This is a genomic window from Chryseobacterium sp. A301 (assembly GCF_054489425.1).
Genome location: NZ_JBTMWY010000005.1, coordinates 47768 through 105438, shown reverse-complemented (window position 1 = coordinate 105438; position 57671 = coordinate 47768). Strand labels below are relative to the sequence as shown.

General features: G+C 40.2%; 49 protein-coding genes, 5 tRNA genes and 1 pseudogene (1 of these 55 cut by a window edge). 39 read left to right on the top strand and 16 right to left on the bottom strand.

What is annotated here, in order from left to right:
- The 7 genes from ACX3PU_RS09145 to ACX3PU_RS09115 all read left to right on the top strand — a co-directional run.
- Positions 1–828: the 3' portion of a fumarate reductase/succinate dehydrogenase flavoprotein subunit gene (locus tag ACX3PU_RS09145; protein ID WP_459084723.1), read on the top strand. The gene continues 1185 nt to the left of window position 1, outside the view; 828 of the gene's 2013 nt are visible here — the last part of the coding sequence; its start codon lies beyond the left edge, outside the window; it ends in the stop codon at positions 826–828.
- Between the two features lie 135 nt (positions 829–963).
- Entirely contained in the window at positions 964–1731 is a 768-nt protein-coding gene (locus tag ACX3PU_RS09140; protein ID WP_459084722.1) for a succinate dehydrogenase/fumarate reductase iron-sulfur subunit, read from the top strand.
- 139 nt (positions 1732–1870) lie between these two features.
- Positions 1871–3367, top strand: coding sequence for a TlpA family protein disulfide reductase (locus tag ACX3PU_RS09135; protein WP_459084721.1), 1497 nt, complete (start codon positions 1871–1873; stop codon positions 3365–3367).
- A gap of 286 nt (positions 3368–3653) precedes the next feature.
- Entirely contained in the window at positions 3654–5057 is a 1404-nt protein-coding gene (gene rlmD, locus ACX3PU_RS09130) for a 23S rRNA (uracil(1939)-C(5))-methyltransferase RlmD (RefSeq protein WP_459084719.1), read from the top strand.
- A gap of 39 nt (positions 5058–5096) precedes the next feature.
- Positions 5097–7616, top strand: coding sequence for a zinc-dependent metalloprotease (locus tag ACX3PU_RS09125; protein WP_459084718.1), 2520 nt, complete (start codon positions 5097–5099; stop codon positions 7614–7616).
- An 8-nt stretch (positions 7617–7624) separates the two neighbouring features.
- Positions 7625–8089 carry a DUF6452 family protein gene (locus tag ACX3PU_RS09120; RefSeq protein ID WP_459084717.1) on the top strand — a complete coding sequence of 155 codons (465 nt, stop codon included), beginning with the start codon at positions 7625–7627 and terminating at the stop codon, positions 8087–8089.
- Entirely contained in the window at positions 8055–8711 is a 657-nt protein-coding gene (locus ACX3PU_RS09115; protein ID WP_459084715.1) for a DUF6048 family protein, read from the top strand. The genes ACX3PU_RS09120 and ACX3PU_RS09115 overlap by 35 nt, the downstream gene beginning before the upstream one ends.
- 71 nt (positions 8712–8782) lie before the next feature.
- On the opposite strand, the gene coaE is transcribed toward ACX3PU_RS09115, so the two are convergent.
- From coaE to ruvB, 3 genes are all read right to left on the bottom strand, one after another.
- Positions 8783–9421 (bottom strand): dephospho-CoA kinase, encoded by a 639-nt coding sequence (gene coaE, locus ACX3PU_RS09110; RefSeq protein WP_459084713.1) that lies wholly within the window; start codon positions 9419–9421, stop codon positions 8783–8785.
- 82 nt (positions 9422–9503) lie between these two features.
- Positions 9504–10370, bottom strand: a complete 867-nt coding sequence (locus ACX3PU_RS09105; RefSeq protein ID WP_459084712.1) for an MBL fold metallo-hydrolase — start codon at positions 10368–10370, stop codon at positions 9504–9506.
- A 98-nt stretch (positions 10371–10468) separates the two neighbouring features.
- Positions 10469–11491 (bottom strand): Holliday junction branch migration DNA helicase RuvB, encoded by a 1023-nt coding sequence (gene ruvB, locus ACX3PU_RS09100; RefSeq protein ID WP_459084711.1) that lies wholly within the window; start codon positions 11489–11491, stop codon positions 10469–10471.
- A 104-nt stretch (positions 11492–11595) separates the two neighbouring features.
- On the opposite strand from ruvB, the gene hutI reads away from it, so the two are divergent.
- Genes hutI through ACX3PU_RS09085 form a run of 3 tightly spaced genes read left to right on the top strand, consistent with a single transcriptional unit; the run spans position 11596 to position 15071 of the window.
- Entirely contained in the window at positions 11596–12834 is a 1239-nt protein-coding gene (gene hutI / locus ACX3PU_RS09095) for an imidazolonepropionase (protein WP_459084709.1), read from the top strand.
- Positions 12821–13747, top strand: coding sequence for a formimidoylglutamase (gene hutG, locus ACX3PU_RS09090; RefSeq protein WP_459084708.1), 927 nt, complete (start codon positions 12821–12823; stop codon positions 13745–13747). The genes hutI and hutG overlap by 14 nt, the downstream gene beginning before the upstream one ends.
- Positions 13748–13775: 28 nt before the next feature.
- Positions 13776–15071, top strand: a complete 1296-nt coding sequence (locus ACX3PU_RS09085; protein ID WP_459084707.1) for an aldehyde dehydrogenase family protein — start codon at positions 13776–13778, stop codon at positions 15069–15071.
- Between the two features lie 80 nt (positions 15072–15151).
- On the opposite strand, the gene pyk is transcribed toward ACX3PU_RS09085, so the two are convergent.
- The 5 genes from pyk to ACX3PU_RS09060 are packed head-to-tail and all read right to left on the bottom strand — an operon-like array spanning position 15152 to position 19323.
- Positions 15152–16597 (bottom strand): pyruvate kinase, encoded by a 1446-nt coding sequence (gene pyk / locus ACX3PU_RS09080; protein WP_459084706.1) that lies wholly within the window; start codon positions 16595–16597, stop codon positions 15152–15154.
- Positions 16590–17060, bottom strand: coding sequence for an IPExxxVDY family protein (locus ACX3PU_RS09075; protein ID WP_459084705.1), 471 nt, complete (start codon positions 17058–17060; stop codon positions 16590–16592). Before ACX3PU_RS09075 ends, pyk begins: the two co-directional genes overlap by 8 nt.
- Positions 17035–17793: a ribonuclease III gene (gene rnc / locus ACX3PU_RS09070; protein WP_459084704.1), complete on the bottom strand. Its 759-nt coding sequence runs from the start codon at positions 17791–17793 to the stop codon at positions 17035–17037. The genes ACX3PU_RS09075 and rnc overlap by 26 nt, the downstream gene beginning before the upstream one ends.
- A 12-nt stretch (positions 17794–17805) precedes the next feature.
- Complete coding sequence (gene fabF / locus ACX3PU_RS09065) at positions 17806–19050, bottom strand: beta-ketoacyl-ACP synthase II (protein ID WP_459084703.1); 1245 nt, start codon at positions 19048–19050, stop codon at positions 17806–17808.
- Positions 19051–19083: 33 nt separating this feature from the next.
- Positions 19084–19323, bottom strand: coding sequence for an acyl carrier protein (locus tag ACX3PU_RS09060; protein ID WP_002976354.1), 240 nt, complete (start codon positions 19321–19323; stop codon positions 19084–19086).
- Between the two features lie 188 nt (positions 19324–19511).
- On the opposite strand from ACX3PU_RS09060, the gene folE reads away from it, so the two are divergent.
- The 7 genes from folE (at position 19512) to ACX3PU_RS09025 (ending at position 28124) form a co-directional block, all read left to right on the top strand.
- A complete protein-coding gene (gene folE, locus ACX3PU_RS09055) occupies positions 19512–20174 on the top strand; it encodes a GTP cyclohydrolase I FolE (protein WP_459084702.1) in 663 nt (220 codons plus the stop codon).
- 11 nt (positions 20175–20185) lie between these two features.
- Positions 20186–21652 (top strand): cysteine--tRNA ligase, encoded by a 1467-nt coding sequence (cysS, locus tag ACX3PU_RS09050; protein WP_459084701.1) that lies wholly within the window; start codon positions 20186–20188, stop codon positions 21650–21652.
- Between the two features lie 241 nt (positions 21653–21893).
- Entirely contained in the window at positions 21894–24554 is a 2661-nt protein-coding gene (locus ACX3PU_RS09045) for a 4-alpha-glucanotransferase (RefSeq protein ID WP_459084700.1), read from the top strand.
- A 141-nt stretch (positions 24555–24695) separates the two neighbouring features.
- The gene (locus ACX3PU_RS09040; protein ID WP_459084698.1) at positions 24696–25733 is read left to right on the top strand and encodes a hypothetical protein; all 1038 of its coding nucleotides are present in this window, start codon (positions 24696–24698) and stop codon (positions 25731–25733) included.
- A gap of 109 nt (positions 25734–25842) precedes the next feature.
- Entirely contained in the window at positions 25843–26826 is a 984-nt protein-coding gene (locus ACX3PU_RS09035; RefSeq protein ID WP_459084697.1) for a glycosyltransferase family protein, read from the top strand.
- Positions 26827–26929: 103 nt separating this feature from the next.
- A complete protein-coding gene (locus ACX3PU_RS09030; protein ID WP_459084695.1) occupies positions 26930–27400 on the top strand; it encodes a hypothetical protein in 471 nt (156 codons plus the stop codon).
- 214 nt (positions 27401–27614) lie between these two features.
- Entirely contained in the window at positions 27615–28124 is a 510-nt protein-coding gene (locus ACX3PU_RS09025) for a ferritin (protein ID WP_459084694.1), read from the top strand.
- A gap of 67 nt (positions 28125–28191) precedes the next feature.
- Here ACX3PU_RS09025 and ACX3PU_RS09020 read toward each other — a convergent pair whose 3' ends face one another.
- A complete protein-coding gene (locus tag ACX3PU_RS09020) occupies positions 28192–31335 on the bottom strand; it encodes a UvrD-helicase domain-containing protein (RefSeq protein WP_459084693.1) in 3144 nt (1047 codons plus the stop codon).
- A gap of 128 nt (positions 31336–31463) precedes the next feature.
- Here ACX3PU_RS09020 and rpsU point away from each other — a divergent pair, with 128 nt between their 5' ends.
- The 15 genes from rpsU to rplL all read left to right on the top strand — a co-directional run bounded on the left by rpsU (position 31464) and on the right by rplL (position 38279).
- The gene (gene rpsU, locus ACX3PU_RS09015) at positions 31464–31661 is read left to right on the top strand and encodes a 30S ribosomal protein S21 (RefSeq protein WP_459084691.1); all 198 of its coding nucleotides are present in this window, start codon (positions 31464–31466) and stop codon (positions 31659–31661) included.
- Between the two features lie 72 nt (positions 31662–31733).
- Positions 31734–32615, top strand: a complete 882-nt coding sequence (locus ACX3PU_RS09010) for a tyrosine-type recombinase/integrase (protein ID WP_459084690.1) — start codon at positions 31734–31736, stop codon at positions 32613–32615.
- A gap of 42 nt (positions 32616–32657) precedes the next feature.
- Positions 32658–32948 (top strand): HPF/RaiA family ribosome-associated protein, encoded by a 291-nt coding sequence (locus ACX3PU_RS09005; protein ID WP_459084689.1) that lies wholly within the window; start codon positions 32658–32660, stop codon positions 32946–32948.
- Positions 32949–33049: 101 nt separating this feature from the next.
- Positions 33050–33123, top strand: a tRNA-Thr gene (locus tag ACX3PU_RS09000).
- An 18-nt stretch (positions 33124–33141) separates the two neighbouring features.
- Positions 33142–33222: transfer RNA gene (locus ACX3PU_RS08995), tRNA-Tyr, on the top strand.
- Between the two features lie 71 nt (positions 33223–33293).
- Positions 33294–33366, top strand: a tRNA-Gly gene (locus ACX3PU_RS08990).
- A 47-nt stretch (positions 33367–33413) separates the two neighbouring features.
- Positions 33414–33485 (top strand) — tRNA-Thr (locus ACX3PU_RS08985).
- Positions 33486–33756: 271 nt separating this feature from the next.
- A complete protein-coding gene (gene tuf, locus ACX3PU_RS08980) occupies positions 33757–34944 on the top strand; it encodes an elongation factor Tu (protein WP_459084687.1) in 1188 nt (395 codons plus the stop codon).
- 50 nt (positions 34945–34994) lie between these two features.
- A tRNA-Trp gene (locus ACX3PU_RS08975) sits at positions 34995–35065 on the top strand.
- Positions 35066–35077: 12 nt separating this feature from the next.
- Positions 35078–35284 (top strand): preprotein translocase subunit SecE, encoded by a 207-nt coding sequence (gene secE / locus ACX3PU_RS08970; protein WP_459084686.1) that lies wholly within the window; start codon positions 35078–35080, stop codon positions 35282–35284.
- A 14-nt stretch (positions 35285–35298) separates the two neighbouring features.
- The gene (nusG, locus tag ACX3PU_RS08965) at positions 35299–35841 is read left to right on the top strand and encodes a transcription termination/antitermination protein NusG (protein ID WP_459084806.1); all 543 of its coding nucleotides are present in this window, start codon (positions 35299–35301) and stop codon (positions 35839–35841) included.
- A gap of 286 nt (positions 35842–36127) precedes the next feature.
- Positions 36128–36571: a 50S ribosomal protein L11 gene (gene rplK, locus ACX3PU_RS08960; RefSeq protein ID WP_459084685.1), complete on the top strand. Its 444-nt coding sequence runs from the start codon at positions 36128–36130 to the stop codon at positions 36569–36571.
- Positions 36572–36582: 11 nt separating this feature from the next.
- Complete coding sequence (gene rplA, locus ACX3PU_RS08955; protein ID WP_459084684.1) at positions 36583–37275, top strand: 50S ribosomal protein L1; 693 nt, start codon at positions 36583–36585, stop codon at positions 37273–37275.
- Positions 37276–37286: 11 nt separating this feature from the next.
- A complete protein-coding gene (gene rplJ, locus ACX3PU_RS08950; protein WP_459084683.1) occupies positions 37287–37859 on the top strand; it encodes a 50S ribosomal protein L10 in 573 nt (190 codons plus the stop codon).
- Positions 37860–37907: 48 nt separating this feature from the next.
- Entirely contained in the window at positions 37908–38279 is a 372-nt protein-coding gene (gene rplL, locus ACX3PU_RS08945; protein WP_459084681.1) for a 50S ribosomal protein L7/L12, read from the top strand.
- A 55-nt stretch (positions 38280–38334) separates the two neighbouring features.
- On the opposite strand, the gene ACX3PU_RS08940 is transcribed toward rplL, so the two are convergent.
- Together ACX3PU_RS08940 and ACX3PU_RS08935 are read right to left on the bottom strand one after the other, a co-directional pair.
- Positions 38335–38940: a TetR/AcrR family transcriptional regulator gene (locus ACX3PU_RS08940; protein ID WP_459084680.1), complete on the bottom strand. Its 606-nt coding sequence runs from the start codon at positions 38938–38940 to the stop codon at positions 38335–38337.
- Between the two features lie 11 nt (positions 38941–38951).
- Positions 38952–39524, bottom strand: coding sequence for a TetR/AcrR family transcriptional regulator (locus tag ACX3PU_RS08935; protein WP_459084679.1), 573 nt, complete (start codon positions 39522–39524; stop codon positions 38952–38954).
- A gap of 685 nt (positions 39525–40209) precedes the next feature.
- Between ACX3PU_RS08935 and rpoB the strand changes: the two genes are divergently transcribed.
- The 3 genes from rpoB to ACX3PU_RS08920 all read left to right on the top strand — a co-directional run bounded on the left by rpoB (position 40210) and on the right by ACX3PU_RS08920 (position 48800).
- Positions 40210–44046 (top strand): DNA-directed RNA polymerase subunit beta, encoded by a 3837-nt coding sequence (gene rpoB, locus ACX3PU_RS08930; protein WP_459084677.1) that lies wholly within the window; start codon positions 40210–40212, stop codon positions 44044–44046.
- Between the two features lie 89 nt (positions 44047–44135).
- On the top strand, positions 44136–48401 hold the full coding sequence (gene rpoC, locus ACX3PU_RS08925; RefSeq protein WP_459084676.1) for a DNA-directed RNA polymerase subunit beta': 4266 nt from the start codon (positions 44136–44138) through the stop codon (positions 48399–48401).
- Between the two features lie 90 nt (positions 48402–48491).
- Positions 48492–48800, top strand: coding sequence for a DUF3467 domain-containing protein (locus tag ACX3PU_RS08920; protein WP_459084675.1), 309 nt, complete (start codon positions 48492–48494; stop codon positions 48798–48800).
- Positions 48801–48892: 92 nt separating this feature from the next.
- On the opposite strand, the gene ACX3PU_RS08915 is transcribed toward ACX3PU_RS08920, so the two are convergent.
- From ACX3PU_RS08915 to ACX3PU_RS08895, 5 genes are read right to left on the bottom strand one after another with little or no spacing between them, the layout of a single operon-like run.
- Positions 48893–49498: a fumarylacetoacetate hydrolase family protein gene (locus ACX3PU_RS08915; protein ID WP_459084674.1), complete on the bottom strand. Its 606-nt coding sequence runs from the start codon at positions 49496–49498 to the stop codon at positions 48893–48895.
- Between the two features lie 11 nt (positions 49499–49509).
- The gene (locus ACX3PU_RS08910; protein WP_459084673.1) at positions 49510–50274 is read right to left on the bottom strand and encodes an exonuclease domain-containing protein; all 765 of its coding nucleotides are present in this window, start codon (positions 50272–50274) and stop codon (positions 49510–49512) included.
- 30 nt (positions 50275–50304) lie between these two features.
- Positions 50305–51015 carry a CDP-alcohol phosphatidyltransferase family protein gene (locus ACX3PU_RS08905; protein ID WP_459084672.1) on the bottom strand — a complete coding sequence of 237 codons (711 nt, stop codon included), beginning with the start codon at positions 51013–51015 and terminating at the stop codon, positions 50305–50307.
- Positions 51012–51875, bottom strand: coding sequence for a lysylphosphatidylglycerol synthase transmembrane domain-containing protein (locus tag ACX3PU_RS08900; RefSeq protein WP_459084670.1), 864 nt, complete (start codon positions 51873–51875; stop codon positions 51012–51014). Before ACX3PU_RS08900 ends, ACX3PU_RS08905 begins: the two co-directional genes overlap by 4 nt.
- Positions 51862–52809, bottom strand: a complete 948-nt coding sequence (locus ACX3PU_RS08895; protein WP_459084669.1) for a glycosyltransferase family 2 protein — start codon at positions 52807–52809, stop codon at positions 51862–51864. Before ACX3PU_RS08895 ends, ACX3PU_RS08900 begins: the two co-directional genes overlap by 14 nt.
- Positions 52810–52878: 69 nt before the next feature.
- Between ACX3PU_RS08895 and ACX3PU_RS08890 the strand changes: the two genes are divergently transcribed.
- The 4 genes and pseudogenes from ACX3PU_RS08890 to ACX3PU_RS08875 all read left to right on the top strand — a co-directional run.
- On the top strand, positions 52879–54504 hold the full coding sequence (locus ACX3PU_RS08890; RefSeq protein WP_459084668.1) for an ArnT family glycosyltransferase: 1626 nt from the start codon (positions 52879–52881) through the stop codon (positions 54502–54504).
- 142 nt (positions 54505–54646) lie between these two features.
- Positions 54647–55066 carry a DUF2147 domain-containing protein gene (locus ACX3PU_RS08885; protein ID WP_459084667.1) on the top strand — a complete coding sequence of 140 codons (420 nt, stop codon included), beginning with the start codon at positions 54647–54649 and terminating at the stop codon, positions 55064–55066.
- A gap of 205 nt (positions 55067–55271) precedes the next feature.
- The gene (locus ACX3PU_RS08880) at positions 55272–56255 is read left to right on the top strand and encodes a pyruvate dehydrogenase complex E1 component subunit beta (RefSeq protein ID WP_459084666.1); all 984 of its coding nucleotides are present in this window, start codon (positions 55272–55274) and stop codon (positions 56253–56255) included.
- Between the two features lie 94 nt (positions 56256–56349).
- Positions 56350–57671, top strand: a pseudogene (locus ACX3PU_RS08875) (KUP/HAK/KT family potassium transporter); the annotation flags it as partial.

Genomic DNA, 57671 nt, shown 5'->3' with positions numbered 1-57671 from the left:
CTAGGAAAAGCCTGGGTAGAGGAGAAATATGGGAACTTATTTGTCATGTATGAAAAGATTACTGCAGACAACCCGTACGTAACCCCAATGAGAATTTACCCTGCCGTACACTACACCATGGGAGGTGTTTGGGTAGATTACAACTTGCAATCTACAATTCCAGGTTGCTTCGTTATTGGAGAAGCAAACTTCTCGGACCACGGTGCCAACCGCCTAGGAGCTTCGGCACTTATGCAAGGTCTCGCAGACGGTTATTTTGTTCTTCCTTATACGATTGCCGATTATTTGTCTGCAGACATTAGCACCGGTAAAATCCCAACTCAGACTGCAGATTTTGATGCAGCCGAGAAAGAAGTACAAGATCGAATCGATTTCTTTATCAACAATAAGGGAACACACTCTGTAGATTATTTCCACAAGAAATTGGGTCACATTATGTGGAACAAAGTGGGTATGGCAAGAACGCCGGAAGGTTTGCAAGAAGCAATTCGAGAAATTGAAGAAGTACGAAACGAGTTCTGGAAAGATGTGAAGGTTCCCGGAGAAGCCAATTCGATGAACATGGAATTAGAAAAAGCTTTCCGTGTTGCGGACTTCTTAGAATTAGGACAACTAATGGCGAAAGACGCGTTAGAAAGAAAAGAATCTTGTGGAGGCCATTACAGAGTAGACCATTCTACCGCAGAGGGTGAGGCACAAAGAGATGACGAGAATTTTATGTATGCTGCTATTTGGGAGTATCAAGGCCAAGACATCAATGCAGAAATAATGCATAAGGAAGGGCTAGAATACGAGAACATCGAAGTAAAACAAAGAAGCTACAAATAAGTAAGATATGAAAGGATTAAAAACTTTTACCTTACGTAAGGTGAGCAGCGTGAAGACTTCATGGAATCCCGTAATAACTGGTAATTCATGTGGTCGTACTGAGAAATTTAATTCATCTCCTAAACAGTAAAGAAAATGAGTGCAAAAAAAGGACTTAATCTGACTCTGAAGATTTGGAGACAGAAGAACAATAAAACAAAAGGACAATTCGAAGTATATAAAATTTCTGATGTATCGACAGATTCATCCTTCCTAGAAATGCTCGATATCTTAAACGAGAACCTAGTGAATGACGGAAAAGAGCCGGTGGCTTTTGACCACGACTGTAGAGAAGGGATTTGTGGTATGTGCTCGTTATACATTAACGGCCGTCCCCACGGACCTGACACAGGAATTACAACTTGTCAGTTGCACATGAGGATGTTCAAAGATGGGGAAACCATTACAATCGAACCGTGGAGAAGTGCTGCGTTTCCTGTAATTAGAGACCTTGTAGTAGACCGTTCTGCATTCGACAGGATTATGGCTGCTGGAGGTTTTGTTTCCGTGAATACCTCTGGAAACACCCTTGATGCAAATGCAATTCCAGTTCCGAAAGAGGACGCAGACAAAGCGATGGATGCAGCAGCATGCATTGGTTGTGGTGCTTGTGTAGCAACTTGTAAAAATGGTTCTGCAATGTTATTTGTAGGGGCAAAAGTTTCTCAATTCGCACTCCTTCCTCAAGGACGTGTTGAGGCGAAAAGACGTGTTCTTCACATGGTAGAAACTATGGATGAAGAAGGATTTGGAAACTGTTCCAATACTGGGGCTTGTGAGGTGGAATGTCCAAAAGGAATTTCTCTTGAAGTCATTGCAAGAATGAACCGTGAATACATGGGTGCTCTTACAAACAAAGGATAAATTCAAACTATTTATATCGCATATCGTCCCACAGAAGTGGGACGATATTTTTTTTGGTTAAACTTTTCATAAATTCGTGAAATATATTTCGCTGAAACTAGGTAATAGCTTAATTTTGCGCAGTTTGAAAAGATTAATCATGAAACAATATTTGTTAGTATTTGCGATGGCGCTTTTTGCTGTCTCGTGTTCAAAAAAAGTAGAAATCAAAGGGAAATTGACCGGTGGATCCCCTTTAGAACGTGTTGAGATTATAGAAACCTCAAGTGTTAGTACACTTCCGCTGCTCAATATGGGCTTGGATGCCAAAGGAGAGTTTTCAGGCTCGTTTGAAGCCGAGAAAAATGGACTTTACGTCATTACCTATGGTGGAGCATCAAACGTAGTGTACCTTAAAAAAGGTCAGACCCTTGAAATTGAAGGAGTAGGTCTTAGCTTCCCAACGAACTATGTGATCAAGGGAGATGCTAAACCCAACAATGACTTCCTAAAAGATGCACAGACTGGATTTGAAACCTATGCACTTAAAATCAATATGGAAGAGTTAATTAAAAAGGACGAAGCTGCCTTCTTGAAAGATTTCAAATCCATAGAAGATTCTGTGTATTCTATTTTTGAGGCTAGTGCTAAAAAGCACAAAGCCGATTCGGATGTGTTAGACTTCAAAAAGCAAGAGGCGAAAGCAAGACTATTGGGTGTTTTAGACGGATATGCACAAATGCATGGACAAGCCACTCAGAAAGCGGATTTCAAAACCGGTGCTGAATTCAAGAAGGTTAAGGACCAGATGCTAAGCAATAGCGATCAAATGATTCGCGATTACCCTATGTTTAGAGAGTATCAATTGAATCAATTGAATGGTGATTTTCAGAAATACCGTGCAAGTTTGCCCGCCAAAGCACCAGGAGAAGAACTGGTTTCTGAAACGTTTGCAAACTATCTTGAAACAAGAAAAGATCTCTCTGCTACAGCAAAAGATTACTTTTTCTCCTACGTTTTAACTCAAGGAGACTTAAACTTCATGAATAGCAAAAATTACGATCGCATTACAGCTTTGATAGACAAAACGGTTAGCGATTCAAAGATTAAAACGGATTTGAAGAAACTTCAAGTGGTTTTAATGGGTCATAAAGAAGGACAAGCTCCAGAGCTTAAATTGATGGACAAAGAAGGGAAGAGCGTGGTTTTATCCGACCTTAAAACGAAACCTTCGTTTGTTGTCTTCTATGCGTCTTGGAATCCAGGGATTGCTGTTTCGACAGTTCCTGCAATCAAAGCCGTGACAGATACCTATGGCGACAAAGTGAATTATGTGTTTGTCAATTTGGAAGATACGAAGGATCAATTCCAAAAAACAAGTACTGCTTTGTTTAAAGATTTCCCTGGGACTCAGTACTGGGTAGAAGGCGGTATTAACGCGAAAGCAGCGACAGATTTCGGATTGTACGGATTTAAAATTCCAAGTTATGTGTTATTAGACAAAGACGGGAAGCTGTTCGCTAGACCTTTCTTCAGTCTACAAGATCCACAGTTTGGGGAATCCATGGAAAAGCTATCAGGTGTTAAGCAGCCTGCTCCAGAAGTTGCAACCGCTCCTTCTGCAGAGCCAGTATCCGGTGAAGAAGCTGCAAAATAAGAACGGGACAAATTATATAAAAACAAAAAACCTCGCAATTTGCGAGGTTTTTTTATCTAAAACCAGCGATACGCCCACATGTAAAGTGCAAGCATTTTTAAAATAATTAATCACGCAGTTCACAAAGACTTTGAGGACGTTCTGCAATGATGCTTCTATTCTACCAATTAATTACCAGATTTATATTGAATGGGTGCGCTGGCTGGTGGCGAGTCATTTATATAGAGTTGAGTTTGGAAGGCAATTATGTGTTTATTGTTACATCGGAAAAGCTTATTTTTGCCAAATGAAAAAAAGAACCCTTATTCTTGAAAACATTGCTTTAACTTCTGCAGGTGCCAAAGGAGTCGCCGTTGGAAAAACTCCTGAAGGAAAAACTGTTTTGGTTTCGGGCGCAGTGCCCGGTGACGTGGTTCATGCCAGAGTGAAGAAGTCTAAAAGTAAGTATTACGAAGCACAAGTACATGAGCTAGTTCAGGCTTCTCCAGATAGAGTGAAACCAAAATGCATTCATTTCGGAGTGTGTGGAGGATGCAAATGGCAAAATCTCTCGTACGAAAAGCAATTAGAGTATAAGGAGTCAGAAGTTCTTAATAATCTTCGTCGAATTGGTGGTGTTGATAATTTTGATGCTTTGCCGATATTGGGTTGCAATGAGCCCTATTACTATCGCAACAAGATGGAATTTTCCTTTTCAAATTCCCGTTGGCTTACCCAAGAGGAGATCGATTCGTCAGGGAATTTAGGTTCTCGCGATGCCTTAGGTTTCCATATTCCCGGAATGTGGAGTAAGATATTGAATCTAAGCGAATGCCACTTGCAAGAGGATCCCTCCAATGCAATTCGAATTGCCGTGCGCGACTTCGCAATAGAGCAAGGACTAGAGTTCTTTGATCCTCGAAATCAAGAAGGATTTTTAAGAACCCTAATGCTAAGACAAAATTCAAGTGGAGAGTGGATGGTTTTGTTCCAATTGTATAGAGAAGAACCTGAAAATCAAAAAGCCCTATTTGCTTATTTACTTGAAAAATTCCCAAAAATATCAACTTTACTCTTCGCAATAAATTCAAAGGGGAACGATTCCGTTTACGATCTAGACATCCAAACGTACTACGGTAGCGGTTTTCTAATGGAGCAAATGGACGGTCTTGAATTTAAGATTGGACCCAAATCTTTTTTTCAAACCAATTACAAACAAGCATTAGAGCTCTACCGTAAAACCTTAGAGTTTGCGGACCTAAAAGGTGATGAGGTGGTGTATGACCTCTATACAGGGACGGGGACCATCGCCCAGTACGTCGCCCGTTATGCAAAGCAAGTGATCGGTATTGAATCGGTGCCAGAAGCCATCGATGCTGCGAAAGCTCATGCAAAATTAAACGGCCTTGAGAACTGTAGTTTCTACTGCGGTGACATGAAAGAAGTATTCACCGATTCCTTTTTGGAGTCACACCCAAAAGCAGACGTGCTAATTACGGATCCACCTAGAGATGGGATGCACCAAAAAGTAGTAGAACAAATTCTCAAATTGTCTCCTGAGAGAATTGTCTATGTGAGTTGTAATTCTGCCACGCAGGCTAGAGATATTGCACTTATGAAAGACCATTATAAAGTAGTAAAAGTGCTGCCGGTTGACATGTTTCCTCAAACCCATCATGTTGAAAATATTGCCCTATTAGAAAGGCTTTGAGAACAATAATTTTGCTATCTTTAGCAAAATTTAAACTCCATGAAGAAAATCAGTATTTTCCTTTTCGTGATTGCATTGCACGTCTCCGGTGGACTAATGCAGGCACAAAGTGATTCTGCAAAGGTCAAGGCCGACTCCGCAAAAGCGAAAGCGGCAACTCCAGCGGCGGCTAAAGCGCCTGTGAAAATCAAGCCTTATAAAGACGTGATCACGGCCAAAGCCAAAAGCGATCAGGGCATTATTACCGTCCACAAAATTGACGACAAGTACTTCTTTGAAGTCCCAGATTCCGTTTTAAAAAAGGAATTCCTACTGGTTAGCAGACTGACCAAGGCAGCAGCCGGAATGAGAACAGGAACCACTGGATATGCAGGCGATCAAATTGCGCAGCATGTGGTATCTTTTGAAAAAGGACCTTCAGATAAGCTTTTCATTCGTTCCATCTCCTATGCGGATTACGTTCAGGATTCAACAGCATCGATGTACAATTCTGTAATTAGAAATAACACTCATGCAATTGTACATGCCTTTGATATCAAAGCCTATGGACCTACGAAGAAGTCTACGGTCGTGGAGATTACAGATTTAATCAATGCCGATAACGAACTAGTTAGTTTCTCGGCTTCAAGAAAGAACTCCTACCGTGTTGGAGCGTTACAAAAAGACAAATCCTTTACAAATTACGTAAAGTCATTCCCAACCAATATTGAAATTAATACGACCAAGACGTTTGCTAGAACCGCAGGGAGAGTAGACCCGAGCGTCAGTGCTGCGAACCGTCCAGTCATTAGTGGAAACTATACGGTTGAGATCAATTCTTCTCTGGTTCTTTTACCGGAAAATAAAATGCAGGCTCGTTATTTCGATCCGCGTGTTGGGTATTTCACGGTAGGGTATACAGATTTTGATTTAGATCCTCAAGGTGTGAAGCGTGTTTCTGTAATTAAAAGATGGAGACTCGAACCAAAACCACAAGACGTGGCACGGTACAACAAAGGAGAACTGGTTGAACCTGCAAAACAAATTGTATTCTATATAGATCCTGCAACCCCTAAAAAGTGGGTGCCTTACTTAATAGCTGGAGTTAACGATTGGCAAGTTGCTTTTGAACAGGCTGGATTTAAAAATGCCATTGTGGGCAAAGTGCCTAGTAGCAAAACCGATCCAGAATGGAGTTTGGAAGACGCAAGGTTTTCCGCAATCGTATATAAGCCTTCGGATGTACCCAATGCCTCAGGACCTTCTATTTCAGATCCAAGAACTGGTGAAATCATGGAGAGTCATATTAACTGGTATCACAACGTAATGTCTCTACTTAGAAACTGGTATTTTGTGCAAGCGGCACCAAACGATCCAAGAGCACGTACCATGGAATTTGACGACAAGTTGATGGGCGAGTTGATTCGATTTGTCTCTTCCCACGAAGTGGGGCATACCCTTGGTCTGCGTCACAATTTTGGATCTTCTTCGACAGTTCCTGTAGAGAAGTTAAGAGACAAAAAGTGGTTAGAGAAAAATGGACATACCCCTTCCATCATGGACTATGCTCGATTCAATTACGTAGCACAACCGGAGGATAAAGTGGGAGATTTAGGTATTATGCCTAGAATTGGAGATTACGACAAATGGGCAATTGAGTGGGGTTACAGAAGATTCGACCAATTTAAAACTCCCGATGCAGAAAAAACTCATCTGAACAAATGGGTGATGAAGGAACTTGAGAACAAAAGACTTTGGTTCGGTACGGAATCCAATCCATTTGACCCAAGATCGCAAAGCGAGCAAGTAGGAGATAATGCAATGGTAGGAAGTAGCTACGGAATTAAGAACTTGCAAAGGATCATGAAAGACCTAGACAAATGGACTCGAGTGGACAATGAAGATTACTCGAATTTGTCGACCATGTATGATCAAGTTACAAGTCAATTTAACCGTTATTTAGGGCATGTCTCTAAATACGTTGGAGGGGAATTAGAAACTCCAAAAACCATTGAGCAGAGAGGTCCTGTCTACGAAGTGGTTTCAAAACAAGAACAGAAAGAAGCGCTTGGTTTCCTTAACGAACAGATCTTCAAAACGCCGGAATGGCTCATGAAGAAGGAAGTGTTTGAAAACACAAATAAATCTCCTGTGAGCGTGGTGGAAGGGCTTCAAAAGAATGTATTAAGTCGTATTTTAAGTCCGATGATTCTTCAAAAAATGTACACTTCTCAATCTGTGGATAAGAATGCATATTCCTTAGACGAATATATGCAAGATTTAAAAGGATACGTGTGGAATAGTTCCTCACCTGACTTATATGAGCGAAACTTACAACGTAACTATGTAAACACGTTAGTATCGCTTGTTTCTGCAAAGCCTAGCGCAGCAAGTTCGGGAGCAAGAGGTTCTTCTTTCAGTATGTCCTCTAATTCTGATGTAACTGCAGTCGCTAGAGGTGTGCTTATGGAAATCCAAAAGGAAGCAAAAGGACGAGCAAGCTCTAGTGCTGACCGCATGCAGCGTTATCATTTTGCTGACCTCGATTATCAAATCGAAAAGGCGTTAGATCCGAAATAAGACTTTATATGAAATATATCTTTGGTTCCCTTCTAAGTTTGCTTTTCCTTTTTTCCTGTGGTTCTGATGACGACATCTGCGTCAGCGGAGAAGCCACACCTAGACTGAAAATCAAATTTAAGGAGGGTACTAAGGATTTGCAAGTATCTCGACTTATCTTAGATGTCGATTATGGCGACGGACCAAAGAATGTCATAGACATGCAGAGGGTGGATTCTATAATGGTTCCCCTACGAGTAGACAATCAGAATTTTACAGATTTGTACGTTCGGACCTCGCCCGAGGCGAGTGCAAGTAAAATTAGGATTTCATATACTTCGGAGTCTAAATATGTGTCACCCGCATGCGGAATAAAAAAATTATATCACGATTTAGAGAGTAAATTAGAAACTAGCGCTGAGGTTATACGACTTGAGCAAGCACAAACCACGGTTACCGATGAATTGCCTACGCACCTTTATCTTGTTTTTTAGTTTTGTATTTGTAGGTGTTTTTGCTCAGCAGCAAGACTCTTTGCAAATCAAAAAGAAATACCAACCCAATTTTATGGTAGGAGGAGATTTGCTTAATGCAGGCGTATCTTTCTTCTCCGATAGAAAAGTCTATCAAGGGTTTATTTCAACACATTTGAAGAAGGACCTTCACTTGATCGCCGAGTTGGGGTATGAGGATAATCTCTATGACAAGAATGGATATGAGGCCTATGCCAAAGGAGCTTATCTGAGAGCGGGTGGGTTTTACATGCTTATGAAAGACGCAGAGAATGAATTCAATGGATTTTATGCAGGACCTAAATTAGCCGCCTCTATGTATGAGCAGCATTACGTAAAAGTGCCCGTTCGAGGCAGCCAAGGAGGGGATTCTTTTGTGGGATTCGATCCTTCCAACCAGACCAGCGTTTGGATTGAAGGAGCCATTGGAGGAAGGGTTCAGCTCTTTAAAAGTTCGTTTTACGTCGATGTGAATTTACAGCCTCGCTATTTGATTTACAGCACGAAGCAAGAAGAAATTTTGCCTATGATTGTTCCCGGTTTTGGGAAATCATCGTCCAATTTTAATGTAGGGTTCGCATGGAACATTGCCTATAAATTTTAGACGCTTCTAAATAGATAACAAACAAATCCCACCGTAAAGGTGGGATTTGTTTGTTAGTAGGAGTCGAAGTGCTAATCTTGCTTGGCAAAAAGTTTTTCAAGCACGCTTGTGGTTTGTTCTTTGAGTTCTATTAGATCTTCATTATTGTAAATAATAAAGGAGGTTTTTCGAACCTTGTCTTTCTCTGCCATTTGCTGATCCATTACGTTTTCAACTTCGCGGTAAGTTTTGGAATCACGATCCATAACCCGTTTGATTCGTATATTGTCTTCGGCAGTCACTAGGATGCTTTTGTAACATTCTTTGTCCAGTCCTAATTCAAAGAGTAGGGCTGTTTCTTTGAATACATAAGGCCCCGATTGATTACGAGTCCAGTTTTCAAAATCTTTTTTCACTGCAGGGTGAATCAGATGGTTTAGGGAGGTGAGCAGCTGGGAGTTTTCAAATACAACACTTGAAACAAAAGCTCTGTTGTATTCTCCTTCTGTATTGTAGGACTCGGGGCCTAGTAGCTCAATGATTTTTGTTTTGAGTAGAGGATCAATATTTACGATCTCTTTTGCTCTTTGATCGGAATTGTAAACGGGATATCCCATTTGTTCAATATACTTTGCCACGGTGGTTTTTCCGGAGCCAATGCCTCCAGTTAAACCGATCACCTTCGGCTCGGGTTCAGGCGTACTCGTATCGCCTTCTTCTGAAATGTCCATAATTTTTTAATTAAAGTTCAAAGATAAAGAATTTGCTAAACGCGAGAAGATAGAATTAAAAGAAATGGTTGCTTTGGAGAAATTAATACCCAAAAACTTCATCAAAACTATAGGTTTGATCCAGTTTAACTCCTTTTTCTGTCATCTTCAGACTTGCAAGCTCATGGTAAGCATCATGTTCTAAAAACAAGAGATAGTCATTGTCGATGCACTGTTTTAAGAAACGATCTTTTTCTTCCATTGTGAGAAGAGGTCTCGTGTCGTAGCCCATGACATAAACAAGTGGAACGTGTCCAGCCGTAGGAATTAAATCCGCCGCAAAAACGATTGTTTTGCCTTGGTATTGAAGTACAGGTAGCATTTGTTTTTCTGTATGACCGTCCACGAAAATGACGTCCATCTTTAGTTCAGGCGCAAATCCATAATTCCCTTGGGAAGGTAAGGGGAGCATTTGAAGTTGTCCCGATTCTTGAATGGGAAGAATATTTTCACTTAAAAAGCTTGCTTTTTCTCTTGGGTTCGGGTTTACTGCCCAATCCCAATGGCTTTCATTGCTCCAATAGGTTGCGTTTTTAAATGAAGGACGATAACCGGTTTTCTCATCGTTCCATTCTATGGCGCCCCCGCAATGATCAAAATGCAGGTGGGTTAAAAAGACATCCGTAATGTCGTCTTTCACAAAACCGTATTTCGCTAGATTTTTTTCAAGACTCTCGTCTCCAAAAAGCGAGTAATGACTGAAGAATTTTTCATTTTGTTTGTCTCCAAGACCACAGTCAATTAGAATAAGTTTTTTTCCGTCTTCGATTAAAAGGGATCGCATACCCATGGAAATCAAATTTCGCTCATCTGCGGGATTGGTTCTTTCCCAAAGGGATTTAGGAACTACGCCAAACATGGCACCGCCGTCGAGTTTGAAATTTCCACATTGAATAGGATAGAGTTTCATATAGTTTGGAATTTGATTCTATTTTACTTGAATTAGATGCCTAAATTTAAGCAAATTAAGGCGAATTGGGATGCGCTTTTTACACAATTTACCCCTTTCTAGAAAAGAGATCCTGGATTAGAGGGAGGGTTTAGTTTCAAGTGCAAATAGGCTTTTTTGGTTACTTCTCGGCCTCGAGGGGTTCGAGTGATGAATCCCTCTTGTATAAGAAAGGGTTCGTATACTTCTTCTAAAGTTTCTGGATTTTCTCCTAAGGAGGTGGCCAAAGCCGAAATACCCACCGGTTTGCTTTTGAAATTTTCAATCATGACGCGCATGATTTTATTGTCCATTTCATCAAGTCCATTTTCATCTACATTAAGGGAGTCTAAGGCAAATTTTGTGATTTTAAGTTCAATTTCGCCGTTGCCTTTAATTTCTGCAAAATCGCGCACTCTTCTCAAAAGTGCATTGGCAATACGGGGTGTTCCTCGACTACGTCTTGCGATCTCAATGGCTGCATCTTCATAGATTTTGATGCCGAGAACCCGAGCACTTCGTTGAATGATTGTAGAGAGGAGTTCCGTGTTATAATATTCAAGACGGTTTTGGATGCCAAATCGAGCAAGCATGGGTTTGGTGAGCATTCCACTTCGAGTCGTTGCGCCAATCAAAGTAAAAGGATTCAAAGCGATTTGCACGCTACGGGCATTCGGTCCCGTTTCTAATAAAATGTCAATTTTGTAGTCTTCCATGGCAGAATAAAGATATTCTTCCACGATGGGAGAGAGTCGGTGAATTTCGTCAATAAACAGTACGTCATTCTCTTCCAGGTTGGTTAATAGACCGGCAAGACTTCCAGGTTTGTCTAAAACAGGCCCAGAGCTGACCTTTAAGCTTACATCGAGCTCATGGGCGATAATGTGAGCCAAAGTTGTTTTCCCAAGCCCTGGAGGGCCGTGTAGCAAGACGTGGTCTAAAGCTCCGCCACGGTTTTTTGCGGCTGCGACAAAAACCTGCAAATTGTCTAATGTCCTCTGTTGACCTGCGAAATCATCAAAACTTTGAGGACGGATCGTCTCTTCTTGGGAGAGCTCCTCAAAAGAATAGTTTTCTTTATCAGGATGAAGGAAGTCTGGCATTTTAATATCGTTTTTGTCTTTTCAAATTTAAGCTTTTTTAAAGAATACAGCCCGAGGGTACAAAAACTTTGTTTCCGTAATTTCAAATGTTTAAATTTACCTTCATGAAATTAATAGGTCCATTTAAACAAATTATTACCTTAAGAGGTCTTCCTTTGCGCGGCGCGATTGCAGACCAAAGTCTTGAGGTCCTTTCCGATGCTGGTCTCCTAATCGACAACGGGGTCATTAAAAAGCTCGGTGATTTTGAGTTACTTAAGAAGGAAGCGAGCAGTGTGGAGCAGGTGCAAGGGGACAAAATCCTTCTGCCTGGACTCGTCGATTGCCATACACATATTTGTTTTTCGGGAAACCGTGCAAATGATTTTGCAATGCGTAACGCAGGACGTACGTATTTAGAGATCGCTCAAAGCGGAGGGGGAATTTGGAGCTCTGTGAAACATACACGGGAGGCTGACGAGAACGAGTTGTTAGAATCCATGCTTGAGCGTATTGAATACCTTCAATCGATTGGGGTAACCACCATAGAGATTAAATCTGGGTATGGTCTTGATTTAGAGCACGAATTAAAGATGCTTCGAGTGATTCAAAAGGCAAGGTCTCGAACAAGTCTTACACTGATCCCAACTTGTCTTGCAGCTCATATGAAGCCCAAAGATTACGAAGAAGACAATCATCACGGAAAATCGTATTTAGCTTATATTTTAGAGGAAATATTGCCGATCGTTAGAAAGGAAGATTTAGCGCGTAGAGTTGATATTTTTATTGAGAAATCAGCCTTTCAACCGGAGGAAAGTCTCGAATATCTAGAAAAAGCGAAAGCACTAGGATTTGAATTGACAGTGCATGCAGATCAGTTTACACCCGGAAGTTCTCAAATTGCGGTACAGGTCGGTGCAAAATCTGCAGATCACTTAGAGGCAAGCAGTCAGCAGGATATTGAGGTCTTAGCCAAGTCGAATACGGTAGCAGTGGCACTGCCCGGTGCTAGTTTAGGACTTGGAGAACCTTTCACCCCTGCTCGCAAGTTACTTGATGAGGGAGCAATACTCGCCATTGGAAGTGACTGGAACCCGGGGTCTGCACCGATGGGCAATTTGCTCACTCAGGCAAGTATTCTTGCCACTTACGAGAAGCTAAGTACAGCCGAGGTCCTCGCAGGAATTACTTTCCGTGCAGCGCACGCCTTAGGGCTGGAGGATCGTGGCCTTCTTGAAGAAGGAAAAAGAGCCGATTTTATTCTTTTTGACACCGACAATTATCAAAATATTTTATACCGCCAAGGGACACTTTCTCCAAGTGCCACCTTCGTAAACGGAGAACTACAATATGGGAAATTATAAGACCTTTTGGAACGGAAGAAACGACGGAGATAATCCGCTTGCGAAACGGTTGTTTCAAGCCGTGGATTTTACCTTGCCTAAGAATTCGACGGGCTATGCGCTTGTCGGATTCGAAGTTGACGAAGGGGTTTTGCGCAATCAAGGAAGAGTGGGAGCTCGCCACGCTCCTAACACGATTCGAACGGCTCTGGCTAATTTCCCGGTCACTAGTCATTCCTTGCTCCTCCATGATCTTGGCAACATCGATTGTGAGGATGGAGATTTAGAAAAGGCTCAAGCGAGGCTTAGCGAAAGGGTTGCACAAATCCTTCGTACAGGTTCAAAATCTATTGTTCTAGGTGGCGGGCATGAAATTACATTAGGGCATTTCAACGGAATTCGGTCTGCCTTCCCAGATAAGAAGATTGGAATTCTGAATCTAGATGCCCATTTCGACAATCGGCAGCCGGCAAGTAATGGGCTAGGGAGTTCTGGAACGGGATTTTGGCAAATTGCACAAAAGGAGCCGCTTCATTCACTCCACATCGGTATCCAGCGGAATTCCAATACGCTGGCACTATTTGATACGGCACACACCCTTGGAATGCAGTATATTTTAGCAGAAGAACTCTATTTCGAAAATTTGCCTGCGCTAAAAGAAAGAATTGTGCAGTTCACAAGTGAAGCGGACATTCTCTATTTAACTATTTGCATGGATGTTTTTAACGCGGCCATTGCACCTGGCGTATCGGCACTCGCTTACAACGGGATCTTTGCTGAGGTTTGCGTGATGAGTATTTTGCGCGAAATTCTAAGTTCAAATAAGCTTGTTTCCATGGACGTGGCCGAAGTGAATCCTACTTACGATCCAGACCACCGCACCAGTCGTTTGGCGGCAAGTTTAGTCAACGAATGGTTTCTAGCGACAAGTTAACTAGCCTTATTTTTTGTAATTTTACGTTATGCAAGAAATTATTAATAAAAAACTTAAGTCTGCGAACAAAGCTTTTTTGGCGTGGAAGCAGATTGATTTTAAAGAAAGACAAGCTTTGCTTGAAAATTTATCAGCTTTGCTTTTAGAGCTGAAGCTTCAGTATGCAAAACTTATCACGAAAGAGATGCATAAGCCCATTTCGCAATCCCTTGCAGAGATCGAAAAATGTGCAGGCATGTCTCATTACTATGCGACACTTGGTCCTATACTCCAAACTCAGAACGTGAAGACGGAAATGAAGATTTCGGAGATTCATTTTGAACCTATGGGAGTAATCCTTGGGGTCATGCCGTGGAATTATCCTTTTTGGCAAGTGCTTCGCTTTGCAATTCCTACTATTTTAGCAGGAAATACAGTGGTTTTAAAGCACGCCTCCATCTGTGAAAAAAGTGGGGATGCAATTGAAAAGCTATTTAGAAAGGCAGGATTTCCTAAGGGAGTCTTTAGCCATCTTAAAATCGGACATCAAGAAGTCGAGGAGTTGATTCAGGATCGAATGATAAAGGCGGTATCCTTAACGGGAAGCGAAGGTGCAGGACGTGCCATTGCGAAAACAGCCGGAGAAAATTTAAAAAAATGTGTGCTAGAGCTCGGAGGAAGTGATCCTTTTATCGTTCTGGACGATGCGAATATCAAAAAGGCGGCAAAGGACGCGGCTTCGGCAAGATTGCAAAATTGTGGGCAAACCTGCGTAGCAGCCAAACGGTTTATTATTCATGAGAAGATTTACGAAAAATTCATAAAGCAGTTCGTTGCCGAGTATGCAAAATACCAGTCTGAGGATCCCGAATCAAAAGATACGGTGATGAGCGTAATGGCGAGGGCAGATTTAGCCTCAGATTTGGTGCGTCAATACAAGGCGGCGCTTAAAGGTGGCGCGAAAATCATAAGTCCACTCCAAAAGGTCGGAGAAATGGGCTTCGAACCAGGTTTGATTGAAGTCAACCCTGGGAATCCGATTGTAAGTGAAGAACTTTTTGGTCCTTTAGGGATGGTTTTTAAAGCGAAAAATGATAAAGATGCCCTGCGTATTGCAAACGATACGATGTTTGGACTTGCTAGTGCGGTGTATACAAAAGACAAAAAGCGGGCTCAATTTTTTGCAGAGGGACTTGAAGTAGGAAGTGTAGCCATTAATCAAATCTTCCGGTCCGATTGGCGAATGCCATTCGGGGGAAGAAAGAATTCAGGATATGGCGTGGAATTGTCAAGTGCAACCCTTCATGAATTTACGATTCGAAAGTCGGTCATTGGCAGCGTGTAGACGCGAGCACAATTAAAGGCAAAGGCATATAAAAACCCTGCAAAAGTGAATTTGCAGGGTTTTTTAGTTTAGGCTTCGATTTAGATTTTAGTTAATCGAAGTGTGTTCGTTTTGCCTCCTTGTTCGGCTGGCGTCGCATTTAGATTGATTACGAAATCCTCCTCCTCGACGTAGGCTAATTCTTTTGCCATTTTGTTTACTTCTATAATGGTTTCATCGGTACCCGTTGAACCTTCGTAGTAATAAGCTCTTACACCCCATAAAAGGTTAAGCATCGTAATTACGCGTTTGTTTGCACTAAAGACGATAATGTTAGAGTTTGGTCTATGCGCAGAAATCTGGAACGCAGTATAGCCTGAGTACGTAAGAGTGATGATCGCTTGCACATCCGTTGTTTTTGCAATTCGCACTGCGGCTAAACAAATTCTATTGGTGATAAAGCGCGCGTCAATGCAATTGAATTCTTTTTCAATTGGACTTACTTTCGATTGGTAAAAATGCGTGTTTTCAATGTTCTTAACAATTTTACTCATGTTTTTCACAACGTCCACCGGATATTTCCCTACGGAAGTTTCACCGGAAAGCATAACCGCATCCGCACCGTCCAAAACCGAGTTGGCCACGTCGTTTACTTCTGCGCGGGTAGGAGTGAGGCTGCTGATCATCGTCTCCATCATTTGAGTCGCAATAATTACAGGCTTCGCAAAGCTTCTTGCTTTTTCAACTAGAAGTTTTTGAATGGCAGGAACTTCCTCCATAGGAACTTCTACACCTAAATCTCCACGAGCTACCATTAAGCCGTCGCATTCCAATAGGATCTGATCAATGTTTTTAACTCCTTCCGGTTTTTCAATTTTCGCAATAATTGGAGTTTTAAGCTTATTGGTCGGGTGGCTTGCAATTATTTTCTTTAAATCTATGATGTCCTGCGCATGTCTTACGAAGGAAAGAGCAATCCAATCTAATTCGAGGTCTAAGATGAAGTTCGCATCTTTGATGTCCTTTTCAGTTAATGCAGGAAGTGAAACATTTGTATTAGGAAGGTTTACTCCTTTTTTTGAACTTAGAGGTCCCCCTTGAATGGTTACGGCTTTGACCATATCCTTTTCATTGGTTTCTGTCACTTGGAGTACTAATTTTCCATCGTCAATCAGAATTCTCTCGCCAACCTTTACATCGCGCGGAAATTCTGTATAGGTCATGTATACTTGAGAAGAGTTTCCCTCTATGTTTTCGTTGGTAAAGGTTAGGATGTCTCCCGGATTCAAATAGGAGCCTTCTTTGACAACTCCCACACGTAATTTAGGTCCTTGCAAGTCACCTAGGATTCCCACAGAAGTACCAAGCTCTTTGTTGAGTTCACGAATGGACTGTACGTGGGTCTTAACTAGGTCGTAGTCTGCATGGGAAAAATTAATACGGAAGATGTCAACTCCCGCTTTTATAAGATCTGCCATCACTTCTTTTTTAGAAGAGGCTGGACCGAGCGTCGCTATGATTTTAGTTTTCTTTAGATGCTTATTCATAATATTGAATTAATTGAAAGAGTTCCTCGTTAGAACTCAATAGAAATTGCTGGATTGGAAACATAAGGTTTTCCGGCTGCAAAATTAAGGAAAAATCGGCATATGCATCGCTGGTTTTAATTAAGTAGTCCACTTCTTTATGATTTGGTAACAAAAAATTAATATGTTCCTCGTCTGAGAATAACTCAAGGACTTGTTTTTTTTGAATTTTTTGATAGGAAGAATTGGAAATAAATTGAAAACAAGTTTGCGTTTCCTGATGATAGGCTTCAAACCGATTGTGGTAATAGTCGTTGTATTCGGCGCATTTCACTAAATCTTTTATTCGTGTGAAATCCGAATCATTTGCTTTGTTGATGTGGTAGAATAGTTCGTGGTCTGGTAGGTGTTTTGTAAGAAGTACCAGCCCGAGAGTAAGATCGTCGTCGCGCTCAGATTCAAGAAAGAGTTTTTGAATTTTCAAGAATATGCTCTTTTTTATTTAGGGTGTAAAAAGCGCGTTGTGCGGCTTTTTCTTCTGCTTTTTTCTTCGAGGACTCGGTGGCGGTTGAAACTCTATCGCTTGTGAGCCAGACCGTGGTTCTAAAAACCGTGGTGTGATTGGGCTGCTCTTCTTCCGTGGTTTCGTAACGAAGGGCCAGCTTTTGCTTTTGAGACCACTCTAATAGGAGTCCCTTATAACTTACGATTTTATTTTCTAATTTACCAATTTCTTTTGGAGTCAAAAGTTTGTTGAGGATAATGGTTTGGCAAGCTTCATACCCGATGTCGAGATAAACAGCACCGATAAGCGCTTCAAACAGATTTCCTGCAATGTTTTCGCCCAGTGCGGAAGAAAATTTATTTTGGATCAGGCTCGTAAGCTTTAAATCGTCACCAATTTTATTCAAATTCTTACGGTTGACAATTTTGGATTTCATCTGCGTGAGATATCCTTCGTTTGCCTTGGGATAGGTTTCGAACAAATAACAAGAAATCACAGAACCTAAGATAGAATCGCCTAAAAACTCAAGACGCTCGTAGTTTTTTATTTTTTTTGAAGACATTTTTAATGTAAATGCCTCTTGATACACTTCTATTTGCCCTACAGGTTGTCCAATAATTTTGGATATACCCAAGCTAAGTGCAAGTTCTTTTTCAGAATAATTTCTGCTTTTTTTACCTAGGAATTTAGAAATGTACTTCTGTAACTCCACCTTTTCTGACCTTTAGATTCTTTTAAATAGTACACAGGCGTTATGTCCGCCAAATCCGAAAGTGTTGCTCATCGCGACATCCACATGTTTTTTAACCGCATGGTTAAAAGTGAAGTTTAGTCGCTCGTCGATTCTTTCGTCGTCAGTAAAGTGGTTAATGGTAGGAGGTACAATTCCGTGAATGATTGTGTGAATTGCAGCAATTGCCTCAACAACTCCTGCGGCGCCAAGCAAGTGCCCGGTCATCGATTTTGTAGAGTTGATTTGAATGTCAAATGCGTGCTCCCCTAATAGTTTTGAAATCGCATTGGATTCTGCGATGTCACCCAAGGGAGTAGAAGTTCCATGCATATTAATATGGTCTACTTCGTTCGCATCAACCTCTGCGTCTTCTAAACAGTTTTTCATCACAAGATAGGCTCCTAATCCTTCTGGGTGGGGAGCCGTCATGTGGTAGGCGTCGGCACTCATTCCTCCGCCTTTTAACTCGGCGTAGATGGTAGCCCCGCGTTTTACCGCATGCTCGTATTCTTCTAATATGATACTTCCTGCGCCTTCTCCTAAAACAAAACCATCACGGTCTTTGTCAAAAGGACGAGAGGCCGTAGTCGGACTGTCGTTACGGGTCGAGAGAGCCATCATAGCGTTGAATCCGCCAACCCCACTAGCCGTAACTGCAGCTTCAGAACCTCCACAGACGATCACGTCTGCTTTCCCTAATTGAATCAACATTTTTGAATCAATTAGAGCATTGGCTGAAGAAGCACAAGCTGAAACCGTGGTGTAATTTGGACCGTGAAATCCGTATTCCATTGAAATGTGACCCGGCGTTATGTCCGCAATCATTTTTGGAATGAAAAAAGGGTTGAATCGAGGAATGTCTGTGTTCGCCCATCCTAAGACTTCATGCTCGAAAGTTTCAAGGCCTCCAATACCTGAGCCCCAGATCACGCCCACTCGATTTCGATTCAATTCTCCATTAAGGATGCCAGAATGCTCAACAGCTTCACGTGCTGCTACTAAGCCGAGCTGAGTGTTTCTATCCATTTTTTTCGCCTCTTTCTTTTCAAAGTGGTCTAATGGGTTGAAATTCTTGATCTCGCAGGCAAATTTTGTTTTGAAATTTGTGGCATCAAAAAGAGTAATCGGAGCGGCACCGCTCTTACCTTGGGTAAGGCTTTCCCAGTATTCTTTCGCATTATTACCAATCGGTGTTAGTGCACCAAATCCTGTTACAACTACTCTTTTTAATTCCATAAATTTTTTAATTATCTAACGAATAGATTCAAATTATTTGTTTACCACTTCCTCAATGTATGCAATTGCATGACCTACAGTTGTGATTTTTTCAGCCTGATCGTCAGGAATCTGAATGTTGAATTCTTTTTCGAACTCCATGATAAGTTCCACTGTGTCTAATGAATCAGCTCCTAGATCGTTAGTGAAGCTAGCTTCTGGAGTTACTTCTGTTTCTTCAACGTCAAGCTTATCAGCGATGATAGCTTTTACTCTTGATGCAATGTCTGACATAATAATAGTATTTTTTAATTATTGTTTAATTGGTGCAAATATAAAAAAAACTTAATCAATTATCCTTTTTTTAGTATTTTTTAAGGAATTTGTAACGTGTCAAAAAAAGGTCTGCGATAGAAGCAGTCCGAAAAATTCGATTTCAAAGGATATTTCCTTATTTTTGCCATTCTAAGAATCAATACACTATGACGGATTTTGACAACGACGACGATGTTTTTACAGGCAAAGAGCATACACCCTTAAGAGCAGATGCTTTTGAAAAAACTCCTTTGGAAAAAGTGGAGCGAATTGAAATGCTTTTTGGACAAATCATGGAAACCCTTGGGTTAGATATGGAAGATGATTCCTTGAAGGATTCTCCCAAGAGAGTTGCCAAAATGTATGTAAATGAGATTTTCGGCGGGTTATTGCCTGAGAACAAGCCTCGAATTTCTACCTTCAGCAATAAATACAAGTATCGCCAAATGCTCGTGGAGAAAGACATTACGGTTTATTCCTTTTGTGAACATCATTTTCTACCGATTATTGGGCGAGCGCATGTAGCGTATATATCCAATGGAGAAGTCATTGGACTTTCCAAGATTAATCGAATTGTCGATTATTATGCGAAAAGACCCCAAGTTCAAGAACGTTTAACGATGCAGATCGTAGACGCCTTAAAACAAGCATTAGGAACAAAGGATGTGGCATGCATCATTGATGCAAAGCATCTCTGTGTGAATTGTCGTGGAATTAAAGACACCGCGAGTTCTACGATCACCGCTGAATTGAGCGGGATCTTCAGAACCAATCCAATTACGAGACAAGAATTTCTTCACTATGTGGGGAGCCATGCTAAAATTGACTAATACATAAATCAATGGAACTAAAAATATACAATTCTCTCACGGGACAGAAAGAAACATTTAAACCGATTTTAGATGGCAATATAGGAATGTATGTTTGTGGACCTACCGTCTACAGCAATGTGCATATGGGCAACGTAAGGACCTTTATGTCATTCGATTTTATCTACCGCACACTCCTTTATATAGGATACAAAGTACGGTACGTTAGAAACATTACGGATGCAGGGCATTTAACAGACGATGGAAATGTAGACAACGATCGGTTTGTAAAACAAAGTCGATTAGAAAAACTAGAACCAATGGAAATTGTACAGAAGTACACGGTCGATTTTCACAAAGTTTTGCAGCAGTTTAATTTGCTACCTCCTAACATTGAGCCAACCGCTACGGGCCATATTTTAGAGCAGTTAGAACTAACAAAGCTTTTGTTAGAAAAAGGATACGCTTATGAAACGGGAGGTTCGGTCTATTTTGATGTACATGCTTACAATGAAAAAGGGGGAAACTATGGAGAGCTAAGCAAGCGAAACATTGAAGAACTCTATGCCAATACCCGGATTCTAGACGGGCAGGACGAGAAGAAAAACCCACAAGATTTTGCACTTTGGAAAAGTGCTTCACCGGCGCACATCATGAAATGGCCTTCCCCATGGGGAGAAGGATTTCCAGGATGGCATTTGGAATGTACGGCAATGAGCACTAAATATTTAGGGGAGAAATTTGATATTCACGGAGGAGGGATGGACCTTAAATTTCCGCATCATGAATGTGAAATTGCACAAGGAACTGCTTGCAACGGGACCTCACCTGTGAATTATTGGATGCATGCAAACATGCTCACTTTAAACGGTCAAAAAATGAGTAAGTCGACGGGAAACACGATTTTACCCATGGAGTTGATTACGGGGGACAATACCTTTTTTGAAAAACCGTTTGCGCCCACCGTCGTTCGTTTCTTTTTCTTACAAGCTCACTATCGAAGTGTAGTTGATTTGTCAAACGAGGCTTTAGTGGCGAGTGAAAAAGGCTATCTTCGATTAATGGAAGCGCTTGAAGTCCTTCGAGACATCGATCCATCAGAGTCAGGCAAAGAATCGTTTGACGTGTCCGCTTGGAAACAGAAATGCGATCAGGCCCTACTGGATGATTTTAATTCTCCGATTTTAATTGCTCATTTGTTTGAGGCTGTAAAAGTGATTTTCGCAATTAAGGACGGGAAAGAAAGTCTTAGCCAAGATGATCTAGAGTTATTAAAAGCTTCGCTTCAGACTTTTGTGTTTGATGTGCTAGGTTTAGAAGAGATTGCAAAGCAGCATTCGGATAAGCTAGATTCAACTCTCCAAGTGTTAATTGACCTTCGCAATCAAGCAAGACAAGCAAAAAACTGGGCGCTTTCAGACGAAATTCGAGATAAGCTTCTTGCCGAAGGGATTGAACTTAAAGATTCACGCGAGGGAACTTCTTATATAATTAGCTAAGCAAAAGGAATTCCTTTTCAATACGAAAATGGAGCTTTGGTTTAACCGGGGCTCCATTTGTGTAAGGTGTTGAATGGCAAATAGTAAGCTGTAAAGTCGGAGTCTTTTTTTTGTCGAATTAAAGCAGGATAAATTGCTTTTATTTTTTTAAATTGCATCACAGTTAGATCCAGATGCGAGCGCAAGGAAAACGCTCTATGCAAAAGACTACCATGACGTAATTTAATGACTACTATTTGCCATGAAGATAATTTTTAATATTCATTTTAATACCCAAATTGGGGAGAGAATTCAACTTGTATTATTTGAGAAACAAGACGAGAAGTTAATTTACCCCTTGCAGTATACCGATAATGGGAATTGGAGTGTGGAGGTGGATTATTTCACAAGAGACCTTTGTTATCAATACCAACTGGTGACTGAGGACGGAACGGTTTTAAAAACAGAGTTTTCTTCTCATCAGCTGCAATTGGTTCATACCTATAGCGAATACAAAGTATACGATGTTTGGAATCTTAAGAATTTCCCTGAGAACTATCTAAACAATAAAATTCTAAAAAATACGCGTCGCGAATTTGAACCTGAAAAACTACAGATTCTAAAAAGACATACCCATTTGTTTCGAATCGAGGCTCCCATTTACAGAGCAAACCAGCGATTGGTTCTTTTAGGTAGCGCACCTGAATTAGGCTCTTGGGAATATTTAAAGACCGTGCCGATGGCTCAAACGGCTTACGGCGTTTGGGAGGTCGCCGTGGAGATTGCCCAAGAAAATTTTATTCAATATAAGTATGGGATTTTAGATGAAACCTCAGGAGATGTATTCGAGGTCGAATATGGCAAAAACCGCTGGGCACTTTCAAATCTTGAACCTCAGGTTCTGCAAATTCAAGCCGATCACTTTTTTCGTTTTAAAGCCGAGGATTTATACCATGCCGCAGGGGTTGCAGTGCCCGTCTTTTCTCTTCGTAGTGAGAAGGGGTTTGGAGTAGGAGAGTTCAGTGACTTGAAATTATTAGCAAAGTGGGCTGAAAAAACCAATCTCTCTGTGGTGCAGACTCTGCCGATTAACGATACGACGGCAAATTATACATGGACTGATTCCTATCCTTATGCTCCAATTTCTCTTTATGCTCTTCACCCAATCTACCTTAGTATTGAAGAATTGCCCTTCAGACTTGGTGAAGAAGAAGCACTTGAGTTTTTAGCGAAGAAAGCGGAACTAAATTCTTTCGATCTTGTGGATTATGAGCAGGTAATCGAAAGAAAATGGTACTTTATCACTCTTTTGTTCGAACAAAACAAACAGGAGATTTTGAAAGACAGAGGATTCAAAAAATTCCAGAATGAAAACAAGGACTGGCTCTATCCTTATGCCGCCTTTTGCATCCTTCGAGATCAAAATAAGACGCCCAACTTTGAAGAGTGGAAAACCCATAGAAAGTATGTGGCAGGTAAAATTGCTCCTTTGTTCCAGGCAGGTCATAAATTCTTTGACACTGCAATGCTTCACTTGTGGGTGCAGTACCAACTGCATTTGCAATTGACAGAAGCAGTGGACTATGCTCACTCCATTGGAATCTCTTTAAAAGGTGATCTTCCCATTGGGATTTATCGATTTTCTGTAGAAGCATGGACCGAGCCACAGCTTTATGGAATGGATTTCCAAGCGGGGGCGCCACCGGATCAGTTTACAGATGTTGGTCAAAACTGGGGCTTCCCTACTTACAATTGGGAAGCGATGAAGGACGACGGCTACCGCTGGTGGAAAAGTCGTTTTAAGGCCCTAGAGAAATACTTCGATGCCATGCGGATTGACCACATTCTTGGCTTCTTCCGGATTTGGCGCATGCCTATTTCTGCGACTCAGGGTATTTTAGGGTATTTCTATCCTGCCATTCCGGTGACGCTCGAAGAATTTCGCAGTCGAGGGATTGGGTTTGATTGGGACCGATTTATTCGTCCTTTTGTAAACGAGCAGATTCTTTGGGATTTGTTTGGTTCTGATAGCCGTAGCGTATCCGATTTCTTTATGAACTCACAGTCTAACGGCAGTTTTCAGTTTAAACCCGAATTTGATACGCAGCGAAAACTTAGCGATTTCTTTAAGGACAATCCGTGGGGGTGGATCGAGGAAAAGCTCCTTACTTTGTGCGCAAATGTCCTATTTCTGGAAGAGCGAAAGGAAGGGGAATCTGTGTTCCATCCTCGTTTTGCAGTAGAGAAGACCTCCTCATTTCAACATTTGGAGGGTCCTATTCAAGAGGCTATTAGAGAGCTGTATTCCGATTATTTTTTCCATCGTCAAGAAGCTCTGTGGTCCGCAAGTGCTATGGAAAAACTTCCCGCGATTTTAAATTCAACGGACATGCTGATTTGCGGAGAAGATTTAGGAATGGTGCCCAAATGCGTTCCTGAGGTAATGGATTCTCTGGCCATCACCGCATTGAAAGTGCAGCGTATGCCCTCGGAGGATATCCTTTGGTACGACCCAAAAAATGCGGGGTATATGAATGTCGTTACTGCCTCTTCTCATGATAGTTCCACCTTAAGACAATGGTGGAGCGAAGATTCTAATCTAACGCAAAAGTACTATAACGAACAGTTGAATCAATGGGGCAGCGCGCCCGATACTCTTGAGCCCGAATTGGCCGAAATCATCATGTTGCAACATTTGTATAACGAAGCGATGCTTTCGATTTTCCCTATACAAGAATTCTTTGCAACGGATTGTGAGCTACGCAGTCCAAATCAGGACCTTGAACGAATTAACGATCCCGCCCAGTTCCCACACTATTGGCGTTATAGGATGCATTTGACCCTCGAATATCTTGGAGAACAAGACTCTTTTAATTCGAAAATAGCGTTTTGGATTCAGGATTCAGGACGGAAATCTGTATAATTGAACTTATTATAATATTGATTATCAATATATAAGGAAAGAAGTTGAACTTAGGATTTAACTTCTTTTTTGTTTTTGTATCTATAAATACAGAGAAGGTCGAGATGAACTTCTTGAATATTAACCAAATCACAAAGTAAAATGAAAAAAATATTACTAACCGTTGCCCTAGGCCTCTTTGGACTAAGCAGTGCACAATACTATCCATCCAATGGAGGGAATTCACAGTATGAAAGTGGATGGTATGGAGATGAGGACCATTATTTCGATGAGGATTACTATTATGAGTATCCTGACGATTATTATGTGGATGATTATTACCGTAGTTTTTACAATGACTATCGTCAAAGTATTACCCGCGTCAATTGGAATCGTTTGTTTCGAGAGCTTCGACTGAATTCATGGCAAGCGAATATGGTTATGGATCTAAACAGACAGTTTCCGGATTATTATTCTTGGAATTCCTACTACCGTAGTAACCCGAACCGTTGGTATTACGATCGATTCTATGCCTTAGAGCAGATTTTGGGTCCAAGAGCGTTCTCGATCTATCAGAGCTATTATTATAACGGACGAAGTCCCGTACAGTACTATGTAAATTTCTGGCGTAGCAATTACAGACCTAGGTATTACTCTTATTACGTTGTGCCACGTTACCGAAGTGTGAACATCAATTTGTATAAAATCAATCGTAAGAATTACCACCGAAATGTGGGTACTCAATACGGTTGGAACCAACCTAGGAATTCGAACGATGCTCGATTCAAATCGGGTTCAAATAACACCTTAAGGAATTCCTCTGTAAATAGTTCTAATGCGGTTTCGAGCCGAAATAGTGGATTCAAATCCTCGACGAGCGCTTCTTCCTCTTCGCAAAGAGCAAGTGGACTGAGAACGGGAACTGCTACAAGTGTGAGGACAGAACCAAGAAGAACCACGCAAGCCACCCCACAGAGAACGAGTGGACTTCGTACAAACACAGCGAGCACCAATTCGAATGTACGATCTTCTTCAAGTGCTCGAACTTCGAGACCGGCGGTTACAAAAGCGCCAAGTAGACCCACAAGCAATCGGTCTGCAGGAGTACGAAGTTCTCAGAGAACGGCTAGCTCTTCCAAAGCGGCTAGTAGTTCAAGCGGATCTTCAAGCAGAACCAGTGGAATGAGAGGGTCCAGATAGAAAATATAGTTTAAGTTAATGTTACGATTAGGAAGGGTTTTAGGATCCTTCCTTTTCTTTTTTGTAGATTTACATGACCCCTGTGTCAATCCAAATTAAAACGATTGGTATGAGAATTTTGTATGCGGTTCAAGGGACCGGTAATGGCCATGTTAGCCGGGCTCGCGAGGTCATACCTCACTTGCAAAACCATGGTTCTGTAGATGTCTTACTTAGTGGTACACAGTCCGAAGTAGGTCTCCAGCAAGACATCACGTTTCGCATGAGTGGAATGGGCTTTGTGTTTGGAAAGAAAGGTGGTATAGACCTTGGAGAAACCTGGAAAGGTATGCACACCAGGCAACTGCTTTTAGACATCAAATCCTTACCCGTAGAATCGTATGATTTGGTTATAAGCGATTACGAACCCATCAGTGCCTGGGCCTGCAAGTATAGGGCAAAGAAATGCGTTGCTCTCTCCCATCAGGCAGCGTATAAGTCACCTCTCACTCCTCGTCTAAAGGGCTTTCATTGGGGAAGTTTGATTCTAGAACATTACGCGCCGACCACGGAATCCATCGGATTTCACTTTCAGTCCTACGATCGATTTATTCATACTCCTATTATTCGGAAAGAAATTAGGGACCTAGTTCCTGAAAATTTAGGACACTACACGGTTTATCTTCCCGCTTACAGTGATGCTTTTATAGAGAAGCTTTTAAGTTCACATGCGAGTGTGAGTTGGGAAGTGTTTTCAAAGCATGCAACCCAGGGGTATACAAAAGGCCATATCAAAATAATTCCCATAGACAATGAGGAATTTCAAAAATCTCTTTCGCTTTGTGAAGGATTTTTGACAGGAGGTGGATTTGAAGGACCGGCGGAAAGTTTGCATTTAGGAAAAAAACTTTTAAGTGTACCGATGAAAAACCAATACGAACAGCAGTGCAATTCTTTGGCACTAGAAGAAATGGGTGTCGAGGTCGTTTGGCGCGAATCCGAATTTGAGAAAAAATTAGCTCGCTGGATAAAATCGGATACTCGAATCCGAGTGGACTATCCTGATCAAACCTCAGAAATTGTGGCTGAGTTAATTCAAAAACATTCCGTTTGAAGTTTAACACAATATTATGATTTGACCCTTTAACCTTGATTCTCAAATCGTATCAAATAAGTATAAAAGGCCAAATATCTTATTAATCGTAAACTATAGAAAGATGAAAAAAATAATTATTAGTGCGCTTGTGGTTTCTGGTGGTTTAATGTTCGCGCAACAAACACAGGTTCCAAGTATGAAAGACAAGCAAAGTCGAGAAGTACAAATGAAAAAAGCAAAAGCAGATCACTATTTGAAAATGCAGAAGTCCCTTGATCTTTCCGCGGCTCAATTAGATAAAATCAAAGCCTTAAATGAAAAGCAAAATGCGGAGCGTATGGCGGAGAGAAGCAAAATGCAAGAAGTGCGTAAGCAAAGAATGCAAGAGTATAAAGCGAAACAGGAAGTAAAAAATAACGAAATGAAAGCCATCCTCTCCAAAGAGCAATATGCGAAATGGGAAGCAATGAAGGCAGAGAGAATGAATGCGCACAAAGCAAGAATGCAAAATAGAACCACTAAAAAAACAATGGATGGAAAAGGAGGATTCCATAAAAAAACCGTCTTTGTAGAAAAAGATATTGCAAAATAATCCAGTGTAAGTCGAACCTAATAAGTTCATAATTTTAGTTTTAATGGGAAGGGGCAGAAAGTGATTTCTGTCCCTTTTTTATATAGTAGTCGCAAATAGAAGTGGGTTTTTAGGCCCTGGAAAACTTTAGGATTTTTACAGTGGGTTGGGGTGAGGGAAAATACCACGAGAATTACTAACTTTAAACTTTCAAATATTAAATAAAATAGAAACTATGATAAGTGAAAAAATTGCCCAATTGCTAAACGCGCAAATTGCTAACGAACAGTACGCTGCGCAATACTACCTGTCCATGTCTGCTTGGTTTCACGCAAGAGATTTAGAGGGGATTGCAAACTATTTCCGAGTTCAGAGCAAAGAAGAATTGATGCATGCGGATAAAATCTTTGATTACATTCTGGATGTAGGTTGTGAGGTTCGAATGGAGGGAATAGAAAAGCCGCCTTTTGAATTTGACAATGAACAACAGGTTTTTGAATTTGCACTTGCGCACGAAAAATTGGTAACCAAAAGTATTTTTGAAATTGCAAAAGTGGCCACCGAAGAAAGCGATTTTGCAACGGTATCTTTTTTACAGTGGTTTATTAATGAACAAGTGGAGGAGGAAGCCTCTGCCGCTTTATTGGTTGCGAAAATTAAAAGAGTAAAAGACAATACCTCTGCACTTTATCTCTTCGATCAAGAATTAGCGCAAAGAGTTTTTGTAGACACCACTGTAGCTTAATAGGCAGGTGGAAAAATAAGAGTTCATTTCAGTTTTCTCAAGTGGGGGCTGAATGAACTCTTTTTTCTTATAGATATATGAGTTCGGTTCTCAGAACTCTCTCTCCGATATTCTCCAAAATGGTTTGGTAGTGCCTAAGCTGCTTCTCATGCGATGGGCTTGGTAACCCGGTTTTAAAATCGATTACAATGAGGCCGTCCTTGGTTTCGATAAGCCGATCCACTCGATAGGTTTTAGATTGTCCATTTTCCCGAACCATGATTTCTTTTTCGCTTCGGACCTTTGCATTTTCTTCAAAATACGGAGCATACTTAGGGTTGAGTACGATTGAGGAAAGTCTATCAGATATTTGTGTCTTTTCTTCTTGCGTAATGATTCCTTCCACCAAATAGCGGTTTAAAACGGGATCCAATTGGGAGCTATGCTCAATGCGTTCTAGAATTTCATGTACAAACAGTCCTACACGTACGGTATGATTTGTCGCCTGATAGTTTTTGGAAGGTGTTGCAATTTTGATGGTATGCGCTACGGACTTTGTTGAATTGAGAGTCTCAATTTTAAGCTCGTTTCTAGAGAGGGCTTTACTTTTTGATTGTTTCTTGTATGAGTTTTCCACCTCAGGGTAGAGGTCAATCTCGAGTAGGTTTTCTGGGTTTTTCGATTGAATGAACTCATGAATGCCCGAAAGAGTCCCATTAGTTCTATTCTTTTGAAGGTAAATGTAGAGCTGTTCTTCCGGTCGTGTGGTTGCCACATAGGTAAGACAAAGGCGGTCTATTTCATTTTTGTAAAAATTCTCCTCATTGAAGCTATTTATACTGGGATCATAAGGGAGGAGTGATTTTTCAAAATGTTTGAGGTTAACCGTTTTGAGCGGCCCTAAATTTTCAAGGGGAAACCACTGGAAGAATTTATCTGAACTTTTGTTCAACAAAGGAAGCAGCACAATGGGGAATTGAAGCCCCTTTGCTGAGTGAATTGTCATAAGCTTGATGGCGTCAATGCTTTCACTGGTTTGAATAGCTGTTTTATTTGCTTCTTGATCCCAGTACGTCAGGAAGTCGGAAAGACCCATGCCTTGGTTTTGCGTAAAAGCAAAAACCACTTCTAAAAAGTTTAGCAGATAGCTAGTCTCTTTTGAATCTAGTTCAAACTCATGAGTATAAGCTTCTATATAATTGTATAGATTTAGGGTGCTAAGGGGAGTGGAGTCTAAGTTTAAATGGTATTGTGTTTTTAAGTACTCTTTCAAATGAGACTCCTCTAGCGACAAAAGATGAAGGATTTCCGCTGAGAAATCTGACATCGTGATTCGGCCTAATTCATTTAAATGGTATAAGCAGCTGACAAGATACTGCTTGCTTTCGGGTTTGAGTTGCCAATTAAAAAATTGGATTAGAGCTTGCAGGGTAAGAGAACTACCAAGAGAAAGGCCATTGTCAGAAATGGTTTTAATCAAGGTGTTATCTCCTCTGTACTGTACCTCTAGGGATCCAAGCGCTTCCGATAGGGAAATAATATGAGCATTCTTAGTGCAAAGAATTGTGAAGTCAGAGAAAGAAAATCCATTGTCAAGTCCTTCTTGAATATCACGGTGCATTTTGAGGGCTAATTCCTCGAAAAACAGAGGAATGGTAGATTCTTCACTAAGACTTACTTTCACTCTTCCCCTTTCTTTTTTATGAGCCTTTTGCTGGGCCTGTGTCGAGAAAAGGAGTTGGTGCGCTGGTTTTAATCCTCTCGCGAGGAAATTGTAAAGTTCATTGTTGAAATTGACGATAGACTCCGCACTCCGGTAATTGGTGTCCAGTGATTTTAAGATGGGGAGATCGCGAATTCCTTCCTGCCCATTTGTGATTTCGAGCATAAGTTCACTGTCGCCTCCCCGAAATCGATAGATGCTTTGTTTCGGATCGCCTACCAAAGTAAACGAGTGGTTTTCGCTCGAGATGGCCTCGTCCCGTAAAGGGGAGATGTTGTTCCACTGAATCCGAGAGGTATCTTGAAACTCATCAAAGAAAAAATGATTGTATTGGGTTCCGATTTTTTCATAAATAAAAGCAGAAGGTTCACTTCGAATATGCTCTTGTATCATCAAATTGAATTTGGACAAAAGAACCAAATCGTTTTCTTTTTCAATATGAGCTAGTTGCTGCCGGATTTCCGAATTGACCTTCAGCCCAAGAAGCTCGTTTCTGATTTTTTCTTTTTTAAGAGATTGAATATAATGATCGATGATTTCAAGTCTATTTTCTTTTAATTTGGGAACAAGTAAGCCAATTTCCGCTTCCTTCGATTTTCCAGTCGCGGAGGCTAGTTTGTCAAAAGTCGCCACAGCCTTCTCTTCATCTCCAGGAAGAGGGAAAGTTGGCACTTTCTTCGTGAAAAACTGTTCACACTTCACAAAGAAGATCCCCAGTCCACTACTATTTCCCCTTGCAAAATCTTCTGTGTTTACGCCCTGATCTTCCATTAAAGAAAGTGAGGCTTTTGCGATTTCAGTGGCTTTATTCCGATGGGCTTTTTCTTCCGCACGTAGTTGTTTGTCAATCTGTTCATATGCATTCCAATCGAAATCTTTGTTCTTTTCTAATTCGCCTGCATGGATATCACTGTCGTAGATTTTCGCCTTTGCATAAAGTAATTCACTTAAGTTTGGATTTGATTCTTCGTCCAACTGATTTTGAATATAGGTCAATATATGAGTTGAGAATTCTTTGTTTTCTCCGATTTGCTCCAGCATGAAATCGACCGCCTCTATTAAAAATGGTTCGCTTTTAATTTCAAGGTTAAACTGATGGGCAAGCCCAAGTTCGTAGGAGAAACTACGGATTAATTTTGCGTTGAACTTGTCTATAGTTCCAATACTAAGAAGGGAATAATGATGCAATACAAAATCTAAAATTTTCTGGCTTCTAAGATGCAGTTCCTCAAGACTCACTTTAATATGGGCCTCTTCAAGACTTTTCTGAATGTCTTTGAGTTCAGGACTTTGGGCGTAGGCTTCCGAGGTGAAGAGTTTGAGCCATTCAATGAGCCTGGCTTTCATTTCATTCGCCGCTTTGTTCGTAAAAGTGAGGGCTAAGATATGCTTAATGGCCTCTTGATTGTTTGGCTTTGCCAAACAAAGTGCAAGGAAGTTTTTAACGAGCGAATAGGTTTTTCCCGATCCCGCGGAGGCAGTAACGGCAATGTATTGTGAGTTTTTCATGGGGATGCAATTTACTTAAAATTTAAAGTGAGTAAAGATTTAAACAAGAGAAAAATAATTTCAATTTAATATATTTGGTCAGTTAAAAAAATAGTTTTATTTTTGCAATCCAAAATGAGATGTAAATTATGTTAATTATCCCAGTAAAAGACGGAGAGGCTATTGATAGAGCCCTGAAAAGATACAAAAGAAAATTTGATAAAACCGGAGTCGTTCGCTCACTTAGATCGAGACAACAGTTTGTTAAACCTTCTGTAACGAAAAGAGCAAAGAACGCGAAAGCTTCTTACAAGCAAAGAGCTGCTAGCCAAGAGGAGCAAGCTTAAGCTTCGTTTTTTTTAAACACATATTAAAATCACTTTCTAAATTGTATATTTGGAAAGTGATTTTTTTGTTTCATGATTGAGAAGTACCTAGAATATATAGAAGTGGAGAGGCGGTATTCTCCCCACACCTTAGAGAGCTATAAGAAAGATCTTCGGGATTTTCATTCTTTTGTACGAGAAACCGAAGGAGAGGAAGATTTGCGGAAGGTCGGTAAAAAGGTAGTTCGAAATTTTATGGTTTTCTTAAGTGAGAAAAAATTATCCAAAAGAAGTATTAACCGGAAACTTTCTAGTTTGCGTAGTTTTTATTTGTTTCTTTTAAAAATTCAGGAAATTGAGGTTTCCCCTTTGGAAAGTATCTCAAGTCTTAAATTCTATCCCGAAAAACAAATCCCCTTATCCCGAGAAGAAGTCTCTGATTTACAAAATATTGAGCATAACGGAGATTTAAAATTGGAATTTTTCTCAATGTTGGTCGAAGTTTTGTATCAAACAGGTATGCGTCGTATGGAGCTTTGCAATTTGAAGCACGAGGATGTTGATTTTTCAAAACTAGAGATTCGTGTGCATGGAAAAGGCAATAAAATGCGGGTGCTGCCTATCTCGAAGGAACTAGGTCAGCTACTAGAATCTTATGCAAAGGATAGGGAGGCTAGCGTGGGGAGCAAGGTCTATTTTTTTCTTTCCCAAAAAGGGGAAAAACTAGGTGAGAAGTTTGTGTATCTAGGGGTAAAAAGCTACCTTAGTCTTGTCACTTCGAAAGAGAAAAAAAGTCCTCATATTTTAAGACATAGTTTTGCGACTCATGTTTTAGAAAATGGGGCTGAAATTTCTAGGGTGAAAAGTTTGTTGGGCCACGCAAGTTTAGCCTCTACCCAAGTTTACACTCACTCGGATATTGCGCAGCTTAAAAAAGTATTTGAAAAAGCGCATCCAAGAGCTAAGAAAAAGTAACGGACGTATCGTGATAATGTTTAATTTTAAAAATTCAAGTTTATGAAAATTTCAATTCAGGCGATAGGACTAACGCCACACGAACCATTAGAAGAGCATATCGATAAAAAACTTAGCAAATTAAGCACTTTCTATGATCAGATTTTGGAATGTCAAGTGCATTTGAAAGTTGAAAATACAACGTCAAAAGAAAACAAAACAACCGAAATCCGATTGGTGGTTCCTGGTGATGATATTGTGGTAAAGAAGACCGCAGTTAGTTTTGAAGAGAGTTTAGATCAGTGCGCTGATACAGCTAAAAAGCTGTTAATCAAGAAAAAAGAAATGGCTTAATTTTTTTTTAGAAAAAAGTGTCTAAATAATTTGTAGATTTCAAAAAAACAACCTTATATTTGCACTCGCAAAAAGAGAAAGCGTTCTTTTGAAATCTATTTGCCTCCATAGCTCAGCTGGCCAGAGCACGTGATTTGTAATCTCGGGGTCGTGGGTTCGAATCCCTCTGGAGGCTCGGATAAAATTTAAGATTGGGGAGATTCCAGAGCGGTCAAATGGGACTGACTGTAACTCAGTTGCTTCGGCTTCGCAGGTTCGAATCCTGCTCTCCCCACTTTTTTTTAATTAATGTTTGTAGATTTCAAATTATTAATTAAATTTGCAAACCGTTTACCAACAAACAATGCGGAAGTAGCTCAGTTGGTAGAGCGTCAGCCTTCCAAGCTGAATGTCGCGGGTTCGACCCCCGTCTTCCGCTCTAAAAAAAATCACACCGCAGGGATGTGATTTTTTTATTTAGATTTTGCCGACGTAGCTCAGGGGTAGAGCGTTTCCTTGGTAAGGAAGAGGTCGTGAGTTCAAATCTCATCGTTGGCTCAAAGTAAAAAAGTCCTGATCAATCGTCAGGATTTTTCATTGCACCATTTTTGGGCGTGTTAGCGAAAGACGGCCAATTAAATCGAAGGATGTTTTTCTAAAAAGAAAAATTTTTGTAATTTTAGCCTTCGTTTTTAAGACTTCAAAGTAGGGTGCAACTAATTGAAACTGATATTGAAACAATTTTATATGAAAATGGTTTTAATATTTAAAAAATCATTATATTTGCACACCGAAATTTTAAAATTAATTAAATAAAATAATTTAAATCATGGCAAAGGAAACGTTTAATCGTAACAAACCACACTTAAACATTGGTACAATTGGTCACGTAGACCACGGTAAGACTACCTTGACTGCTGCTATTTCTAAAGTATTAGCAGATAAAGGTTTAGCTGACAAGAGAGACTTCTCTGCAATTGACTCTGCTCCAGAGGAAAAAGAAAGAGGTATTACTATTAATACTTCGCACATTGAATACGAAACAGAAAGTAGACACTACGCTCACGTAGACTGTCCAGGTCACGCCGACTATGTTAAGAACATGGTTACTGGTGCTGCTCAGATGGACGGTGCGATCCTTGTATGTGCTGCGACAGACGGACCGATGCCTCAAACAAGAGAGCACATCCTTCTTTGCCGTCAGGTAAACGTACCTAAAGTGGTTGTTTTCATGAACAAAGTAGATATGGTAGACGATCCAGAATTACTTGAGCTTGTTGAGCTTGAATTAAGAGATCTTCTTTCTTCTTACGAATACGATGGAGATAACTCTCCAGTGATCCAAGGTTCTGCATTAGGTGCACTTAACGGAGAAGCGAAATGGGTTGCAACTGTAGACGAATTAATGGATGCAGTAGATAGCTGGATTGAACTTCCTGTAAGAGACCAAGATAAACCATTCTTGATGCCGATTGAAGACGTATTCTCTATTACTGGTAGAGGTACTGTTGCAACAGGTAGAATTGAAGCAGGTGTAATCAACTCTGGTGAAGGTGTAGATATCGTAGGTATGGGAGATGAAAAATTAACATCGACTGTAACTGGGGTAGAAATGTTTAGAAAAATTCTTGACAGAGGTGAAGCTGGAGATAACGTAGGTCTTCTTTTAAGAGGTATTGAAAAAACTGACATTAAAAGAGGTATGGTTATTGCAAAAACAGGTTCTGTAACTCCACACAAAAAATTCAAAGCAGAGGTTTATATCCTTTCTAAAGAAGAAGGTGGACGTCACACTCCATTCCATAACAAATACCGTCCTCAGTTCTACGTAAGAACCACAGACGTAACAGGTGAGATCTTCTTACCAGAAGGTGTTGAAATGGTAATGCCAGGTGACAACTTAACTATCACTGTTGAATTGCTTCAACCAATCGCTCTTAACGTAGGTCTTAGATTTGCAATTAGAGAAGGAGGTAGAACAGTAGGTGCTGGTCAGGTTACTGAAATCACTGAATAGTCTAGTATTATATAAATGAGGTTCCGTAAGATCCTTACGGAACCTTTTCTACGGGCATCGTCCAATGGTAGGATACCGGTCTCCAAAACCGTTGATCAGGGTTCGAGTCCTTGTGCCCGTGCAAAACAGAATTATGAGTTCATTTGTAAGTTTTTTAAAAGGTTCATATACTGAATTTACGGAAAAAGTAGAGTGGCCAAAATGGCCAGAACTACAGTCTTCGACAATTGCAATTACAATTGGAACAGTGTTGTTGGCTATATTTTTATTTGGAGTAGATACTCTTTTCAGCGAGTTTATACAAAATGCTTTAGCTTTATTAATTAACCTGTTTAACTAGTATAATATAGGATGATGAGTGATTTAAAGTGGTATGTATTAAAAGCTGTTAGTGGTCAGGAGAACAAAGTTAAGACCTATATCGAGAATGAGATCCAACGTTTAGGATACGACGAGTACGTAGCACAAGTTGTAATTCCTATGGAAAAGGTGATTCAGATCAGAAATGGGAAAAAAGTTCCAAAAGAAAGACCTTATTATCCAGGCTATTTAATGGTGGAAGCCAACCTGATGGGTGAAATTCCACACGTTATTAAAAATATTCCAGGTGTGATTTCTTTCCTAAGTTTAACCAAGGGAGGAGATCCAGTTCCGATGCGTAAAGTAGAGGTGGATAGAATGTTAGGTCGTATTGATGAACTATCTGAATTTGCGTCTGACATGGCTATTCCTTATGTAATTGGAGAAAGCGTAAAAGTGATCGATGGTCCATTTAATGGATTCAATGGTACAGTGGAAAAGATTCTAGAAGACAAAAAGAAACTAGAAGTATCCGTTATGATTTTCGGAAGAAAGACACCAATGGAGCTGAATTTCATGCAAGTGGAGAAAGTATAGAATTAAGCTACTTTATTCAATCATAGTATAAGAGCCGAAAGAAAATATCTTTCGGCTTTTTTAATCGTATGTTCTGTTATGTCTTGTTGGAAGCAGGATTCAAGACAGGATGTTCCCTAGGCTGGATAAATCTTTTTGAAATTTAGTGTGTTAGGTATTGGTCAGATGGATTTTTATTTATAATTTTGCAGTCCGAAATACCGATTTGCGAAGTGAGATAAGCAAGGGGTAGAATAATAAATGCTTCCAAACTCATTAATTATTCAAATTAAAACAAACAAATAAAATGGCTAAAAAAGTCTTTAAAATGGTAAAACTTCAGGTGAAAGGTGGCGCTGCCAATCCTTCTCCACCGGTAGGACCTGCATTAGGTTCCGCGGGTGTGAACATCATGGAGTTTTGTAAACAATTTAACGGAAGAACCCAAGACAAGCCAGGACAAGTTTTGCCTGTAGTAATTACAGTGTACGAAGACAAATCTTTTGAATTCGTAATCAAAACTCCTCCTGCTGCAATTCAATTACTTGAAGCTGCAAAACTTAAAAGCGGATCAGGTGAGCCTAACCGTAACAAAGTAGGGTCTGTCTCTTGGGACCAAGTTAAAAAAATTGCTGAAGATAAGATGACAGATTTAAACTGTTTCACAATGGATTCAGCTTTAACTATGGTAGCAGGTACTGCAAGATCCATGGGAATTAGAGTGACTGGAGCTAAACCTACGAACGCTTAAATCTTATTGAAATGGCAAAATTGACAAAGAAACAGAAAGAAGCTTTAAGTAAAGTAGAAAAAGCAAAAGCATATAGCCTAGAAGAGGCTTCTGCTCTAGTAAAAGAAGTAAACACAGCGAAGTTTGATGCTTCTGTAGATATCGCAGTTAGACTTGGAGTAGATCCTAGAAAAGCGAACCAAATGGTAAGAGGCGTCGTTTCTCTTCCACACGGAACAGGAAAGGATGTAAAAGTTCTTGCATTAGTTACCCCAGACAAAGAAGCCGAAGCCAAAGAAGCGGGTGCGGATTATGTGGGACTTGACGAGTACTTAGATAAAATCAAAAGCGGTTGGACAGATGTAGACGTTATCGTTACGATGCCAGCTGTTATGGGTAAACTAGGTCCATTAGGTAGAATCCTAGGTCCAAGAGGTCTAATGCCGAACCCTAAGTCAGGTACTGTAACAATGGAAATTGGGAAAGCGGTTGCGGAAGTAAAAGCTGGTAAAATCGATTTCAAAGTAGATAAATACGGGATTGTTCACGCGGCAATCGGTAAAGTATCTTTTGATGCAGACAAGATTAGAGAAAATGCACAAGAATTAATTCAGACTTTAGTGAAACTTAAGCCCACTGCGTCGAAAGGAATCTATGTACGAAGCATTTATCTTTCTTCTACCATGAGTCCAGGAATTGCAATTGATTCTAAATCTGTAAACTAAAATCTGAAGACATGACTAAAGAAGATAAAGTACTAGTAATACAAGAATTAAAAGACCTTTTACAAGACGCGAAAGTAGTCTATGTAGCAGATCTTGCAGGCTTGAATGCTCAGAAGTCCTCAGATTTCAGAAGACAAGCATTTAAGAACAATATTACAGTAAAGGTGGTGAAGAACACCCTTTTACAAAAAGCAATGGAGCAATTGGACGTAGATTTCTCAGAAATGTACGGTTCATTCAAAGGGAACTCTGTTTTGATGCTTTCGGAGACTGCAAATGCACCTGCGAAATTGATCAAAGATTTCAGAAAGAAAGAAGAGAAACCTGCTCTTAAATCTGCTTACTTGCAAGAAACAGTTTATGTTGGAGACGAGAACCTTGAGACTCTAGCAAGCATCAAATCGAAAGAAGAAATGCTTGGAGAAATCATCGGACTTCTTCAATCTCCAATCCAAAGATTGGTTTCTGCATTGCAGAATAAGTCAGAAGGTTCTACTGAAGAAACTTCTGAAGCTCAGGATGCTCCTGTTGAGGAGCCAGCAGCTTCTGAAGCAACAGAAGGAGAAGCGCCTGCTGCGGAATAAAACACACTCAAAAAATTATAATCGTTCAACACTAAAAACATTATTACAATGTCAGATTTAAAAAATTTAGCGGAAACGCTAGTAAACCTAACGGTAAAAGACGTAAATGAATTAGCTACTATCCTTAAGGATGAGTACGGAATCGAACCTGCTGCAGCTGCTGTTGTAGTTTCAGGAGGTGCTGCTGGTGGAGATGCTGCAGAAGAAAAGACTGAATTTGATGTCATTCTTAAAGCTGCAGGTGCTTCTAAATTAGCAGTTGTAAAACTAGTTAAAGATTTAACTGGTGCAGGTCTTAAAGACGCGAAAGATATGGTTGATGGAGCTCCTACTGCAATTAAAGAAGGAATCTCTAAAGACGAAGCAGAAGCGCTTAAGAAACAACTTGAAGAAGCTGGTGCTGAAGTAGAATTGAAATAATTCAATCTTTGCAAGAATAGAAAGTCCGCAAGCAATTGCGGACTTTTTGTGTTTTCTAGGGTTTGTCTATTGATTCGGGAGTGCTTAAAGGACTCGTGAATCCTTGGAGGAAGGAATGAGCAATCTGCCTTGCAATCTCTTTCGGAGTTTGTTGCGTATGGCCTGACCAATAGGGAATACTTTCCAAAATGGAAATGAGGATTTGCGCTTGGTAGTCTTGTGGAAAGTAATCAGGATTGTTTTCCCGGGCAATGACAAACTTGTTTAAATGGGTCAAGTGGTCTACATAGGCTTCATGAACTTCTAAGAATTCCACACGGTGGACGCGTTGGAGTTGGTTGCGATAGCGTGAAAAGATTTTGAATTCATAAGCGTACTTCGTTGTGTGCTCTATGTGCTTTTCAATGAACAGTTCAAATTGATCGAACGGGTGAGCGTCAGTGTTCTTAAGTTTAATTAGGAGTTCTTGTAAGCGGTGGCTAACTCTTTGGCAGATCCAGAGTAAGATTTGTTTTTTAGATTCGATGTGGTTGTAAAGTGAGGCTGGCTTCATGTCCATTGCAGTGGCAATGTCATTCATCGAGGTTTCCGTGAAGCCGTTTTGGCCAAACAAATGAAGTGATTTCTCTACGATGGTTTCTTGTTTGGGAGTTAGATTCATTGCTTTTTATTCTAGTGGCTGTAGCCATTGAGTAGACGTGTGGAAAGTTGCCCCGCGATAAGATGGAAGTCGAAAGGCTTGTAACTACTGTCTAACCATTTGGGAAGTTGGTTACTAATCTGCATCACAATAAGAGAAAACAAATTGGGATTGAAGAATTGGTCCCGGTTTGCTTTAGGGATGATTTGATTGGCTAAGGATTCAAAGGTTCCAAGGTAGAACTGAATATAATGGGAGAACTTCTGATTTGCTTCTGTGTCCGCAATTTCCCAGTAACGCAGGGCAGTCTCATATAGTTCGTAGTGGTTGTACACCGTTTCGAGATGTCTTTTAAGGAAGAAGTTGAACTTTTCCAGATCTGTTCCATCGAATTCTTGTAACTCTAATGGGATTGTATTGAAATGCAAGGCCAATTCATCACAAAGCCAAACCAGTATTTCGTCTTTCTTACAAATGAAATTATACAAGGCCGGTGCGGTTACCCCCATTTTTTTCGCAATATCGCGTAAGGTGGTCTCTTTATAGCCCTTCTGGCGAAATAGTTTAATGGAAGTTTTGAGAATCTGTGTTTTCTTTTTGTCCATAATCAAGATGTCCTGCGTTAAACCTAACCAAACAAATATACAGAATTTTAATATACGAAAAAGATTCAGAAACTAACGGTCGTTAATATGGTATTTTGGCAACAATGGCTTTTTCGGGGATAGAGTTAACTGTAGTGTCGTTATTCTATAATATAATTCTCAAATAAAATAATAATATTTGAGAAATTATATATACCTTTGCATAAGCAAATTTAAATATTTGCAACACAAATGATGAAAAGAAAAGAAGATCCAGTGATCTTCTTTTTTTATTTGAATAGGTGTCGATTCCCATGCGGTGGCCTATTGCCAAGTTTTGGGATTGTGTCTCCACTCAATTCCTTTGTAAGTACTTGGAAGTTATTGGTTTTTCTTTGTATATTTGCAGTCCTTTTGAAGTTATCCGTTGTTCCGAAAGTTTTAATAGCAAGTGCTTAAATCCTCTCTTACCTTAAAGTAGGAGGGCTATTTGTATTTGCAATATTTTCAAGCAACCAAACTTTTTTAGGAATTAAAAGATATTTTGCACTACACCGTGAAAAGATATATCGGCGTTGCAGTAAGAATACAAAAGATTGAGGACGAATCACTTATTGTAACGGATAACACTCAAATCCTTTCTCTTTATTCTAATATTTTTTTTGAAGATCAAAATATTTTTTAACCAACCTTTTTTTATTACTTTATGAGTAAATCAAAAGCAACTAAAAGCTCTGTTAGCTTGCCAGCAGGTGAGAGAGTTAACTTTAGTTCTTCCCAAGGCAGAATCGTAACGCCTGATTTCCTAGATGTGCAGTTAGCATCGTTCAAGGATTTCTTTCAGTTAGATACCCTGCCAGAAGCTAGAGTGAATGAGGGTCTTTATAAGACTTTCCAGGAAAACTTTCCGATTACAGATTCGAGAAATCAATTTGTACTTGAATTTTTAGATTACCTGGTAGATTCCCCTCGTTATTCTATTAACGAATGTGTGGAGAGAGGGTTAACGTATTCCGTGCCTCTTAAAGCTAGATTGAAATTGTACTGTACGGATCCCGAACACGAAGATTTCCAAACTGTAATTCAAGATGTGTATTTAGGGCCTGTACCTTACATGACCCCTTCAGGATCTTTTATTATTAACGGTGCGGAACGTGTAATTGTAACTCAATTGCACCGTTCGCCAGGGGTTTTCTTTGGTCAAACTTACCATGCCAACGGTACGAAATTGTATTACTCCAGAATTATTCCTTTCAAAGGATCTTGGATGGAGTTTACAACGGATATCAACAACGTAATGTATGCGTACATTGACCGTAAGAAAAAACTACCTTTAACTACACTATTAAGAGCGATTGGATATGAGTCTGATAAAGAAATTCTTCAGATTTTCGATCTTGCCGAAGAAGTGAAAGTTTCTAAAGCCGCTTTAAAGAAAGTAGAAGGACGTACCCTAGCCGCTAGAGTACTAAATACATGGTTCGAAGATTTCGTGGATGAAGATACAGGAGAAGTAGTATCGATCGAGAGAAATGAAATTATTCTAGAACGTGAAACAGTTCTTGAAAAAGAGCACATTGATATCATTCTTGAAGCCGGCGTAAAAACGATTTTGGTACACAATGAAAATTCAAATGAATTCTCAATCATTCAAAATACGTTACAGAAAGACCCTACCAATTCAGAAAAAGAAGCGGTAGAATACATCTACCGTCAATTAAGAAATGCAGACCCGCCCGACGAGGAGACAGCAAGAGGAATTATTGAAAAATTATTCTTCTCTGAACAAAGATACTCCCTAGGAGAAGTAGGTCGTTATAGACTAAATAAAAAATTAGGTCTTAATATTCCAGAAGGTACGGAAGTGCTAACGAAGGAAGATATTATTGCCATTGTAGGTCACCTTATCGAACTTGCCAATTCTAAAACTGAAGTGGACGATATTGACCACTTATCTAACCGTAGAATTAAAACCGTTGGAGAACAGCTTGCAGGCCAATTTGGCGTCGGGCTTTCTCGTATTGCTCGTACCATTCGTGAAAGAATGAACGTTCGTGACAACGAAATCTTTACCCCAGTAGATTTGGTGAATGCCAAAACCCTTACTTCGGTGATTAATTCATTCTTTGGAACCAACCAGCTTTCTCAGTTTATGGACCAAACCAATCCCCTTTCGGAGGTTACCCATAAAAGAAGATTGTCTGCCCTAGGGCCTGGTGGTTTATCAAGAGAAAGAGCCGGATTTGAGGTAAGAGACGTTCACCATACACACTACGGAAGAATTTGTCCAATTGAAACGCCTGAAGGGCCGAACATTGGTCTTATTTCCTCTTTAGGGTTGTATGCGAAAATTAACTCTCTTGGATTTATTGAAACGCCATACCGTCAAGTAACGAACGGAAAGGTTGATCTTTCTTCTGCTCCTATTTATTTAAATGCAGAGGACGAAGAAGACAAAGTTATTGCGCAGGCAAACGTGGAATTAAAAGCAGACGGAACAATCGATACGGATCGTGTGATTGCTCGTTTGGATGGAGATTACCCGGTTGTTGAGCCAGGACAAGTGGATTTAATTGATGTGGCACCGAACCAGATTTCTGGAATTTCTGCCTCGTTAATTCCATTCCTTGAACACGATGATGCGAACCGTGCCCTAATGGGATCTAACATGATGCGTCAGGCGGTTCCTCTATTGAAACCAGAAGCTCCTGTCGTAGGAACAGGACTAGAGAAGCAAGTTGCAAAAGATTCAAGAATCTTAATCAACGCGGACGGTCCAGGTACAGTAGAATATGTAGATGCAGATAAAATTGTAATTCGTTACGATCGAAGTGAAAACGAAGATCTTGTGAGCTTCGAATCCGGAACGAAAACATACAACTTAACGAAGTTTAGAAAAACCAACCAAAGTACAACCATTACACTTAGACCTAACGTAAGAGTAGGAGATGTAGTAGAAGAGGGGCAAGTGCTTTGCGACGGATATGCAACCGAGAACGGAGAACTTGCACTTGGACGTAACTTAACCGTAGCGTTCATGCCTTGGAAAGGGTATAACTTCGAGGATGCGATTGTAATTAACGAAAAGGTAGTTCGTGAGGACTGGTTTACTTCGATCCACGTGGACGAGTATACGCTTGAAGTAAGAGATACCAAATTAGGTATGGAAGAACTGACAGCTGATATTCCAAACGTCTCAGAAGAGGCAACAAAAGATCTTGATGAAAACGGTATGATCCGTATTGGAGCGGAAGTAAAACCAGGAGATATCATGATTGGTAAGATTACACCGAAAGGAGAATCCGATCCAACACCTGAAGAAAAATTACTTCGTGCCATTTTTGGAGACAAAGCAGGCGATGTAAAAGACGCCTCCCTGAAAGCAGACTCATCCCTAAGAGGAGTTGTAATCAACAAAAAGCTTTTCTCTAGAAATATCAAAGATAAAAAGAAGAGACAAGAAGAGAAACTGAGGTTAGAAGAGATTGAGAACGGGTACAAAGTGAAATTCGATGAACTTCGCGCCACTCTGATCGAAAAACTAGGAACTCTTGTAAATGGAAAAACTTCTCAAGGAGTGAATAACGATTTGAGCGAAGAAATCATTGCAAAAGGAGTTAAATTCTCGACTAAGCTTCTTCAAAGTGTAGAAGATTATGTAAACGTGAGCGGTGCAGATTGGACCGTAGATTCTGAGAAAAACGATCTAATTAAGCAATTAATTCACAACTATAAAATTAAGTTTAATGACATTACAGGGGTTAAAAACCGTGAGAAATTTGCAATTTCTATCGGGGATGAACTTCCAGCAGGGATCATGAAACTGGCTAAAGTTTATATTGCGAAGAAGAGAAAGCTTAATGTAGGGGATAAAATGGCAGGACGTCACGGGAACAAAGGGATTGTCTCTCGTATCGTAAGAGAAGAAGACATGCCGTTCCTTGAAGACGGAACTCCAGTTGATATCGTACTGAACCCACTTGGGGTACCTTCACGTATGAATATTGGACAGATCTACGAAACCGTTCTTGGTTGGGCAGGACAAAAGTTAGGACTTAAATTTGCGACGCCAATTTTTGACGGTGCAAGTCTTGAGGACATTACGAAGTACACTGAACAAGCTGGACTTCCAGCCTATGGAAACACGTATCTGTACGATGGGGGAACTGGAGAGCGTTTCACGCAGCCAGCCACCGTGGGAATCATCTATATGCTTAAGTTAGGACACATGGTAGACGATAAGATGCACGCAAGATCCATTGGACCATACTCTCTTATTACGCAGCAACCACTTGGTGGTAAAGCACAGTTCGGAGGACAGAGATTTGGTGAGATGGAGGTTTGGGCATTGGAAGCCTTTGGAGCTTCGAATATCCTTCGCGAAATTCTTACAGTGAAGTCGGATGACGTAATTGGTAGAGCGAAAACCTACGAGGCAATTGCCAAAGGGGAAGCCATGCCAGAACCAGGAATACCTGAATCATTCAATGTATTGCTACATGAATTGCAAGGGCTAGGACTGGATATAAGACTTGAAGAATAATTTTAAATTTTAACTACGGCCGATTTTTCGGATAGAAAAGTCGGAAGAGAATAGTCAAAAATTAAAATCTAAAATCTAAAATCGAACAAATGTCAAATAAAAATAAATCAAGTAGATTTACCAAAATCACAATCGGTCTGGCTTCACCCGAATCGATCCTCCAAGAATCAAGAGGTGAGATTTTAAAGCCAGAAACGATCAATTACCGGACGCATAAGCCAGAACGTGATGGACTTTTCTGTGAAAAGATCTTTGGTCCAATCAAAGACTACGAATGTGCATGTGGTAAATACAAACGTATCCGTTACAAAGGAATTGTTTGTGATCGATGCGGGGTTGAAGTGACGGAGAAAAAAGTACGTAGAGAGCGAATTGGCCATATTAATTTAGTAGTCCCTGTTGCGCACATCTGGTATTTCCGTTCCCTTCCAAATAAAATTGGATACCTTCTTGGACTTCCGTCTAAGAAATTAGACATGATTATTTACTATGAACGTTACGTAGTAATTCAACAAGGGATTGCTAAGAATGCGGATGGATCTGATTTCGAAGACAAGCAATTCTTAACAGAAGAAGAATATCTTGATATCTTAGAGACCCTTCCCCCAGATAACAATTACCTAGATGACGCGGACCCTAATAAGTTTATCGCGAAAATGGGTGCAGAGGCTGTTGAGGAACTTCTAAGAAGAATTGATCTGGATGCTTTGTCTTTTGATTTGAGACACAAAGCTCACAACGAAGGTTCTAAACAAAGGCGTACAGAAGCTTTAAAGAGACTGAACGTGGTCGAAGCTTTAAGAGGTGCAAATACAAGAATGATCAACCGTCCAGAATGGATGATCATGAGAGTGCTTCCTGTGATTCCACCAGAATTAAGACCTTTGGTGCCGCTAGACGGAGGGCGTTTTGCGACTTCCGATCTAAACGACCTTTATAGAAGAGTTATTATTAGAAATAACCGTCTAAAAAGGCTTCTAGAAATTAAAGCTCCAGAAGTAATCTTAAGAAACGAAAAAAGAATGCTGCAAGAAGCGGTGGATTCTTTATTCGATAACACAAGAAAATCTTCAGCGGTAAAATCAGAGTCTAACAGACCTTTAAAATCCCTTTCTGATTCCTTGAAAGGAAAACAAGGACGTTTCCGTCAAAACCTTTTAGGAAAAAGGGTGGATTATTCTGCTCGTTCTGTAATCGTCGTAGGTCCAAATCTGCAACTGCACGAATGTGGACTTCCAAAAGACATGGCAGCCGAACTTTACAAACCGTTTATCATTAGAAAACTAATTGAGAGAGGTATTGTAAAAACAGTAAAATCTGCAAAACGTATCATTGATCGTAAAGAGCCAGTGGTATATGATATCCTTGAAAACGTAATGAAAGGTCACCCTGTGCTACTTAACCGTGCACCGACTCTTCACCGTTTAGGTATTCAAGCCTTCCAACCTAAGATGATTGAAGGAAAAGCCATTCAATTGCACCCGCTAGTAACAACGGCCTTCAACGCCGACTTTGACGGGGACCAGATGGCGGTTCACTTACCTCTTGGACCGGAAGCTATTTTAGAAGCTCAACTTCTTATGCTTGGGTCTCAGAACATTCTGAATCCAGCAAACGGTTCTCCTATTACAGTACCGTCTCAGGACATGGTTCTTGGTCTATATTTCATGACGAAAGAACTAGCTTCCACAAAAGAGAAACCTGTAAAAGGTGAAGGTCTTGCCTTCTATTCATCGGAAGAAGCAGAAATTGCCTACAACGAAGGAAAAGTTTCGTTAAATGCGAAAGTAAGATGTCGTGTACCGGTGAAAGAAGAAGATCAACTTGTGACTCGATTAACAGAAACTACCGTAGGTCGTATTTTGTTTAATCAAATTGTGCCAAAAGAAGTTGGTTTTGTGAATGAACTTTTAACGAAGAAATCTTTAAGAAACGTAATTGGTCGTATTCTTGACGAAACTGATTTCCCAACCACCGTTCAATTCCTTGACGATATGAAGGACCTTGGATATGCGAATGCATTTAAAGGAGGTCTATCCTTCTCCCTTGGAGATATCGTAATTCCAGAGGAAAAGAAAACCATGATTGCGCAAGCCGTGGAGAACGTGGATGAAATTAAGGCCAACTACAACATGGGTCTTATTACGGATACAGAACGTTACAACCAGGTAATTGACGTATGGACCAATACAAATGCGGGACTTACAGAAATGATTATGAGCCGAATGAAGAGCGATCAAGGCGGATTCAATTCCGTTTACATGATGCTTGACTCCGGTGCGAGGGGATCAAAAGAACAGATTCGTCAGCTTTCAGGAATGAGAGGACTTATGGCGAAACCTCAGAAAGCAGGATCTACAGGAGCGGAAATTATTGAAAACCCGATTGTAGCAAACTTTAAGGAAGGACTTTCAATTCTAGAATACTTTATCTCAACTCACGGGGCTCGTAAGGGTCTTGCGGATACCGCACTAAAAACAGCGGATGCTGGGTACTTAACAAGAAGACTCGTGGACGTTGCGCAGGACGTAATTGTTACTGAGGTTGATTGTGGTACGTTAAGAGGAACTGAAGTTTCTGCATTGAAAAAGAACGACGAAATCGTAGAACGTATTTCAGAGCGTGTTTTAGGTAGAGTATCTCTACACGATGTTTATCATCCAGAAACAGACGAACTGATTGCCAATGCGGATGAAATTATTACGGAACCGATCGCAAAAGGAATCGAAGCCGCAGGGATCGAAGCCGTTGAGGTTCGTTCTCCATTAACTTGTGAAGCAAAAAGAGGAATCTGTGCGAAATGTTACGGACGAAATCTTGCTACCGGTAAAGCCATTCATATGGGAGAAGCCGTAGGAGTTATCGCAGCACAATCCATTGGGGAACCAGGTACACAGTTGACCTTAAGAACTTTCCACCAGGGGGGAACTGCAGGGAACGTGTCCGAAAATCCTTCTATCGTTGCGAAAAGAGACGGTATCGTAGAAATGGACGAAGTAAGAACTGTTACTTCTGAAAATGAATTTGGAGAAAAGCACGAAGTGGTAGTATCGCGTTCCACGGAACTGCGTTTGGTTGCTGACAGTGCGGTTCGTACGCCATTAATGGTCGCGAACCTTCCTTACGGTGCTTCTTTAACGGTAACGCCAGGTGCGAAAGTGAAAAAAGGAGATGTTCTAGCCAAGTGGGATCCGTATAATGCGGTAATCATTGCAGAATCTGCAGGGAAAGTAGAGTATGAAGATATTATTCAAGGTATTTCATTCCAACTTGAGATTGACGAACAAACCGGATTCGAAGAAAAAGTAATTTCTGAATCTAGAAATAAAAAGGCAGTACCAACTCTTCGAGTAGTAGATACGAAAGGAGAAGAACTTAAAGCGTATAACCTTCCTGCAGGAGCCCACCTTATGGTGAACGACGGTGAGAAGATTAAAGCAGGTAAAGTCCTAATCAAGATTCCTAGAAAATCAGCAAAATCTGGGGATATTACAGGTGGTTTACCAAGGGTGACCGAACTTTTTGAAGCAAGAAATCCATCGAATCCAGCCGTAGTAACGGAAATCGACGGGGTTGTTTCCTATGGTAAGATCAAAAGAGGGAACCGAGAACTGATCGTAGAGGCGAAAACAGGAGAACGTAGAATTTACTTAGTGAAACTTTCCAACCAGATCTTGGTGCAGGAGAATGACTTTGTACGTGCAGGTTCACCACTTTCCGACGGATCGGTGACACCAGACGATATCCTTAAGATCAAAGGCCCAACCGCAGTTCAAGAATACTTAGTGAATGAAATTCAAGAAGTATATCGTCTGCAAGGGGTGAAGATCGACGACAAACATTTCGAGATTATCGTGAGACAAATGATGACCAAAGTTTCTATCGTGGATGGTGGTGACACTCAATTCCTAGAAGGAGCTTTAGAGCATAAATTTGATTTCTTAGAAGAGAACAACCGTATCTTTGGTATGAAAGTCGTGACGGAAGCAGGAGATTCGAAAGAATTTAAGCCAGGTCAGATGATTACCGCAAGAGAATTAAGAGACGAGAATTCGAAGCTAAAACGTGAAGATCTTGAACTCGTTGAAGTGAGAGAAGCTCTTCCTGCGACCGCAACTCCTGTTCTTCAGGGGATTACGAGAGCGGCATTGCAAACCAAATCTTTCATGTCGGCAGCTTCCTTCCAGGAAACGACCAAAGTTCTTAACGAAGCGGCAGTTTCTGGTAAGGTAGACGCATTAAATGGTCTTAAAGAAAACGTTATTGTAGGGCATAGAATCCCTGCAGGTACTGGACTTAAAGAGTATCAAAATGTGATTGTCGGATCTAAGAAAGAATTCGAAGATTTAAATTAAATTTAATAAGTTTCAAGTTTCAGGTTTCGGGTTAAATGTTAACTTTGTAAACCTGAAACTTTGAAATTTAAACTTAACAAAAAATAGAAAATGGACAACAATCAAAATCCACAAGACGGAAATGTAAACATTCAACTAAACGAGATGGTAGCACAAGGTGTATATTGTAACCTAGCGCTTGTAAACCATTCTCCTTCGGAGTTTGTTCTTGATTTTATTCAATTAATGCCAGGTGTTCAACAAGCAAACGTAAGATCAAGAGTGATTCTTGCTCCTTTGCATGCAAAAAGAGTTCTTGCTGCTTTGCAACAGAATATCACTAGCTACGAACAACAATACGGTGAGATCAAAGAAGTAGAGCCTTTCGTAGTTGGACAAAACAACAACGTACAAGCATAAGAGACTTTCTTTTATCCCTATATTTAGAATGCCTGCAAATTATTTGCAGGCATTCTATTTTTAAGATGACGGCGTTAATAAGCAGTCGCGTCTTAGGATATTCTTAAATCTAAAAGTTTTTCAGATTCAAGATATCCTTCTAAATAATCGCTTTCGACTACAGGACCCACACCCTCTGGCGTGCCTGTAAAGAGTAAATCTCCGACGCGTAAAGTGAAAAACTTTGAGGCGTATGCGATCAGTTCATCTACTTCAAAAAGCATCGAGCTTGTATTTCCCTTTTGAACTTGCTGTCCATTTTTCAAAAGTGAAAAATTCAGATCAGTAAGTGCGTAATTTTCTTTCTTAAAGAAGGTGCTGACCACCGCCGAACCGTCAAAGCCTTTGGAAATTTCCCACGGCAGCCCTTTGGCTTTTAATTCACTTTGAAGGTCTCTGGCCGTAAAGTCAATTCCAAGTCCAATTTCTTCATAATGTTTATGTGCGTTCTCCTGTTGAATGTATTTACCCACTTTTGAAATTTTCACCACCACTTCTAGTTCGTAATGAAGATCCTTTGTGAACTCCGGAATGTAGAATTCATTTCCTTTTAAAAGCGCAGTGTCTGGTTTAAGGAATAAGACAGGCTGGGTAGGCACTTCATTTCCAAGTTCCTTTGCGTGGTTTTTGTAGTTTCTTCCAACACAGATTATTTTCATTTGAATTGGTTTTAGAATTTAGCTTTTAATTGAATGGCGGTTAAAGTCTTTTTTGTGTAAAGTGGAAAGTCCGCATTTTGAATCCAACCGTAATACCCAATATCCCTTTGGAATACTTCCTTTACGCGTTGTCCTTTGTATTTGCCAAAGGTAAAGATCTCCTGTTCATCCTTGTCGTATGCAATAAATCCTGCCAAGTCTGCAAACTTATGGTAGGATGAGAATTCGCTGATGCCTGCGATTTCATTAGAGAGTTCGTCGTATTTTGCCACTTGGGCGTCTAAAATTTCAAAAGTTGCAAGCGTATCTGCTTCTGCTGAGTGTGCGTTCTCTAGGGTTTTTCCACAGTAAAATTTATAGGCGGCCGCGAGATTTCGTGGTTCCATCTTATGGAAAATAGTTTGGGCATCCACGAGTCTCATTTTGGTCAAATCTACATCCATTTCGCACCGTAGAAGCTCCTCCATTAGTAGGGGAACATCAAAGCGATTCGAATTGAAACCTCCAAGATCGCACCCAGAGATCATCTCTGCAATGGCAGGGGCAAGTTCTTTAAATGTGGGAGATTCCTTCACCCTTTCGTCTGAGATGCCATGCACTTCCGTGGCTTCTTTAGGAATCGGCATTTGAGGATTGACAAGCCAGGTTTTTGATTCTCTGGACCCATCTGGATTCACTTTTAAGATGCAAATTTCAACGATTCGGTCTTTACTGATGTTGATTCCAGTGGTTTCCAGATCAAAGATGCATAGGGGTTTATGTAGTTTTAGATTCATAAATTGTTTTTAAAATGGAATAGGTAGTACCTAGTTCATGGTTTTCTGAAAGGCTAGCGACAAGACAATATAGTAAACTACAATCAGTGGAATTCCTACTGTTTTAAAAAGTAGAAGTAGGGCAACGCTTCCCAATAGTAGTAGTATTTTAGGAAGATTGTCTCCTAGAGTAAAAGATTTAAATTTTAAAGCAAACATTTTGATAGGGCTGACAAGCAAATAGGAACTAAGAGCAGTTAGTCCTACCAAAATCCAAGGAGCGTTCAGCGCATCTAGAAAGGAATTTTGAGTTTGGAAGGTATAGTACAGTCCAAATATCAAGAGGGTATTTGTCGGCGTGTTTAAGCCCACGAAATGATAGCTTTGGGAATCGTCCAAATTAAAAATCGCAAGCCGTAAGCAGGACATTAAGGTGATGAAAAACCCAAAATAGGAAAGCTCAAAAACAACGTCACTACCTAGCGTAAGTGTGTAACCTTCCAATAATTTATACATCGCAACCCCAGGTAAAAAGCCAAAACTTACCATGTCAGCAAGAGAATCAAGTTGCACTCCCAATTCGGAATTTGCCTTTAGAAGCCTTGCGACAAAGCCGTCGAAAAAATCAAATAGCAAAGAAAGCAAAATGCAGATTGCCGTAATCTCGTACTGACCTTGAAACAAATGTACAATTCCAATGCAACCTGAGAAAAGATTGGCTAAAGTGAAGCCATTGGCTAAATTATTTTTGATGAAATTCATAGTGATGAGTTGGTTTTCAAATTTAAGCTTCTTAGCTGAAAAACGATTCCAATTAAAGCAAAAAAAGCGGTGACCACAGTAAATAATAAAGAGGCCGACACACTTTGTGTTACATCCAAATGAAAATAAGTGGAAGCCTTTAAAAAGAGCATCTCACGAATTCCAATTCCCGCAAACGAAATCAGACTAAGCACAGAGCTCGCTAAAAACAGGAGTGCATAGGGTAAGAAGTTTGTAGTAACTCCCAGACACTTAAGCAGAAGAATGAAACTAATTGCCTGCAAGGTTTGGATCCCAAGTGAAAAAAGAAGTCCTTTTGCAAAGAGAGATTGAAAGGAAGGGAAGAACTGTTTTAAAATATAATAGTAGACTATAAGCCCTACGATTAGCAGCAAGAGAAGGAAGACCCAGTACGTTTTGAAGAGCAGTAGAGTAATGAAAATACCAAGTCCTAGAAGTGCTACGAGCCCACTAATTCGATCATTTAACACACTAAAGGTGAGTTTTTTCAAATTCCATTGGAACTTTTTGTTTAAGAGATAGACCTTATAGGCATCGCCACCGATTCCACCCGGGATGAAAAAATTATAGAACATGCCAAGAAAATAGAGCTCTAGGTTGCTTCTGAAAGAAAGGGAAAAGCCATGGGCTTTAAAGTAATAATCGAGGCGTTTCGCGGACAAAATTTGAGAAGCTAGAAACAAAAGTGCTCCTAAGAAAAGGTACTCATATTCAATTTTTGTCCACAAGGAAAGTAGGTCGTGAAGAGGGATTTTTTTGAGTACTAAAAAGAGTAGACCGAGGCTTATAAGCAGCTTTAAGGCCGTACTTAACTTCTTATTGATTCTAATTGCCCTCAAACTGTGTGATTTTACGAATGTTAAAAGGACGTTTTCTTTGCGACTCATAGTAGGTCTTCATTAGCATATCCACCACGATTCCTGTGGTGAAAAACTGGATCCCAATAAACACCAGTAAAACTCCTAAAATAAGCAAAGGCCTAGTCCCGATTTCATTGCCTAGAATTTTAAGAATTACAAGATAAATGTTGATGAGCATTCCAAGAGTAAAGGCAAGAAGTCCAATGTTGCCAAATAGATAGATTGGTTTAGATAGGTATTTTTGATTGAAAAGGACTAGAAGTAGATCGTTAATGACCTTGAACGTACGATTCATTCCGTATTTCGATTCGCCATGAATTCGCGGGTGATGTTTCACCGGCATTTCAGCTATTTTTGCCCCGTTTAGGTGCGCCATTAAACTAATAAAGCGATGGTTTTCACCGTATAGGTTTAATTCTTTTGCGGTTTCTTTTGTAAAAACTTTTAGAGCACATCCTTGATCTGAAATGGACAGTTTCGTTGTGTTCTTGATAATGAAATTCGCAATTTTAGAAGGAATTGTGCGCAAGGAAGAATCCTTTCTCTTTTGTCTTTTTCCGACCACTAGATCGTAATCACCATTTTCTAAGAGCTCAATCATAGCAGGTATATCGCTTGGGTCGTTTTGTAAATCTCCGTCAAGCGTAATAATGTAATCTCCAGAGGCGAAATCGAATCCGGCCATCATTGCAGAACTTTGGCCATAATTCTTTCTGAGTTCAATCAAAACTACGTTTGGATCTTTCTTGTCCTTAATTTCTTTCACTGTCTGGTCGGTAGAGAAATCATCAATTAGAATGAGCTCGTAACGATAAGGACCCATCGCTTGTCTAATTTTGTCTATAAGTAGACCTGCATTGCCCTTTTCATTGTACATGGGAATAACGAGTGAGTATAGTAGCGCTGGATTCATGGTTTGATTTTGATTGATTAAATTTGTAGGTTTAAAGAAGCACAAAAATACTAAAAAACTAGTAGTTCTATGAATTCAAACGTTCAACTCAGCCAAGCTCAACTTACGATTCTCTATTTGGGATTTGCGCTGGTGTATATTTTGGGTCTATTTGTTCCCTTGATGCAAAACGATTCCGCGCAACATGCATCTATGGCCATGAAAATGGTTCTTAATGGAGACTACCTAAATATCTACAAAGGAGAGCTTCCTTATTTGGATAAACCGCACATGCATTTTTGGCTGGCAGCAGCTTCCATGAAGCTTTTTGGAATTAGTGAAATTGCGTATCGAATTCCTGCGTTGCTCTGTTTGGTCCTAGGGGCCTATTCAAGTAAGAAATTAGCAGAACTCCTTTATAGTTCTCCTCAAGTAGGACACTGGGCCGCGTTGATTTTTCTCTCTGCGCAGGGTATTATTCTCTCTGCGCACGATGTGCGTACCGATGCGGTACTCACCGGTTTTGTCGTCTTTTCCATTTGGCAGTTTGTAGTAGCAATCCGATCCCAGACTCTAAGCAGCTATCTTTTGGCGGGTTTTGGAGCAGCCATTGCTTTCTCATCCAAAGGTCTAATGACACTTGTCATCATTTCCTTCTGTGTATTCGCCTACCTTCTCTATAGCAGAGAATGGAAACGATTTTTTACGCCTAAATTGATTATAGCTGCCTTGGCTTTTTTCCTGGGCTTAAGCCCCATCCTTTATGCGTACTACCATCAATTTGGTCGAGAAGGAATTGAATTTATCCTTTTAGGACAAAGTGTTTCTCGAATGACTGGGGACGGTTTTGCTCCGAATAATTCCGATTATATTTTCTTTTTCCATACGCTACTGTGGGTGTTTTTACCTTTTTCTCTCGCATTATATTTTGGTGTTTTTGAACGAACCAAAGAAATGATAAAAGAAAAATTCAGAAAGAAAGGAGGAGTGGAATTTCTAACCTTAGGTGGGTTTTGGCTCGTGATGTTCGTTTTTAGCTTTTCAAAATTCAAACTTCCTCATTACCTAAACGGGTTAATTCCTATCCTTGCAATTTTAACGGCCTCTTATTTGAGTCAGCTATCTTTGACGTCCAAAGACAGAAAAATTCGAATTCTTTGGTCGATACAACTGGTGGTTATTTTCTCTTCTATTCTTCTTGTTTCATGGCTTTCCATTGAGTTTACGGGGATAGAAAATACCGTTTTATGGATAGTAGGAGCTATTTTGTTCGCAATATTGCTCTTTCGAGTCTTTTCGGTTCAACCTCTATTCAAAAAGTATCTGTTTTGCTCTTTGCTTTTTTCTATCGCATTAAATGTGTATTTAAACGGTCAATTTTATCCTGTCCTCACGAAATACCAAGGGAGTTATAGTCTCGCCAAGTATGTGAATCAAAGTGAGTTCGACTCCAAGAAGGTTTTTATGTTAGAAGGGAGTGAATATTGGGCGTTTGATTTTTACACAAAACAAAATACAAAGCGTATCGAAAGCGAAAAATTGAAAACAGGAGATCTACTTATCATTGATCAGAAGTCTTTAGATGGATTCAACAGGCAGTACCATGTCCTTAAAACAGAAAATGATTACCGAATTACAAGATTAAATTTGAAGTTTCTTTCCTCCAAAACGAGGGCTCAAAAACTTTCAAAAATGTATTTAGTGCGGATTCAGTAACGAAATCCATTCTTGGATTCTTTGAATTTCCATTTCTGATAGAAAAGACCTTATGAGGTGAATAATAAAATAGTTGGAGTTTAACTTTTTTTAATTACTTTTATCAAACTTATACAAACCTTAACAAATTATTAATATTGTCATGAAAAAAATGTTTTTTGCTTTTATAGCTTTGTTTTTTGCCACTTTATCATTCGCTCAAATTGAGGGGAAATGGAAAACAATAGACGACGAAACCGGTGTGGCGAAGTCCGTCGTTGAAATTTACAAGAAATCCAACGGCCAGTACTATGGGAAAATTTCTCAACTACTGGGCAAAGTGGAAAATAAAAACTGCGTAAAATGCAGCGACGATCGTAAAAATAAGCCGTTAGAAGGACTCGAAATTATTCGTGGACTTAAGAAGTCAGGTTCTGAATTCACAGGAGGTACGATCACGGACCCTAAAACAGGGAAAACCTACAAATGTACTATTACAAGAGACGGTGATAAGCTGAACGTAAGAGGGTATATTGGGTTCTCACTAATCGGACGTACACAAACTTGGCACAAGGTGAAGTAAGCGACATGTTTCGTTAAACAAAAAAATGCGCCCTTTTCTAGGAGCGCATTTTTTGTGGATTAAAATTGACGAACCAAAAGCTTCCTTTTATTGGTTCTAGTGCGGTTGGACTTACGATAGGACGAACCTCATTCAAAATGGAGGAGGGTTGGCCGTTTATATAATTTAATTCACTAAATTTGTCGGCAGAAAAACAATACGAGACATGGCAGAATATACTTTTAGAGAAGTGATTGCGCAGGCAATGAGCGAAGAAATGCGTAAGGATGAATCCATTTACTTAATGGGTGAAGAGGTGGCAGAATACAACGGAGCTTACAAGGCTTCCAAAGGAATGCTTGAGGAATTCGGAGAAAAACGTATTATTGATACGCCGATTGCAGAACTTGGATTTACAGGTATTTCCGTAGGTGCTGCAATGAACGGAAATCGTCCCATTGTGGAATTTATGACTTTCAACTTCTCGCTAGTAGGGATTGATCAAATTATAAACAACGCTGCAAAAATCAGACAAATGAGCGGGGGTCAGTGGAACTGTCCAATCGTTTTTAGAGGACCTACGGCTTCGGCCGGTCAATTGGGAGCAACCCACTCTCAAGCTTTTGAAAGTTGGTATGCAAACTGTCCAGGACTTAAAGTCGTTGTGCCTTCGAATCCGTATGATGCGAAGGGGCTTTTAAAAACAGCCATTCAAGATAACGATCCGGTGATTTTTATGGAATCAGAACAGATGTACGGAGATAAAATGGAAATCCCAGAAGAAGAGTACTACTTACCTATCGGGAAGGCGGATATAAAAAGAGAAGGAACGGATGTAACCCTTGTCTCTTTTGGTAAAATCATGAAACTTGCCATGCAAGCAGCAGAAGATTTAGCAAAAGAAGGAATTTCAGTAGAAGTAATTGATCTTCGAACTGTACGTCCACTTGATTATGATACCGTTTTGGCTTCTGTAAAGAAAACCAATCGTTTGGTTGTTTTAGAAGAAGCATGGCCGTTCGGTTCAGTCGCTTCCGAAATCACTTATATGGTACAACAGAAAGCGTTTGATTACCTCGATGCTCCAGTGAAACGTATCACGACTCCAGATGCACCTGCGCCTTACTCCGCAGCTCTTTTCTCAGAATGGTTCCCGAAACTAGAGAATGTAAAAGAAGAGCTTAAAAAAGCAATGTACATTAAAGCATAAAATAGATAAAAACTCTCGAAAGAGAGTTTTTTCATTTATACAATGATATTTTTTACAATCGTAAAAAGTTTACCTTTGCCAAAATTTTTTCAAAATGTCACAAAATGCTACCAGTCAATCGTTTGATGTAAAGAAATTGTCCTTTATAGGGGTGATTGTCTCTCTGGGTATTGTGTTCGGAGATATTGGTACCTCGCCATTGTACGTGATGAAGGCGATTGTGAATGCCTTTCAATTTGCCGATTCGGCCTTGCCTTTAGACGAATACATTGAAGGGGCTCTTTCGTGCATTATTTGGACTCTTACCCTGCAGACAACGATCAAGTATGTGATTATTGCCCTAAGAGCTGATAACAAAGGAGAGGGAGGTATTTTGGCACTCTATTCCCTAGTGAAAAGACTGAAGAAACCTTGGCTTTATATAATAGCCTTGATTGGAGCTGCCACCCTGGTAGCAGACAGTGTGATTACGCCCTCATTAACCATCATGTCAGCGGTTGAAGGTTTAAAAATATACAATGTAAATACACCGGTAGTTCTGATCACTTGTGTGATTTTGCTAGTCGTTTTTTTAATGCAGCAGTTTGGAACGAGTCTAATAGGAAAGTTTTTCGGTCCGATTATGGTCGTTTGGTTCTTAGCACTTGGCGGGTTTGGACTATTGCATCTCTTTGATCATATCGAAATTCTAAAAGCATTTAATCCGTATTATGCCTACCAACTCATCACGCATTCGCCAAGTGCAATTGTGATTATGGGCGCGGTGTTCTTATGTACGACGGGGGCCGAGGCTTTGTATTCAGACTTAGGCCATTGTGGAAAGAAAAACATTCAAATAAGCTGGGTTTTTGTAAAAATCATGTTAATCTTAAATTACCTAGGTCAAGGGGCTTGGCTTTTAGACAATATTCATGAGACGCAATCCGGCATGAATCCTTTCTTTGGAATTATGCCTTCTTACCTTGTACTTCCTGGTGTTATATTGGCAACCGCCGCAGCAGTGATTGCAAGTCAGGCGGTGATTACAGGTTCATTCACCATGTTTTCGGAAGCCATGTCCATTAACTTTTGGCCGAACCAGAAGATTGAGTACCCCTCCGGTGTGAAAGGCCAAATGTACATCCCAAAGATCAATTGGACTTTGCTATTGATGTGTATCGTCGTTGTGCTATTCTTTAAAGAATCCAGTAAGATGGAGGCGGCCTATGGTCTTACCATTACCATTACGATGCTCATGACCACCTGTCTTTTGCTATTTTGGTTACGTCGCAATCGAATCAGTAAAATTTTAATTGTGTTGTTTGCTACAGTTTACCTTTCCATTGAGCTAGGATTCTTCTATGCGAACGTGATTAAGTTTTTCGATGGAGGTTGGCTCACTGTTGTGTTAGGGGGGGGGGGGGGGGGGGGGGGGGG

What these genes read in the sequence shown, in the direction of transcription:
- ACX3PU_RS09005 (WP_459084689.1), top strand. Translation starts at nt 32,658, where the DNA reads ATGAAAATTTCAATTCAGGCGATAGGACTAACGCCACACGAACCATTA.
- fabF (WP_459084703.1), bottom strand. Translation starts at nt 19,050, where the DNA reads ATGGAATTAAAAAGAGTAGTTGTAACAGGATTTGGTGCACTAACACCG.
- ACX3PU_RS09085 (WP_459084707.1), top strand. Translation starts at nt 13,776, where the DNA reads ATGCAAGAAATTATTAATAAAAAACTTAAGTCTGCGAACAAAGCTTTT.
- ACX3PU_RS09040 (WP_459084698.1), top strand. Translation starts at nt 24,696, where the DNA reads ATGAAAAAAATATTACTAACCGTTGCCCTAGGCCTCTTTGGACTAAGC.
- ACX3PU_RS08935 (WP_459084679.1), bottom strand. Translation starts at nt 39,524, where the DNA reads ATGGACAAAAAGAAAACACAGATTCTCAAAACTTCCATTAAACTATTT.
- cysS (WP_459084701.1), top strand. Translation starts at nt 20,186, where the DNA reads ATGGAACTAAAAATATACAATTCTCTCACGGGACAGAAAGAAACATTT.
- nusG (WP_459084806.1), top strand. Translation starts at nt 35,299, where the DNA reads ATGAGTGATTTAAAGTGGTATGTATTAAAAGCTGTTAGTGGTCAGGAG.
- ACX3PU_RS08910 (WP_459084673.1), bottom strand. Translation starts at nt 50,274, where the DNA reads ATGAATCTAAAACTACATAAACCCCTATGCATCTTTGATCTGGAAACC.
- rplA (WP_459084684.1), top strand. Translation starts at nt 36,583, where the DNA reads ATGGCAAAATTGACAAAGAAACAGAAAGAAGCTTTAAGTAAAGTAGAA.
- rpoC (WP_459084676.1), top strand. Translation starts at nt 44,136, where the DNA reads ATGTCAAATAAAAATAAATCAAGTAGATTTACCAAAATCACAATCGGT.
- rpoB (WP_459084677.1), top strand. Translation starts at nt 40,210, where the DNA reads ATGAGTAAATCAAAAGCAACTAAAAGCTCTGTTAGCTTGCCAGCAGGT.
- ACX3PU_RS08880 (WP_459084666.1), top strand. Translation starts at nt 55,272, where the DNA reads ATGGCAGAATATACTTTTAGAGAAGTGATTGCGCAGGCAATGAGCGAA.
- folE (WP_459084702.1), top strand. Translation starts at nt 19,512, where the DNA reads ATGACGGATTTTGACAACGACGACGATGTTTTTACAGGCAAAGAGCAT.
- hutG (WP_459084708.1), top strand. Translation starts at nt 12,821, where the DNA reads ATGGGAAATTATAAGACCTTTTGGAACGGAAGAAACGACGGAGATAAT.
- ACX3PU_RS09115 (WP_459084715.1), top strand. Translation starts at nt 8,055, where the DNA reads ATGAATTGCCTACGCACCTTTATCTTGTTTTTTAGTTTTGTATTTGTA.
- secE (WP_459084686.1), top strand. Translation starts at nt 35,078, where the DNA reads ATGAGTTCATTTGTAAGTTTTTTAAAAGGTTCATATACTGAATTTACG.
- rpsU (WP_459084691.1), top strand. Translation starts at nt 31,464, where the DNA reads ATGTTAATTATCCCAGTAAAAGACGGAGAGGCTATTGATAGAGCCCTG.
- ACX3PU_RS08940 (WP_459084680.1), bottom strand. Translation starts at nt 38,940, where the DNA reads ATGAATCTAACTCCCAAACAAGAAACCATCGTAGAGAAATCACTTCAT.
- ACX3PU_RS09140 (WP_459084722.1), top strand. Translation starts at nt 964, where the DNA reads ATGAGTGCAAAAAAAGGACTTAATCTGACTCTGAAGATTTGGAGACAG.
- ACX3PU_RS08895 (WP_459084669.1), bottom strand. Translation starts at nt 52,809, where the DNA reads ATGAATCCAGCGCTACTATACTCACTCGTTATTCCCATGTACAATGAA.
- ACX3PU_RS09010 (WP_459084690.1), top strand. Translation starts at nt 31,734, where the DNA reads ATGATTGAGAAGTACCTAGAATATATAGAAGTGGAGAGGCGGTATTCT.
- rplL (WP_459084681.1), top strand. Translation starts at nt 37,908, where the DNA reads ATGTCAGATTTAAAAAATTTAGCGGAAACGCTAGTAAACCTAACGGTA.
- coaE (WP_459084713.1), bottom strand. Translation starts at nt 9,421, where the DNA reads ATGGACATTTCAGAAGAAGGCGATACGAGTACGCCTGAACCCGAGCCG.
- ACX3PU_RS08885 (WP_459084667.1), top strand. Translation starts at nt 54,647, where the DNA reads ATGAAAAAAATGTTTTTTGCTTTTATAGCTTTGTTTTTTGCCACTTTA.
- ACX3PU_RS08890 (WP_459084668.1), top strand. Translation starts at nt 52,879, where the DNA reads ATGAATTCAAACGTTCAACTCAGCCAAGCTCAACTTACGATTCTCTAT.
- ACX3PU_RS08905 (WP_459084672.1), bottom strand. Translation starts at nt 51,015, where the DNA reads ATGAATTTCATCAAAAATAATTTAGCCAATGGCTTCACTTTAGCCAAT.
- ACX3PU_RS09135 (WP_459084721.1), top strand. Translation starts at nt 1,871, where the DNA reads ATGAAACAATATTTGTTAGTATTTGCGATGGCGCTTTTTGCTGTCTCG.
- ACX3PU_RS09120 (WP_459084717.1), top strand. Translation starts at nt 7,625, where the DNA reads ATGAAATATATCTTTGGTTCCCTTCTAAGTTTGCTTTTCCTTTTTTCC.
- pyk (WP_459084706.1), bottom strand. Translation starts at nt 16,597, where the DNA reads ATGAATAAGCATCTAAAGAAAACTAAAATCATAGCGACGCTCGGTCCA.
- ACX3PU_RS09105 (WP_459084712.1), bottom strand. Translation starts at nt 10,370, where the DNA reads ATGAAACTCTATCCTATTCAATGTGGAAATTTCAAACTCGACGGCGGT.
- rplK (WP_459084685.1), top strand. Translation starts at nt 36,128, where the DNA reads ATGGCTAAAAAAGTCTTTAAAATGGTAAAACTTCAGGTGAAAGGTGGC.
- rplJ (WP_459084683.1), top strand. Translation starts at nt 37,287, where the DNA reads ATGACTAAAGAAGATAAAGTACTAGTAATACAAGAATTAAAAGACCTT.
- ACX3PU_RS09020 (WP_459084693.1), bottom strand. Translation starts at nt 31,335, where the DNA reads ATGAAAAACTCACAATACATTGCCGTTACTGCCTCCGCGGGATCGGGA.
- tuf (WP_459084687.1), top strand. Translation starts at nt 33,757, where the DNA reads ATGGCAAAGGAAACGTTTAATCGTAACAAACCACACTTAAACATTGGT.
- rlmD (WP_459084719.1), top strand. Translation starts at nt 3,654, where the DNA reads ATGAAAAAAAGAACCCTTATTCTTGAAAACATTGCTTTAACTTCTGCA.
- ACX3PU_RS09060 (WP_002976354.1), bottom strand. Translation starts at nt 19,323, where the DNA reads ATGTCAGACATTGCATCAAGAGTAAAAGCTATCATCGCTGATAAGCTT.
- ACX3PU_RS08915 (WP_459084674.1), bottom strand. Translation starts at nt 49,498, where the DNA reads ATGAAAATAATCTGTGTTGGAAGAAACTACAAAAACCACGCAAAGGAA.
- ACX3PU_RS09025 (WP_459084694.1), top strand. Translation starts at nt 27,615, where the DNA reads ATGATAAGTGAAAAAATTGCCCAATTGCTAAACGCGCAAATTGCTAAC.
- ACX3PU_RS08920 (WP_459084675.1), top strand. Translation starts at nt 48,492, where the DNA reads ATGGACAACAATCAAAATCCACAAGACGGAAATGTAAACATTCAACTA.
- ACX3PU_RS09125 (WP_459084718.1), top strand. Translation starts at nt 5,097, where the DNA reads ATGAAGAAAATCAGTATTTTCCTTTTCGTGATTGCATTGCACGTCTCC.
- ACX3PU_RS09035 (WP_459084697.1), top strand. Translation starts at nt 25,843, where the DNA reads ATGAGAATTTTGTATGCGGTTCAAGGGACCGGTAATGGCCATGTTAGC.
- ruvB (WP_459084711.1), bottom strand. Translation starts at nt 11,491, where the DNA reads ATGCCAGACTTCCTTCATCCTGATAAAGAAAACTATTCTTTTGAGGAG.
- hutI (WP_459084709.1), top strand. Translation starts at nt 11,596, where the DNA reads ATGAAATTAATAGGTCCATTTAAACAAATTATTACCTTAAGAGGTCTT.
- ACX3PU_RS09030 (WP_459084695.1), top strand. Translation starts at nt 26,930, where the DNA reads ATGAAAAAAATAATTATTAGTGCGCTTGTGGTTTCTGGTGGTTTAATG.
- ACX3PU_RS09045 (WP_459084700.1), top strand. Translation starts at nt 21,894, where the DNA reads ATGAAGATAATTTTTAATATTCATTTTAATACCCAAATTGGGGAGAGA.